The sequence below is a fragment of the Amycolatopsis rifamycinica genome (assembly GCF_000695625.1).
Lineage (GTDB): Bacteria > Actinomycetota > Actinomycetes > Mycobacteriales > Pseudonocardiaceae > Amycolatopsis > Amycolatopsis rifamycinica.
Window position 1 is genome coordinate 1 of sequence record NZ_JMQI01000045.1, and the last position, 56,888, is coordinate 56,888.

General features: G+C 71.4%; 52 protein-coding genes (1 of these 52 running past the window's edge). 29 read left to right on the forward strand and 23 right to left on the reverse strand.

Annotated features, from left to right (window positions below):
* Positions 1–23: 23 nt before the first annotated feature.
* Together DV20_RS21035 and DV20_RS21040 are read right to left on the reverse strand one after the other, a co-directional pair.
* A complete protein-coding gene (locus DV20_RS21035; protein WP_043782848.1) occupies positions 24–206 on the reverse strand; it encodes a hypothetical protein in 183 nt (60 codons plus the stop codon).
* Positions 206–1,609 (reverse strand): family 2B encapsulin nanocompartment shell protein, encoded by a 1,404-nt coding sequence (locus tag DV20_RS21040; RefSeq protein WP_043782851.1) that lies wholly within the window; start codon positions 1,607–1,609, stop codon positions 206–208. The genes DV20_RS21035 and DV20_RS21040 overlap by 1 nt, the downstream gene beginning before the upstream one ends.
* Before the next feature lie 471 nt (positions 1,610–2,080).
* Between DV20_RS21040 and DV20_RS21045 the strand changes: the two genes are divergently transcribed.
* Both DV20_RS21045 and DV20_RS21050 read left to right on the forward strand, forming a co-directional pair.
* Positions 2,081–2,845: a bestrophin-like domain gene (locus DV20_RS21045; RefSeq protein WP_043782853.1), complete on the forward strand. Its 765-nt coding sequence runs from the start codon at positions 2,081–2,083 to the stop codon at positions 2,843–2,845.
* The gene (locus DV20_RS21050) at positions 2,842–4,131 is read left to right on the forward strand and encodes a DUF6923 family protein (protein WP_043782855.1); all 1,290 of its coding nucleotides are present in this window, start codon (positions 2,842–2,844) and stop codon (positions 4,129–4,131) included. The genes DV20_RS21045 and DV20_RS21050 overlap by 4 nt, the downstream gene beginning before the upstream one ends.
* A gap of 7 nt (positions 4,132–4,138) precedes the next feature.
* On the opposite strand, the gene DV20_RS21055 is transcribed toward DV20_RS21050, so the two are convergent.
* The gene (locus DV20_RS21055) at positions 4,139–5,155 is read right to left on the reverse strand and encodes an autoinducer 2 ABC transporter substrate-binding protein (RefSeq protein ID WP_200876470.1); all 1,017 of its coding nucleotides are present in this window, start codon (positions 5,153–5,155) and stop codon (positions 4,139–4,141) included.
* 259 nt (positions 5,156–5,414) lie between these two features.
* On the opposite strand from DV20_RS21055, the gene DV20_RS21060 reads away from it, so the two are divergent.
* Positions 5,415–5,873: a DUF4396 domain-containing protein gene (locus DV20_RS21060; RefSeq protein WP_043782859.1), complete on the forward strand. Its 459-nt coding sequence runs from the start codon at positions 5,415–5,417 to the stop codon at positions 5,871–5,873.
* Positions 5,874–5,913: 40 nt separating this feature from the next.
* Here DV20_RS21060 and DV20_RS21065 read toward each other — a convergent pair whose 3' ends face one another.
* From DV20_RS21065 to DV20_RS21080, 4 genes are all read right to left on the reverse strand, one after another.
* Positions 5,914–7,149, reverse strand: a complete 1,236-nt coding sequence (locus DV20_RS21065) for a glycoside hydrolase family protein (protein WP_043782862.1) — start codon at positions 7,147–7,149, stop codon at positions 5,914–5,916.
* A 224-nt stretch (positions 7,150–7,373) separates the two neighbouring features.
* Positions 7,374–8,597 (reverse strand): hypothetical protein, encoded by a 1,224-nt coding sequence (locus DV20_RS21070; protein ID WP_043782865.1) that lies wholly within the window; start codon positions 8,595–8,597, stop codon positions 7,374–7,376.
* A gap of 102 nt (positions 8,598–8,699) precedes the next feature.
* Positions 8,700–9,647 (reverse strand): pentapeptide repeat-containing protein, encoded by a 948-nt coding sequence (locus DV20_RS45580; RefSeq protein ID WP_051736078.1) that lies wholly within the window; start codon positions 9,645–9,647, stop codon positions 8,700–8,702.
* 7 nt (positions 9,648–9,654) lie between these two features.
* Positions 9,655–12,588 (reverse strand): AfsR/SARP family transcriptional regulator, encoded by a 2,934-nt coding sequence (locus DV20_RS21080; protein WP_043782866.1) that lies wholly within the window; start codon positions 12,586–12,588, stop codon positions 9,655–9,657.
* 114 nt (positions 12,589–12,702) lie between these two features.
* Between DV20_RS21080 and DV20_RS21085 the strand changes: the two genes are divergently transcribed.
* From DV20_RS21085 to DV20_RS21095, 3 genes are read left to right on the forward strand one after another with little or no spacing between them, the layout of a single operon-like run.
* Complete coding sequence (locus DV20_RS21085; protein ID WP_043782868.1) at positions 12,703–13,359, forward strand: hypothetical protein; 657 nt, start codon at positions 12,703–12,705, stop codon at positions 13,357–13,359.
* 30 nt (positions 13,360–13,389) lie between these two features.
* Positions 13,390–14,961 carry an alkaline phosphatase D family protein gene (locus DV20_RS21090; protein WP_043782869.1) on the forward strand — a complete coding sequence of 524 codons (1,572 nt, stop codon included), beginning with the start codon at positions 13,390–13,392 and terminating at the stop codon, positions 14,959–14,961.
* Between the two features lie 16 nt (positions 14,962–14,977).
* Complete coding sequence (locus DV20_RS21095; protein ID WP_043782870.1) at positions 14,978–15,604, forward strand: TetR family transcriptional regulator; 627 nt, start codon at positions 14,978–14,980, stop codon at positions 15,602–15,604.
* A 278-nt stretch (positions 15,605–15,882) separates the two neighbouring features.
* Here DV20_RS21095 and DV20_RS21100 read toward each other — a convergent pair whose 3' ends face one another.
* On the reverse strand, positions 15,883–17,154 hold the full coding sequence (locus tag DV20_RS21100; RefSeq protein ID WP_051736079.1) for an amylo-alpha-1,6-glucosidase: 1,272 nt from the start codon (positions 17,152–17,154) through the stop codon (positions 15,883–15,885).
* A 62-nt stretch (positions 17,155–17,216) separates the two neighbouring features.
* Between DV20_RS21100 and DV20_RS21105 the strand changes: the two genes are divergently transcribed.
* The 5 genes from DV20_RS21105 (at position 17,217) to DV20_RS21125 (ending at position 23,865) form a co-directional block, all read left to right on the forward strand.
* On the forward strand, positions 17,217–18,353 hold the full coding sequence (locus tag DV20_RS21105) for an ROK family transcriptional regulator (protein ID WP_043782872.1): 1,137 nt from the start codon (positions 17,217–17,219) through the stop codon (positions 18,351–18,353).
* 305 nt (positions 18,354–18,658) lie between these two features.
* The gene (locus DV20_RS21110; protein WP_043782875.1) at positions 18,659–20,617 is read left to right on the forward strand and encodes a S53 family peptidase; all 1,959 of its coding nucleotides are present in this window, start codon (positions 18,659–18,661) and stop codon (positions 20,615–20,617) included.
* A gap of 154 nt (positions 20,618–20,771) precedes the next feature.
* Positions 20,772–22,145, forward strand: a complete 1,374-nt coding sequence (locus tag DV20_RS21115) for a purine-cytosine permease family protein (RefSeq protein WP_043782878.1) — start codon at positions 20,772–20,774, stop codon at positions 22,143–22,145.
* A gap of 44 nt (positions 22,146–22,189) precedes the next feature.
* Positions 22,190–22,861 carry an SDR family NAD(P)-dependent oxidoreductase gene (locus DV20_RS21120; protein ID WP_200876471.1) on the forward strand — a complete coding sequence of 224 codons (672 nt, stop codon included), beginning with the start codon at positions 22,190–22,192 and terminating at the stop codon, positions 22,859–22,861.
* Complete coding sequence (locus DV20_RS21125) at positions 22,858–23,865, forward strand: S-adenosylmethionine:tRNA ribosyltransferase-isomerase (protein WP_043782882.1); 1,008 nt, start codon at positions 22,858–22,860, stop codon at positions 23,863–23,865. The genes DV20_RS21120 and DV20_RS21125 overlap by 4 nt, the downstream gene beginning before the upstream one ends.
* A gap of 90 nt (positions 23,866–23,955) precedes the next feature.
* Here DV20_RS21125 and DV20_RS21130 read toward each other — a convergent pair whose 3' ends face one another.
* On the reverse strand, positions 23,956–24,348 hold the full coding sequence (locus tag DV20_RS21130) for a hypothetical protein (protein ID WP_043782883.1): 393 nt from the start codon (positions 24,346–24,348) through the stop codon (positions 23,956–23,958).
* A gap of 207 nt (positions 24,349–24,555) precedes the next feature.
* On the opposite strand from DV20_RS21130, the gene DV20_RS21135 reads away from it, so the two are divergent.
* Genes DV20_RS21135 through DV20_RS21145 form a run of 3 tightly spaced genes read left to right on the forward strand, consistent with a single transcriptional unit; the run spans position 24,556 to position 27,290 of the window.
* Positions 24,556–25,608, forward strand: a complete 1,053-nt coding sequence (locus DV20_RS21135) for an ABC transporter substrate-binding protein (protein WP_043782886.1) — start codon at positions 24,556–24,558, stop codon at positions 25,606–25,608.
* Between the two features lie 19 nt (positions 25,609–25,627).
* Positions 25,628–26,419, forward strand: coding sequence for an ABC transporter ATP-binding protein (locus tag DV20_RS21140; RefSeq protein WP_043782887.1), 792 nt, complete (start codon positions 25,628–25,630; stop codon positions 26,417–26,419).
* Positions 26,406–27,290: an ABC transporter permease gene (locus tag DV20_RS21145; protein WP_043782888.1), complete on the forward strand. Its 885-nt coding sequence runs from the start codon at positions 26,406–26,408 to the stop codon at positions 27,288–27,290. The genes DV20_RS21140 and DV20_RS21145 overlap by 14 nt, the downstream gene beginning before the upstream one ends.
* Before the next feature lie 206 nt (positions 27,291–27,496).
* Here the strand turns inward: DV20_RS21145 and DV20_RS21150 are convergent, their stop codons facing one another.
* Positions 27,497–29,059 carry a DEAD/DEAH box helicase gene (locus tag DV20_RS21150; RefSeq protein WP_043782890.1) on the reverse strand — a complete coding sequence of 521 codons (1,563 nt, stop codon included), beginning with the start codon at positions 29,057–29,059 and terminating at the stop codon, positions 27,497–27,499.
* A 235-nt stretch (positions 29,060–29,294) separates the two neighbouring features.
* On the opposite strand from DV20_RS21150, the gene DV20_RS21155 reads away from it, so the two are divergent.
* From DV20_RS21155 to DV20_RS21175, 5 genes are read left to right on the forward strand one after another with little or no spacing between them, the layout of a single operon-like run.
* Positions 29,295–31,001 (forward strand): acyl-CoA dehydrogenase family protein, encoded by a 1,707-nt coding sequence (locus DV20_RS21155; protein WP_043782892.1) that lies wholly within the window; start codon positions 29,295–29,297, stop codon positions 30,999–31,001.
* A complete protein-coding gene (locus tag DV20_RS21160; protein ID WP_043782893.1) occupies positions 31,001–31,447 on the forward strand; it encodes a nitroreductase family deazaflavin-dependent oxidoreductase in 447 nt (148 codons plus the stop codon). The genes DV20_RS21155 and DV20_RS21160 overlap by 1 nt, the downstream gene beginning before the upstream one ends.
* The gene (locus DV20_RS21165) at positions 31,444–32,214 is read left to right on the forward strand and encodes a 2-keto-4-pentenoate hydratase (protein ID WP_043782894.1); all 771 of its coding nucleotides are present in this window, start codon (positions 31,444–31,446) and stop codon (positions 32,212–32,214) included. Before DV20_RS21160 ends, DV20_RS21165 begins: the two co-directional genes overlap by 4 nt.
* A gap of 4 nt (positions 32,215–32,218) precedes the next feature.
* Positions 32,219–32,632, forward strand: a complete 414-nt coding sequence (locus DV20_RS21170) for a hypothetical protein (protein ID WP_043782895.1) — start codon at positions 32,219–32,221, stop codon at positions 32,630–32,632.
* Positions 32,633–32,665: 33 nt separating this feature from the next.
* The gene (locus DV20_RS21175) at positions 32,666–33,532 is read left to right on the forward strand and encodes a YwqG family protein (RefSeq protein ID WP_043782896.1); all 867 of its coding nucleotides are present in this window, start codon (positions 32,666–32,668) and stop codon (positions 33,530–33,532) included.
* 134 nt (positions 33,533–33,666) lie between these two features.
* Here DV20_RS21175 and DV20_RS21180 read toward each other — a convergent pair whose 3' ends face one another.
* Positions 33,667–36,057, reverse strand: a complete 2,391-nt coding sequence (locus DV20_RS21180) for a Tex family protein (protein ID WP_043782897.1) — start codon at positions 36,055–36,057, stop codon at positions 33,667–33,669.
* 145 nt (positions 36,058–36,202) lie between these two features.
* Here DV20_RS21180 and DV20_RS21185 point away from each other — a divergent pair, with 145 nt between their 5' ends.
* Complete coding sequence (locus DV20_RS21185; RefSeq protein ID WP_043782899.1) at positions 36,203–37,690, forward strand: chitinase; 1,488 nt, start codon at positions 36,203–36,205, stop codon at positions 37,688–37,690.
* A gap of 106 nt (positions 37,691–37,796) precedes the next feature.
* Positions 37,797–38,468: a class I SAM-dependent methyltransferase gene (locus DV20_RS43150; protein WP_160169747.1), complete on the forward strand. Its 672-nt coding sequence runs from the start codon at positions 37,797–37,799 to the stop codon at positions 38,466–38,468.
* A 3-nt stretch (positions 38,469–38,471) separates the two neighbouring features.
* Here the strand turns inward: DV20_RS43150 and DV20_RS21195 are convergent, their stop codons facing one another.
* The 7 genes from DV20_RS21195 to DV20_RS21225 all read right to left on the reverse strand — a co-directional run bounded on the left by DV20_RS21195 (position 38,472) and on the right by DV20_RS21225 (position 46,107).
* Complete coding sequence (locus tag DV20_RS21195; protein ID WP_152603746.1) at positions 38,472–39,671, reverse strand: hypothetical protein; 1,200 nt, start codon at positions 39,669–39,671, stop codon at positions 38,472–38,474.
* Between the two features lie 65 nt (positions 39,672–39,736).
* Positions 39,737–39,970, reverse strand: a complete 234-nt coding sequence (locus DV20_RS45000) for a hypothetical protein (RefSeq protein WP_152603747.1) — start codon at positions 39,968–39,970, stop codon at positions 39,737–39,739.
* Positions 39,971–40,369: 399 nt separating this feature from the next.
* The gene (locus DV20_RS21205; protein WP_043782904.1) at positions 40,370–40,984 is read right to left on the reverse strand and encodes a hypothetical protein; all 615 of its coding nucleotides are present in this window, start codon (positions 40,982–40,984) and stop codon (positions 40,370–40,372) included.
* Positions 40,985–41,002: 18 nt separating this feature from the next.
* The gene (locus tag DV20_RS43155; protein ID WP_084093588.1) at positions 41,003–41,428 is read right to left on the reverse strand and encodes an NUDIX domain-containing protein; all 426 of its coding nucleotides are present in this window, start codon (positions 41,426–41,428) and stop codon (positions 41,003–41,005) included.
* Positions 41,429–41,813: 385 nt separating this feature from the next.
* On the reverse strand, positions 41,814–43,472 hold the full coding sequence (locus DV20_RS21215) for a GMC family oxidoreductase (RefSeq protein ID WP_043782906.1): 1,659 nt from the start codon (positions 43,470–43,472) through the stop codon (positions 41,814–41,816).
* Complete coding sequence (locus DV20_RS21220; protein ID WP_043782908.1) at positions 43,472–44,938, reverse strand: flavin-containing monooxygenase; 1,467 nt, start codon at positions 44,936–44,938, stop codon at positions 43,472–43,474. The genes DV20_RS21215 and DV20_RS21220 overlap by 1 nt, the downstream gene beginning before the upstream one ends.
* A gap of 74 nt (positions 44,939–45,012) precedes the next feature.
* The gene (locus DV20_RS21225; RefSeq protein ID WP_043782911.1) at positions 45,013–46,107 is read right to left on the reverse strand and encodes a winged helix DNA-binding domain-containing protein; all 1,095 of its coding nucleotides are present in this window, start codon (positions 46,105–46,107) and stop codon (positions 45,013–45,015) included.
* An 80-nt stretch (positions 46,108–46,187) separates the two neighbouring features.
* On the opposite strand from DV20_RS21225, the gene DV20_RS21230 reads away from it, so the two are divergent.
* Positions 46,188–47,243, forward strand: coding sequence for an AraC family transcriptional regulator (locus tag DV20_RS21230; RefSeq protein ID WP_043782914.1), 1,056 nt, complete (start codon positions 46,188–46,190; stop codon positions 47,241–47,243).
* Here the strand turns inward: DV20_RS21230 and DV20_RS21235 are convergent.
* Complete coding sequence (locus tag DV20_RS21235) at positions 47,164–47,835, reverse strand: TetR/AcrR family transcriptional regulator (RefSeq protein ID WP_043782918.1); 672 nt, start codon at positions 47,833–47,835, stop codon at positions 47,164–47,166. The genes DV20_RS21230 and DV20_RS21235 overlap by 80 nt on opposite strands.
* 192 nt (positions 47,836–48,027) lie before the next feature.
* Here DV20_RS21235 and DV20_RS21240 point away from each other — a divergent pair, with 192 nt between their 5' ends.
* The gene (locus tag DV20_RS21240) at positions 48,028–48,339 is read left to right on the forward strand and encodes a hypothetical protein (protein WP_043782920.1); all 312 of its coding nucleotides are present in this window, start codon (positions 48,028–48,030) and stop codon (positions 48,337–48,339) included.
* 40 nt (positions 48,340–48,379) lie between these two features.
* Here the strand turns inward: DV20_RS21240 and DV20_RS21245 are convergent, their stop codons facing one another.
* Genes DV20_RS21245 through paaI form a run of 3 tightly spaced genes read right to left on the reverse strand, consistent with a single transcriptional unit; the run spans position 48,380 to position 50,660 of the window.
* The gene (locus DV20_RS21245) at positions 48,380–48,973 is read right to left on the reverse strand and encodes a TetR/AcrR family transcriptional regulator (RefSeq protein ID WP_043782921.1); all 594 of its coding nucleotides are present in this window, start codon (positions 48,971–48,973) and stop codon (positions 48,380–48,382) included.
* Positions 48,970–50,247, reverse strand: coding sequence for a phenylacetate--CoA ligase PaaK (paaK, locus tag DV20_RS21250; protein WP_043782924.1), 1,278 nt, complete (start codon positions 50,245–50,247; stop codon positions 48,970–48,972). Before paaK ends, DV20_RS21245 begins: the two co-directional genes overlap by 4 nt.
* Positions 50,244–50,660, reverse strand: coding sequence for a hydroxyphenylacetyl-CoA thioesterase PaaI (gene paaI / locus DV20_RS21255; RefSeq protein ID WP_043782925.1), 417 nt, complete (start codon positions 50,658–50,660; stop codon positions 50,244–50,246). The genes paaK and paaI overlap by 4 nt, the downstream gene beginning before the upstream one ends.
* Before the next feature lie 164 nt (positions 50,661–50,824).
* On the opposite strand from paaI, the gene paaZ reads away from it, so the two are divergent.
* From paaZ to paaE, 6 genes are read left to right on the forward strand one after another with little or no spacing between them, the layout of a single operon-like run.
* On the forward strand, positions 50,825–52,852 hold the full coding sequence (gene paaZ / locus DV20_RS21260; RefSeq protein WP_043782929.1) for a phenylacetic acid degradation bifunctional protein PaaZ: 2,028 nt from the start codon (positions 50,825–50,827) through the stop codon (positions 52,850–52,852).
* A complete protein-coding gene (gene paaA, locus DV20_RS21265; RefSeq protein ID WP_043782930.1) occupies positions 52,849–53,781 on the forward strand; it encodes a 1,2-phenylacetyl-CoA epoxidase subunit PaaA in 933 nt (310 codons plus the stop codon). The genes paaZ and paaA overlap by 4 nt, the downstream gene beginning before the upstream one ends.
* A 38-nt stretch (positions 53,782–53,819) precedes the next feature.
* Positions 53,820–54,134, forward strand: a complete 315-nt coding sequence (paaB, locus tag DV20_RS21270; protein WP_043782968.1) for a 1,2-phenylacetyl-CoA epoxidase subunit PaaB — start codon at positions 53,820–53,822, stop codon at positions 54,132–54,134.
* Positions 54,131–54,988 carry a 1,2-phenylacetyl-CoA epoxidase subunit PaaC gene (paaC, locus tag DV20_RS21275; protein WP_043782933.1) on the forward strand — a complete coding sequence of 286 codons (858 nt, stop codon included), beginning with the start codon at positions 54,131–54,133 and terminating at the stop codon, positions 54,986–54,988. The genes paaB and paaC overlap by 4 nt, the downstream gene beginning before the upstream one ends.
* Positions 54,982–55,470 (forward strand): 1,2-phenylacetyl-CoA epoxidase subunit PaaD, encoded by a 489-nt coding sequence (gene paaD, locus DV20_RS21280; protein WP_043782936.1) that lies wholly within the window; start codon positions 54,982–54,984, stop codon positions 55,468–55,470. The genes paaC and paaD overlap by 7 nt, the downstream gene beginning before the upstream one ends.
* A gap of 1 nt (position 55,471) precedes the next feature.
* On the forward strand, positions 55,472–56,524 hold the full coding sequence (gene paaE, locus DV20_RS21285; protein WP_043782938.1) for a 1,2-phenylacetyl-CoA epoxidase subunit PaaE: 1,053 nt from the start codon (positions 55,472–55,474) through the stop codon (positions 56,522–56,524).
* Positions 56,525–56,661: 137 nt separating this feature from the next.
* On the opposite strand, the gene DV20_RS21290 is transcribed toward paaE, so the two are convergent.
* On the reverse strand, positions 56,662–56,888 hold the end of the coding sequence (locus DV20_RS21290; protein ID WP_043782939.1) for an adenylate/guanylate cyclase domain-containing protein. 859 nt of this gene lie beyond the right edge of the window; 227 of the gene's 1,086 nt are visible here — the last part of the coding sequence; the start codon falls outside the window, past its right edge — the gene reads right to left on this strand; it ends in the stop codon at positions 56,662–56,664.

Sequence of the window (56,888 nt, forward strand, 5' to 3'; positions counted from 1 at the left end):
CGGCCGGGTTTCCTCGGTGAGGGTCACGGGGTGGCCCGCCGATCGGGTTCGGGGGCGTGCGGCGGGCGGGTGCCGCCGGTGCGCGGGGTGACCCGGGCGGCGGCGGTGCCCAGCCCGGTCGGCCCGAACGCAGAAGGCGGCAGGCCGGTCCCGGGACGCGGTGGTTCGGTGTCGGGTTTGCGGGGCGGGGTGCGGGGTTCGGGCATCATCCCTCCCGGCCGATTTCGGCGGCTTCGAGGACGGCGAGGGCGTCGGGGACGAGGACGGCGGCGGAGTAGTAGGCGGAGACGAGGTAGGAGATGATGGCTTGGTCGTTGATGCCCATGAAGCGGACGTTGAGGCCGGGCTGGTATTCGTCGGGCAGGCCGGTTTGGTGGAGGCCGACGACGCCTTGGGCGGATTCGCCGGTGCGCATCAGCAGGATGGAGCTGGTGCGGGTGTCGGTGACGGGGATTTTGTTGCAGGGCAGGATGGGGACGCCGCGCCAGGAGGGGACCTGGTGGCCGCCGAGGTCGACGCTGGTGGGGTAGAGGCCGGCTTTGGTGCATTCGCGGCCGAACGCGGCGATGGTTTTGGGGTGGGCGAGGAAGAAGCCGGGGTCTTTCCAGACCAGGGTGAGCAGCTGGTCGAGGTCATCAGGGGTGGGTGGGCCGGTGCGGGTGGGGATGCGCTGGGCGAAGTCGGCGTTGTGCAGTAGCCCGAAGTCGGGGTTGTTGATCAGTTCGTGTTCCTGGCGTTCGCGCAGCGCCTCGACGGTGAGCCGGAGTTGCTGTTCGATCTGGTTCATCGGCTGGTTGTAGAGGTCGGCGACGCGGGAGTGGACCCGCAGGACGGTTTGGGCGACGGAGAGTTCGTATTCGCGGGGGCGGGCTTCGTAGTCGACGAAGGTGCCGGGCAGGACCGGTTCGCCGTCGTGGCCGGAGGCGAGGGAGATTTCGGCTTCGCCGTGGTCGTTGCTGGCCGCGGCGCCGCGGGCCTGGTAGTCCCGCAGGTGGTTTTGCAGGGTTTCGGAGCGGGCCAGGACGTCGTCGAAGGCGGCGCGGGGCAGGGTCAGCACGGTGCAGGTGGTGACGGCTTTGGCGGTGAATTCCCAGATGCCGTCGGGGTCGGTGAGGGTGGTCTCGCCGAAGTGGTCGCCGTCGGCGAGGGTGCCCAGGACGACCTGGTCGCCGTAGGCGCCGGTGCCGACCTTGGTGATTTTGCCGTGGGCGAGGAGGAACACCTGGTCGGCGGGGGAGCCGAATTCGACCAGGGCGTCGCCGGGGGCGTATTCCTGCTGGGTGAACCGGTCGGCCAGTTCGATCAGGACCTCGTCGTCGTCGAAGCCGCGCAGCGGGCGCAGTTCCCCCAGTTCGGGGGGGATGACCCGGACCTGGGCGCCGGTGGTGGTGAAGGTGACCCGGCCGTCCCCGACCGCGTAGGACAGGCGCCGGTTGACCCGGTAGGACCCCGCGGCGACCTCCACCCACGGCAGCACCTTCAGCAGCCACCGCGAGGAGATCCCCTGCATCTGCGGGACCGACTTCGTCGTCGTCGCCAAGGTCCGGGCCGCCGCCCGCCCCAAACTCGACGGGACCTGCTCCACATCCACCGGGTCGGTGACAGTCACAACGAGAACCACCCAATCATTCGCTTCGGCACGTGCCCGCCCCAGCCGGCACGCCGGTCATGACCTGCTATTCGCTGATAAGTGCGGTTCCATGGCGCCGCGAAATCAACATAGCAACCGCGTCTGCGTGCACAATGACACGATCGGGTCACCGGGTTTATGCGCGCCGTGCGGCTTGATCGTTTGCCGATGATGTTCGAACCACGTGGTCACCGGCTGTCCGCAGGCGTCACTCGGTCGTGAGAATCCCCGGCCGGCGGCGCGGTCCGCGATCGCCGAGCGACACGGTGGGACGGACTGCGCCCCGCCTCAACTGCACCGAATCGGCGAATTTCGGGCCACTCGTGCGGCCACCAGGATGAATTCTGCTCTTTCTGTTGTCCGCCCGTAAATGGGTGGCTAACTTGAGCGTTCCCGGCCGTGGAATGCGCCGGGCAGTGCTTCCCGCGCTCCGCGGGCGAAAGGACCCGGATGAACATCTTCGTGGCCGGCAGTCTCTGGGTGGCCGGCGCGGCCCTGCTGGCGGGCGTGATCGCCTACCTGGTCCGCCGGTTCGGCTGGGACGAGGGCAGGCCCGACAACAACGACGCGGCCGGTCAGGTGTTCACCATCGTCGGCGGGCTGCACGCGGTCCTGGTCGCCTTCGTGCTCATCTCGCTCTACGACTCGGTGAACACCGTGAGCGAGAACGCGCAGTCCGAAGCGAACGGCCTGGTCGCCGCCACCTGGGCGGCCGACGCGCTGCCGGGGGAGACCAAGGACCGGGTGCGCCAGCTCGCCGTCGCCTACGCCCACACGGTCGAGGACCAGGAATGGCCGCGCCTGGCCGACGGCGGCGAGGTGCCGGCCACGGGCGCAACGCAGCTCGACCGGATGCGCCAGGCGGTGGCGGAAGCCCCGGCCGACGACGACTGGCTGCTGGACCGCAAGACCGAGGCGAGCAACCAGCTCTGGTCGGTCTACGAGGCCCGGCAGCAGCGGCTGAGCCACTCCGGCGCCGGCGGGGTCGGCGCGGTGGTCTGGTTCGCGCTCATCCTCGGCAGCCTGATCACCGCGATCCTGCTGCCCAACCTGTTCGGCGGCACGCGGGTGGCCGCGCACATCATCATCGTGTCCACACTGGCCGGCACGATCACGTTGCTGCTCTATGCGATCTACCAGCTGCAGAACCCGTTCAGCGGCGGCGTCAGCGTGCCCCCCGAGGCGTTCACCTCGGCGCTGGCCAGGCTGGCTTGACCGGCACGCGCGCCCGCTGGGCGGCCGCGGTCGGCGCGGCCGCGGCGGTCTCGGCGCTGCTGGCGGCGACGGGCTGGCTCGCCCCGCCGAAGGCGAGACCGCAGGCCCGGCAGCCGGGCGGCTGCACGATCCTGCAGGCGGAGAACGAACGCAGCGGCGCGCCGACGACGTTGCGGCTGCTTTCCCTGCCCGGCGGAGTCACCAAGCGGGTGACCCAGGCCGGGTACTGGATCAACGCGATGGGCTACTCCGCCGCGCAGGACGTGGTCTACGGCGTGGCCGACGGCACCCGCGCCGGCCGCTACCACGGCGCGCACGCGGTGCGGATCGACGCCGCCGGCGTGGTCACCGACCTGGGTGTCATCGCCAAGGCCGGCCCGGGCAAGCCCGCGTGGAGCCCGGTCACCGGCGCCACCGCGGGCGCGATCGACGGGACCCGCTGGTACGTGCGGCAGGGCAGCGATCTGTACACAGTGGACATCGATCCGGCCGGCCAGGACTACGTGCGGGTGGTGCACCGGACGGCGCTGCGGCCGGTGTCGCTCGCCGTCGGCGTCGACGACTTCGCCTTCGACCCCGCGGACGGGCTGCTCTACGGCGTCTCGACGACCTCACGCGGGAACAGCTCGGTGGTGACGCTGGACCCGTCGAGCGGGAAGGTCGCGGTGGTGCCCGGGCTCCGGTTCCCCGACGGCGGCGCGTACGGCTCGGTGGTGCTCGCGCCCGGCGCGCTCTACGCCACGGCCAACGAGGACGGGCGGCGCAGCGTCACCTACCGCCTGCCGCGCGACGGCTCCGGCCAGGCCACCGAGGTCGCGTCCGGACCGGCGCTGGTGAGCGGCGACGCGGCCGGGTGCTTCGCCGAGGCACCCCCGCCCCCGCCCCCGCCGCCGCCCTCGACACCGCCGTCCACGCCCCCGGAGCAGTCGTCGCCACCCCCGTCCACCCCTCCGGAACAGTCGTCGCCCGCGCCGGTCACACCGTCACCCGAGCCGCCGCCTCCGCCGCGGCCGCCGCCGGTGGAAAAGCCCGTCGTCGTACCGCCGTCGCCGGAGCCGGCACCCCCGCCACCGGCGGCGGTCGCGCCCGCGCCGGCCACTTCGGTCCCGCCCCCGCCCCCGCCGGCTCCGGCGACGACGCCCCGGGTTCGTCCGACGAAGGAGGCCAAGCCGGTCGTCCAGGACACCGCGCACCGCACCGAGGAGAAACGGCGCTGGGGGCTGACGGCGCTGCTCCTCGTGCTCGGCGGCGGCGCGGCGGTCGGGCACGTGCGCCGGCACCGGTGAGCCGGAGTCAGTACTTGAACTGGTCGACGTTGTCGGCGGTGATGAGCAGGGGATCGCCCAGCAGGACGGTCTTGGTCGCCGCGTCGTACTTCACCGCCGGCAGCTCCAGGCTCACCTTGTTGACCGGGGCCAGTGGCTTGCCGTCGGCGATCTGCTTCGCCGTCCACGCGGTCAGGTAGCCCAGCGACTCGACGTTCCACAGCACCGACTGCGAGCACGAGCCGTCGAGCAGGAACGGCTTGATGGCCTGCGGCGTCCCGACGCCGACGGTGAACACCCGGCCGATCTTCTGCTCCTCGCCGACGGCCTTCGCGACGCCCGGCGCGGACGTCGTGCACTCGCCGATGAGCCCGGTCAGGCCGGGGTGGCGGGCCATGAGCTGCTTGGCGAGCACCGTCGCGGCGTCCTCGTCTTCGCCCGCGTACACGGTCTCGACGAGCTCGGCCTTCGGGTAGTGCGCGGCCGCGTACTCCTTCTGCACCGCGATCCACGAGTTGAGGTTCGCCGCGGCCCGGCCGCAGGAGACGATCGCGTACTGGCCGGTGCCGCCGGTCTTCGCCATCAGCGCGTCGACGAGGGCGGCGCCGATGCCCTGCGCGCTGGCCTGGTTGACGAACACCTCGCGCTGCGTGCCCGGCGCGTCGGTGTCGGAGGTGAGCACGTGGATGCCCTTCGCCCTGGCCTCGGCGATCACGCCGGCGAGCGCGGCCGGGTCGTTCGGGGCCACGACGATGACGTCGGCCTTCTTCGCGATCAGGTCGCGCAGGATCGTCACCTGCGCGGCCGGGTCGACCGTCGCCGGCCCGGTCGTGTGCCACGCCACGCCCAGCTGCTTCGCCGCCTCGAGACCGCCGTTGTCCATCGCCTCGAAGTACGGGATGCCCCCCACCTTGGGCACGAACTCGATCCGGGTCGGCGCCGGCGCGGGCGCGCTGCCCAGCTGGTCCGAGCAGCCTCCGAGCGCGAGCGCCGCGACCAGTGCCGCCGCCGCGGCCAGCCGGAAGGTCTTCGTCGGCCCTCGCATCCCCACCCGTTCCTCGAAAATTCGATCCGTTCGACCGGTCTGCGCATGGTGGAGACCAAGGGCGAACGTAGGGCCCCGGGTAACTGTGGTCAACGGGATGTGCGCAAAGGGTTACGGAAGTGAGTTCTCCTCCGGCCGTGTTCCGAGGTGGATGCCCTGGTCGGCCGCATTTGGTCACTGTCCGTAATAACCCTGATGCCTCCGGTGGTGTGGTGCGGGAGGCGTGCGCCAATTACCCCTGGGGGGTATAGTCGGGAGCATGAACGAACAGCACGGGGCTTCGTGGGCGACGGCGATCCAGGCGACTCTGCACTGCCTCACCGGCTGTGCCATCGGTGAGGTGCTCGGCATGGTGCTGGGCACGGCGTTCGGCCTGCACAACGCGGCGACCGTGGTCCTGTCGATCGCGCTGGCCTTCGTCTTCGGCTACGCCCTGACCATGCGCGGCGTGCTGAAGTCGGGGCTGGGCGTGGCGGCGGCGTTCAAGGTCGCGCTGGCCGCGGACACCGTGTCGATCGCCGTGATGGAGCTGATCGACAACACCGTGATCGTGGTGATCCCGGGGGCGATGGACGCCGGGCTGGCCAGCGTGCTCTTCTGGCTGACCCTGGCGCTTTCGCTGGCGGTCGCGTTCGTCGTCACGGTGCCGGTCAACCGGTGGATGATCGGGCGCGGCCTCGGCCACGCCAAGGTGCACGCCCACCACCAGCACCACTGACGCGCGCGTCCCGGGGAGGTGGCGGCCTCCCCATGCCCCGCTACACGCGGGAAAGGTCGATCGCGCGGTCCACCTTGCGCCGGTCGAGCACCCGCAGGATGCCCTCCAGCAGGTAGTAGTCGGCGTAGGGCAGCGACACCTCGACGCCGTCCTCGGCCGGCCGGTTGCGGGTGCAGCGCGCCACGCTCGCCTCGGCGCGGTCGGACTTCGTCGTCAGGCAGGTGCGCGCGACCGCGGAGAGGATCCGCAGCGCGCTCTCCCGGTACCGCGGGCGGTGCGTCAGTTCCGCCAGGTCCAGCAGGCCGCACGCCATGATCACGCCGGCGGACGCGTCCTTGACGTCGTGGGGGGCCTGCGGAGCCAGGTAGTCCCACACCGGCACGTGGTCGGGCGTCAGCCGGGACAGCGCGAAGTCCGCGAGCCTGCGGGCCGTGGTCAGGAACTCCGCGTCGCCGGTGCGCCGGTGGATGGTCGTGAACCCGTAGACGCCCCAGGCCTGCCCGCGCGACCAGCACGACGCGGGGCTGTAGCCCTGCACGGTGTTCGGCCCGACCGGCGCGCCGGTGACCGGGTCGAAGTCGAACACGTGCGGCGACGACCCGTCCGGGCGCAGGAAGTGCCGCTGCGCCGTCTTCGCGTGCGCGACGGCGATCTCGAGGTACCGCGGATCCTGCGTCTGCGCACTGGCGAACGCGAGCAGGTCGAGGTTCATCATCGTGTCCATGATGACGCGGCCGGCGTTGTTCGGGTCGCTCAGCGCACCCCAGGCGCGGATGAACCGCCCCGCCGGGTTGTAGCGCTTGATCAGCGACGAGGCCGCCCGCACCGCGCCCGCCTTCCACTTCTCGTCGCCGGTGAGCCGCCAAGCGGTCACCCATGACGGGGAGAAGAGGAAGCCGAGGTCGTGCGTGCCCGTGTCGTTCTGCCGCGGCGCGAGTTTTTCCGCGGAGGCCAGCGCGAGGGTCTTGAATTGTTCCTCGCCGCTGTGCAGCCAGGCCAGCCACAACTGACCGGGCCAGAATCCGCCGACCCAGTCGCCGTTCTGCGAAAAGGTCCATTTCTCGAACTTCGTGCCGACCGGGAACGCGGTGACGCCGGGGGCCACCGCGCGCAGCTTGGCCACCGCGTAATCGGCCGCTTGGCGGAGCGTCCGGGTGACCGAGGCCAGGTCGGCGGGGTCGGCGGTGGCCGCGGAAGCGGCCGTGGAGGTGCTGGCGCCCGCCGCCACCGCGGCGCCGGCCGCGGTGGTCAGCAGGGTTCTCCGGGAAACGCTCACAGGTGCCCGCCATTCCGTGATTCCGTGGGGAGGAGAGTGCCCGGAATTTTTACACGCCCGGCGGGCCGTTGTACACCCGGCGGATGTTTGTTCACGGTTGTGAATTCGTGTGCCGGTGAGCGGAATAACGCGGAAATGGGCGAAGGCCCGGCGGGGGACACCGGGCCTTCGCCATTTGTCGCGGGTGAGGGCAGTCGACCACGCGACGATCGGGGGAGCGGTCCTCAGCAGTGCGGGGCGACCGGCTGGTCCGAACCCGTCTGCAGGTAGGTGTCGGACACGTAGTGCCCGGGGCCGATCCGGTCCCAGATGTTGCCGGTGCCGAACTTGCCGGTGACGGTGTCACCCTCGACGTAGCACTCGATGTTCACCTTGGCGTAGTTCGCCGCGAGACCCTTGATGGCGGCCGTCGTGCTGGCGCTCGCCCGGACGTTCATCGGGTCGCCTGCCGTGCTGACGACGCCGGTCGGGCCGGAGCCGGTCCACAGGTAGGTGACGTTGACGTTGCCGTTGTCCGACATGCCGAGCCCGTCCCAGAAGACGCCGTCGGCGAGGTCGATGCCGGCCGGATTCTGCACCTTGTAGCCGAGACCGCTCTTGCCGCCGTTGTAGCCGTTGTAGTAGGCCGCGTACGCCTCGGGCTGGCCCTGCGGCAGGTCCTTGAACTTGGTGCGCACCGACGCCGGGTTCCAGTAGTCGTCCTGCTCGTTCCACGGGCCGACGTCCCACACCGGCGCGTACTCGCACTTGCTGCCGTCGGTCCGGCAGACGCGGACGGAGTAGTTGCCGGTTCCCTTGGGCGCCAGCCCCTTGCCGGACGGCAGCGCGACGAAGTGGTCGCGGCTGGTGATGACGTGGCCGTTGGCGGTGGTGCCGCCGGGCAGGCCCTCGCGGGTGCCGTAGACCTTGTAGGTCAGTTCGGTCCCGGCGGTCAGGGCGTTGACCTGCGGGGCGCTGTCGGCGCTGAGCGCGACGCTCCTGACCGACGGGCGCACGCCGTCGGTGCTGGTGTGCAGGCTGATCCGCACCTGCACCTCGCTCACGGTGCTCTTCAGCGTGGTGCCCGCGGGGGTCCACTCGGTCCAGTCGTGCACGCCGGTCCGGCCGCGGACGTCGACGTCGACCGACGTGCCCTTGGGGGTGTCGGCCGTCAGTTCCGCGCTGACGCGGTTGACCGGCGAGCCGAGCCGGTGTTCGGCGGTGGTCAGGCTGCCCTCGCTGCCGGCGAACACCCGGGCGGTCCGGTGCCACGCGGCGTCGGCCAGGGTGAGCGTCCCACCCGCGCCGGTGACGTTGACGTCGTCGCTGTCCACACTGGACAGATCAGCGGTCCACTGGGTGCCGTCGGGCGCCGTGGCGGCCTGCGCGGGGGCTCCGGCCAGCGCCGTCACCGCCCCGGCGGCCAGAACCGCCGCGGTCACGCGGCCGGCCTTCTTGATCCGGATCATCCCCGGTTCTCCTCTCGCACCTGTTCGTTCGAAGGTGGCGAAAGACTGACGGGACGGCGTACATGATCCGTACAAGCAGATTGTGCGGAGGCGGCCTGAGAGCTACGCGCCGGGCAGCAGAAGCCCGGGCGGCGGGGTCTCCCACGGATCGAACACGGGTGGGGCGGTGTAGTCGTCGAGGCTGACCTTGGAGAGGTCGACTTCGCCGCCGGTGAACCGGGCGCCGCGGAAGGACACTTCGCCGCCGGTGAAGGCGGCGCCGTCGAACTGGACGCGGCCGGCGCCGAACTCGGCGTTGTCGAACGTCACCCGGGCGTCGCCACTGAACACCGCGCCACCGAACCAGACTTCGCCGCCGTCGACGTGCATGCCGTCGAACGACGTCCAGCCGCCGGGGAACCGGGCGAGGCTGAGCAGGAGCCGGCCGCCGGTCAGGTGGATGTCCGCGAAGTCCGCCGAGCGGAGGACGGCCCGGAGGAGGTTGAACTCGTGGCCCTGCCAGCCGACGGGCGCGCCCGGGCGCAGGTGGTCGCTGATCACGCTCGTGATCGAGAGGCGCACCTCGGATTCCTCGTCGTGGTACCACGGCGAATCGAGCACGGGCTCGTACGGGATGCGCAGGTACGCGCACAGCACGTCGATGCACACCTGGCGTTGCTCGGCCCATTCGTCGGCGAGGCCGGCCATGGCGTACAGCCCGGCGAGCCGGACGGCCGGCTTTTCGTGGCCGATCTGGGTGCACGCGGTGGCGAACCGCTCGTTCAAGACCTTGACGTGCTCGCGCGCTTCGGCCGCCTCGCCGATCCGTTGCTTGCGGTAGGCGACGACCAGCGCGACCACCCCGCCGACGCCCGCCACGACCGACAACGCGATCTTGATGACGTTCAGCTTCGTGTCCGGGCCGGGTGCGGCCGGCAGTCCCAGCGCCAGCCACAACAGCACGGTCGCGGCCGCGAACACGCCGAGCCCGATCAGGACCACCGCGACGAGGTGCCGCCGGATCGACCACAGCTGCGTGTCCCGGCCACGCCGGGAAGGTGTCGAAGGCACGGCGGCCTCAGGCGGAGGCGATGTGCGGCCGCTCGGCCACCCCGGCCGCCGGCTCCTTCGGCCGCGTCGACAGCTCACGCCAGATCGCCAGCGCCCGCTCCGAGTAGTCCCGCGACCGCTCCGGCTGCAGCAGCGCCCGGTGCAGCTCCCCGAGCAGCTGCGACACCTCGGCCTCCGACCGCCGGTCCCCGTTCCGGCGATGCACCGCCAGCGAGTTCACCAGCAGCAGCTGGGCGTGCGCGAAATCCCCGCTGTGCAGGCACAGCTCGCCGAGGTTCTGGTTCGCGTAGCCCACGCAGTGGTCGTCACCGAGGTCGGTGAAGATCGCGATCGCCCGGTCGACGTGCTCGCGGGCCGCGGCCAGGTTGCCCTGGTGCTGGAACAGCAGGCCCAGTCGCTTGAGCGCGTGCGCCTCGCGGTGGCGGTCGCCGATCGCGGCCGACAGCTCCAGTGCGTCCGTGATCCAGCGCTTCGCCGCCGCGTAACACCCCCGGGACATCCACACCGCTCCGGCGCCGAGGCGGGCCACCGCTTCGCCGTTCGGGTCGCCGGCCTCCGCGAACAGCTCCAGCGCCTCGTGGCAGTGGTCGAGGGCCAGGTCGTCCTCGCCCTCGAAGCGGAGGATCGTCGAGAGCCCGGTCAGCGCGACGGCGACGCCCTGGGCGTCATCGACCTTGTCGAACAGCTTCTTCGACTCCTCGAACGCCACCCGCGCCTCGGCGTACTCGTCCTGGTAGAGCAGGTACTGCCCGAGGTTGCGCTGGACGATCGCCTCGGCGCGCGCCGAGCCGGTCCGGCGGGCCGCCGCCAGCGCGACCAGGTGCGTGCTGTGCCAGTCGTCCTGCGGGCCCCTGAGGTCGAAGTACGGCGTCAGCGCCGAAGCCAGCTGCCAGGACAGGTCGTCGAACCCGTGCCGGGCGGCCAGCGAGACCGCCGCGACCGTGGTGTGCCGCTCGGCCGCGAACCACGTGGCCGGGTCGTCGGGCAGGACGCCGCCGGGCACGCCGGGGCGCGGCAGCTCGTCGTCGCAGTACATGCCGAAGAAGTGCAGCGGCATCCGGCGGGCCGCCTCGAGCGCGAGCCCCAGGTAGCCCTCCAGCACCCGCCGCAGGCCGGCCCGGGTCTTCGCCGCGTCACTGCGCTCGGCGAGCTCCACCGCGTACACGCGCAGGAGGTCGTGCAACCGGTAGCGCGGCTGCCCGGCCGAGTCGGAGCCGACGAGCTCGACGAGGTGGCCGTCGACCAGCACGTCGAGGACGTCCTCGGCGTCGCGGCGGCCCAGCACGGCCGCCACCGCCCACGCCGGGAACTGGACCGGCCCGAGCAGGCCCAGCCCGCGGAACGCGGTCGCCGCCGACATCGGCAGCAGGTCGTAGGACAGGGTCACGCTCGCGCGGACGGCGAGGTCGCCGACGCGCAGCTCGTCGAGCCGGCGGCGCTCGTCGCCCAGCCGGTCGGCCAGCAGCCGCAGCGTCCAGCCCGGCCGGTGCGTCAGCTTCGCGCCCGCCACCCGGATCGCCAGCGGCAGGTGCCCGCACTGGCGCAGGATCGCCGCGGCGCTGTCGGGCTCGGCGGCCACCCGTTCCGCGCCGACGATGCCTTCCAGCAGCCGCGCGGCCTCGGCCTCGGGCAGCAGGTCGACGTCCACCGGCTTCGCGCCGGCGAGCCCGGGCAGCCGGATCCGGCTGGTCACCAGGACCCCGCAGGCCCCGGCGCCGGGCAGCAGCGGCCGCACCTGGGCCTCGCTGCCGGCGTCGTCGAGCACCACGCACATCCGCCGCCCGGCCAGCCGCGACCGCAGCAGCGCCGAGCGCTCGGCCAGCTCGCGCGGCAGGCCGGCGTCCGGGATGCCCAGCGTGCGCAGCAGCTCGGCGAGCACGCTCATCGGCGCCCGCGGCGACGACGACGTGCCGGCCAGGTCGACGTGCAGCTGGCCGTCGGGGAACTCGTCGCGGACCGCGTGCGCGACCCGGACGGCGACCGCCGACTTGCCGACGCCGGGCGCGCCCGACAGCACGATCACCGCGGGCGTTCCCGAGTCCGCGCGTTCCTTCAGCAGGGTGACGACGTCGTGGATCAGGGTGTCGCGGCCGGTGAAGTCCGGCAGGTCCAGGGGCAGCTGGCAGACCGGGGCGACGTCGGCGGCGCGGGAGAGGAGGCCGGTTTCCGGCACCAGGGTCGCGCGCAGCTCCTGCAGCCGGGCCCCCGGTTCGGCGTCGAGCTCTTCGCGCAGGACCCGCTCGGCCGACTCGTACGCCTCGATCGCGTCGCCGGTCCGGCCCGTGGCGCGCAACGCCACGATCAGCTGCGCCCAGAGTTCTTCGCGCAGCGGGTGCTCGGTGACCAGCCCGCGCAGTTCGGCGATGGCCTCCCCGGAGCGGCCGAGGCCGATCCGGGCGCGCAGCCGCTGCTCCTGCACCGACAGCCGCAGCTCGGCGAGCCGGGCGACGGTCGCGCCCCAGCTGTGGTCGTGCGGCAGGCCTTCGAGGACTTCGCCGCGCCACAGCGCGTCGGCCTTGTCGAGGAGTTTGAGGGCGCTTTCGGCTTCGCCGCGGTCGAGCGCTTCCTGTGCTTCACCGGCCAACGCGGCGAAAGCGAGGTGGTCCAGTTCGGCCGGCGACGCGGTCAGCAGGTAGCCGGAAGCCCGGCTGCTGATCCGCTCGCCGAGGGCGGGGTCGATTTCGGCGAACCGCCTCCGCAGCGAATGCACGTACGTGCGGATGTTCGCCGCGGCCGACCGCGGCGCCGATTCCGGCCACAGCACTTCCACCAGCACGTCGGTCGAGACGACGACGTTCGGCTGCAGGGCCAGCGCGGCCAGCAGCAGCCGGGGCTTCGGGCCGCCGAGGGCGATCACCCGCCCGGCGGCGGTGACCTCCAGCGGACCGAGGACGCGGATGGTCAGCGAGGTGGTCTCAACCTGCCCGATGAGTTCCCCCATGTCCCGGACTCTAGGACCCGTCCGGCGCAGGGGCTAGATCCATTCGGAGTGTGTGGGCATACCCACTGCGCGCTTTGTACGAGACGTGTACGGCGTGCAGCCACGCTTCCGGCCATGAAGCGTTCGAAACTCCGGCGTATCGCCGGTTCCGGCCTGGTCATGGCCGCGGTCGGCGCGCTCCTGACCGGCGGCGCGATCGAGGCGTCGGCGGCGGCGAGCGGCACCGTGAAGACCGCGGGTGACCCGCTCAACGTCCGCCGGGCGCCCACCGCGAGCGCCACGGCCGTCAAGACCGTCGCGAACGGCGCCACCGTCACCATCGACTGCCAGGTCAACGGCACGTCCGTGACCGGCACCTACGGCACGGGCACGTTGTGGGACTACGTGCCCGCGCTCGGGGGGTACATCTCGGACACCTACGTCTTCACCAACTCCGACACGCGGGTCGCACCGGACTGCGGCGTCGGCTCGGGCAGCGGCCAGTGCGCCGACGCCTGCGCGGGCGAGGCGCAGTACCGCGCGTCCGACTCGCACTTCCTGGTCTACGACACGAATTCCGACGGCTACTCCGCCGTCGTCGCCTACTGGCTCAAGGGCGGCGCCGGGCCCTTCTACGTCTGGAACTCCACCGGCGAGGGCACCAAGACCGACAAGGCCGTCACGGTCCCGCACGGCGGCTGGGTCTTCTACAAGGTGTGCGTCGCCAACTACACGACCGCCAAGCCGGACCTCAAGTCCTGCAGCGACGGCATCACCGACTTCGCGGCCTGAGGCGCGTCCACCACGAGAAAGGGCTTTCCCATGGGTCAGGTCAACCGGCGCAAGGTGCTGCTCGGCGGGCTCGCCGCGGTCACCGCCACCGCGGCTTCGGCGGCGCTGCCGTCGTGGGCGAACGCCCGCACCACGGCCGCCGCCCCCGCCGTCCGCGATCCCTTCCAGCTCGGCATCGCCTCCGGCGATCCGCTGCCCGACAGCGTGGTGCTGTGGACGCGGCTCGCGCCCGCGCCGCTCAGCCCGGACGGCTTCGGCGGCATGCCCGACGCCACCTACGCGGTCGACTGGGAGATCGCGAACGACGAAGCGTTCAGCTCGGTCGTGCAGCGCGGCTCGGTGGACGCCGTCCGCGCGTCCGGGCACAGTGTCCACATCGAACCGGTCGGCCTGCAGCCGGCGCGCGAGTACTTCTACCGGTTCAAGAGCTCCGGCTACCTCTCGCCGGTGGGCCGGACGCGCACGGCGCCCGCTGCCGGCGCCGCGGTCAACCGGCTCAAGTACTGCTTCAGCTCCTGCCAGCACTGGGAGGAGGGCTACTACCACGCCTACAAGGGCATCGTGGCCGACGACCCGGACCTGGTGCTGTTCCTCGGCGACTACATCTACGAGAAGAAGTCGGGCCGCACCGCGCAGGAGCGCAACCCCCGCAGCCTGGCCTTCACCGAGGACGTCACCACGCTCGCGCAGTACCGCGCCCGGCACGCCCAGCACAAGACCGACGCCGACCTGCAGGCCGCGCACGCGATCGCGCCCTGGATCGTCGTGTTCGACGACCACGAGGTGATGAACAACTGGAACGGCACCACCTCGCCGGCCCCGGCCGCGCGCAAGGCCGCCGGGTTCCAGGCCTTCTACGAGAACACGCCGATCCGGTCGACGGCCAAGCCCAACGGCGCGTCGATCCAGCTGTACCGGCAGCTGATGTGGGGCAGCCTGGCCCGGTTCCACCTGCTCGACACGCGCCAGTACCGCAGCGCCCAGGTCCCCGACCCCGCCGGCGACGCCGGTCCGGCCTGCACCGACATGCGCAGCACGTCCCGCAGCATCCTCGGCGGCACGGAGGAGGCGTGGCTGCTCAAGCAGTTCGAGTCGCACCCCGCCACCTGGGACTTCCTGGGCCAGCAGGTCTTCTTCGCCACGCGGGACGCCGACGGCGACAAGGCCACCTGCGAGAGCAACGACTCCTGGCAGGGCTACGAGGCCTCCCGCAACCGGATCCAGCAGGGCTGGGTCGACCGCAAGGTCGCCAACCCGGTCGTGCTGACCGGTGACGTCCACCGGCACTGGGCCGCCGACCTGCGGCTCGACTACTTCGACCACAGCGACCCGGTGATCGGCTCGGAGCTGGTCACGACGTCGGTGACGAGCAACAGCGACACCGCCGGCGCGCCCAGTGCGACCTGGTACGCGAACAACCCGCACGTCAAGTACTGCAAGGGCGAGCGCGGCTACGTCCGCGTCACGACCACGCCGTCGGAGATGCGGGCGGACTTCATGACGACGTCCGACACCAGCGTCTATGACCCGGCATCGGTGGTCATCAAGAACGACCGCAGTTACGTGGTGCAGGCCGGGAAGGCCGGTCTCCAGCAGGTCTGAAGCTACGCTGCATGAGGTGAACGACGAACTGGGCCTGCGGGAGCGCAAGAAGCTCCGCACGCGGGCGGCGATCTCGGCGGCGGCGATCGAGCTCTTCCTCGAGCGCGGGTTCGACGCCGTCGGGGTCGCCGAGGTGGCGCGGGCGGCCGAGGTGTCCAAGAGGACGCTTTTCGCGTACTTCCCGGCCAAGGAGGACCTCGTGCTGCACCGGTTCGCCGACCACGAGACCGACGCGGCGGACGTCGTCCGCGGCCGCCGGCCGGACCAGGGACCCCTGTCCGCGTTGCGGGAGGCGTTCGTGCGGGGGCTGGCGGAGCACGAGCCGGTGACCGGGTTGTGCGATGCCCCCGCGGTTGTCGCGGTGTTCCGCCTGGTCACCGGCACGCCGGCGCTGGTCGCGCGGCTGGCGGAGTTCACCGGCGCGGGGGAGGCGGCGCTGGCCGCCGCCCTCGCCGAGGCCGGTGTCCCGGCCCCGGACGCGGGCCTGGCCGCGGCGCAGATCACGGCGATCCGGCGGACGCTGGCCGAAGCGAACATGGCCGCGGTCGCCGCCGGCGTCCCCGCGCGGGAGCGGCTCCCGGAGGCCCGGGCGACGGCCGAACGGGCGTTCACCATGCTGTCGTCCGGCGTAGGGTTCGCCTGACCACCGCCGGAGGTGCCGCATTCACGGCCGGGCCATGAAAAACACACGGGGCACCCGGGCCCGGCGAAGGTAGACTCCGAGAATCCTGAATGGACACCGGAACCACCGAACACAAGGGGACCCGCGCCCGGCTGGGGGTGGCGCGGGTCCCCCGGCCAGCGGCCACAGTGGACAGTCAGCGGGCGACGGCCGTCACGACCTCGGCGCGGCGAAGAAGGTCCAGTACTTGGGCGAGCTGATCGGACCGCCCGGCCGCCCCCGACGCGGCCGGGCGGCCGTCACCTGCCCTTCGAGAGCTCCGGGCGGCGGAGCCCCCGGCCCCGGTCACAACTCGCCTCGGACAGCAGATCCACGGTCAACGCGGCCGTCCAGCTGAACGAGCGGGTGCCGTGCCCGGCCCCGGTCAGCGGGTCGACGTACTCGGCGAAGCCGGTTTCGGCGGCGGTCTCGACGAGGTCGTCGCGCAACTGGGCGGCGAGGGCGAACTCGCCGTGGTGCAGCAGCCCGCGCCGGATCAGCCAGCCGACGTTGAACCACGACGGCCCGCGCCAGTAGCGGCCCGGGTCGAAGCCCGGTGCGGTCAGGTCGTAGCTCGGGACGCCGTGCACCCGGCCGAGCCGGAAGCGCGGGCCGGTGGCGGTCGCCACCAGGGCCGGGGCGACCGCCAGGTCCGGGAGCACCAGCGGCAGCAGGCCCGCGCACGTGTGCTCGCGGATCAGCGCGCCGGTGTGGACGTCCCTGGCGAAGAAGAAGCCGTCGTCCCAAAGCGTTTCCTGCATGGCCTTCTCGAGGCGTGCCGCGGCTTCGCGGTGCGCGTCCGACGGCAGGCCGAGTTCCTCCGCGATCTCCGCCAGCGCCAGTTCGGCGTCGGCCAGCAGGGCGTTGAAGCCCGGGTCTTCCACGGCGAAGTCACCGATGTCCTGGTAGCCGCTGTCGCGGTACGCGGCGGCGAGCCGGACGTACCGGCCGTAGTCGTCGTCGCTGGGGCGGTCGCCGGCGTCGCCGTGCTCGAGGTCGCGGCGGACGAACCCGGTGGCGAGCGGGACGCGCGTGAGCGGCTCGTCCCAGGCCGGGCTGTTGTCCATGCCGGACTCCCACGGGTGCACGATCGCCACCAGGCCGCGCCCGCCCGCGTCGCGGCAGGTCCGCAGGTAGCCGTGCCAGGCCACCAGCCGCGGGTACAGCGCGGCGAGGAACTCGCGATCGGGCTCGGCTTCGTGCGCCGCGAGCACGGCGCGGGCGTGCACCGGCGGCTGGACCAGGCCCGACGTCCGCCCGGCGTGCCAGAAGGACGGCCCGGGGAAGTACGCCTCGGGCGGCGTCGCCGGGTCGAACACGATGTGCGGGACGCGGCCGTCGGCCCACTGCGCGGCGAACAGCGTCCGGAGTTCCCGCCGGGCGCGCCCCGGGGACAGGTGGCGCAGGCCGAACGCGATGAACGCGGAGTCCCAGCTCCACTGGTGCGGGTACAGCCCGCGCGAGGGCACGGTGGACGCGCCGAGCCAGTTGCCCGCCAAGACAGCCGCGGCCCGCTCCCGTGTTACGTTCATATGTCCAATCTATCTCCGACTTGTGTCTTGTCAATGGACAAAAGTCCGAAGGAGGCCGTGGGATGACCAGCGCCGGCGAGCTGTTGCAGCTGGTCCGGACGGGCCAGGCGAGCACGCGCAAGGCGCTCCAGGCGCGCAGCGGGCTCTCGCGCTCGACGCTGACCGCGCGCCTGGAGCAGCTCCAGACGGCAGGCCTGCTCGCCGAAGGCGGCCAGGAGGACTCCACCGGCGGCCGCCCGGCGCGGTACCTGCGGTTCGACGACGAGCACGCGGTCGTCCTCGCCGCGAGCATCGACACGACGCACGCCGAGGCGGCCGTCACCGATCTGGCCGGGCGGGTCCTGGCCCGCCGCGCGGGTCCGCTGCGGGTCGCCGACGGCCCGGAGCCGGTGCTCGACCGGATCGCGGAGTGGTTCGAGGCGCTGCGGGCCGAGGCGGGCCGTCCGGTGTGCGGCGTCGGCGTCTCGGTGCCGGGGCCGGTGGAACCCGGCCGCGCCCGGGTCACCCGGCCGCCGATCATGCCGGGCTGGGACGGCTACCCGATCGACGCCCACCTCGGCGCGCGGTTCGGCGCCCCGGTGCTGGTGGACAACGACGCGAACCTGATGGCGCTGGGCGAGCACCGCACCCGGTACCCGGAGTCGGCGGCGCTCGTCGTGGTGAAGGTGTCGACCGGGATCGGCGCCGGCCTGGTCCTCGGCGGCGAGGTGTACCGCGGGATCGACGGCGGCGCGGGCGACATCGGCCACATCCGGCTGCCGGAGCACCCGGAGGCCCGCTGCCTGTGCGGTTCCCACGGCTGCCTGGCGGCGGTCGCCGGCGGCGGTGCGCTGGCGGCGAGGCTGACGGAGCTCGGCCTGCCGACGACGTCGGGCTCCGGCGTGCGCGACCGCATCACGGCGGGCGAGCCGGCCGCGGTCCGGCTCGCCGAAGTGGCGGGCCGCCAGGTGGGGGAGGTGCTGGCGACGCTGGTCTGCGTGGTCAACCCGGGCGTGGTGGTGATCGCCGGGGACCTCGCCGAGCCGCATTTCGTCGCGGGTGTCCGTGAGGTGCTGTACCGGCGGGCGCTGCCGCGGGCGACGCAGCACCTGCGGGTGGAGATCGGCGGCCGCGGGGAAGGGATGGCGGTGCGCGGAGCGGTGTCGATGGTGGTCGACGCGGTGTTCGCGCCGGACGCGGTGGACCGGCGCCTGGCGTGACGGCCGAAGTACCGCCACCGCCGGACTGTCCGGAGTGGACGGAGCAACCGACTTTAGTAGGTGGCGCACGCCCTTCACCCGTGGTCCACGGTACCGGAGCGAACCGGACCAACCGCGCATCGCCCCACATTCCTCGCGTTTTCGCCGCGACAAATCGGATTTCCGTACCACGCTTCACGGCCCGGGAATTCCCGCCCAGATAACGGTTCCGCAAGCACTTCCGCGCGAGTGGAACACCGATCTAGTCTCACCCGGTGTTCCAAGGCCCATTTTTCTGGGGGCCGCATTCGAAGAGGGAGATTTCTGTGCGAAGAAGCTCCACCCTGCTCCTTTCGCTCGCGGTGGTGGGTGGCCTGACCGGCGCCCTGCCGGCGACGGCGTCCGCGCAGGGGCGTCAGGACATCCCGCAGTCGCACCCGTTGTGGGCGAACGCGCAGGCGAAGGTCGCCGACACGGCGCCCGCCGCGAAGCTGAGCTTCCGCGTTTACCTGAACCAGCGCGACAACGCCGGCGCCGAGGCGCTGGCCCAGGCCGTGTCCGACCCGGACAGCAAGACCTACCGCCAGTTCCTGAGCCCCGACCAGGTGCGCGACCGCTTCGCGGCCAGTGACGCGACCGTCAACGCCGTCAAGGCGTGGCTGACCGGCAACGGCTTCAGCATCGGCGAGGTCCCCTCGAACCGCGCCTACGTCGAAGCCACCGGCACCGCGGCCCAGACGGAGCAGGCGTTCGCCGTCGACCTCGGCAAGTACCGGGTCAAGGGTCAGACGCTGCGCGCCGCCGACAAGAACCTGTCGGTGCCCGCGAACCTGGCCGGGGACGTGCTCGGCGTCGTCGGCGTCGACCAGGCCACCAACCTGTTCAAGCCCGACCACACCGACGGCATCGACTCGGGCAAGGCCACGAAGTCCGTGCAGCCGTCGGACGTCGCGCCCGGTCCCGGGTTCCGCAACGCGCCGCCGTGCAGCGCCTACTACGGCGAGAAGATCGACACCACCGATCCCGCCTACAACGGCAAGCAGCTGCCGTACGCCCCCTGCGGCTACACCCCGGGACAGCTGCGGTCCGCCTACGGCGTCGACAAGGTCGGCGCGGACGGCAAGGGCACCACGATCGCCATCGTGGACGCGTTCGCCTCGCCGACCATCTACGCCGACGCCAGCGAGTACGCGCGCCGCAACGACCCGGCGCACCCGCTGAAGCAGAGCCAGTTCTCGCAGCACGTCTTCCCGGTGAACCCGGAGCTCGAGCCGCCGGACCAGTGCGACGCGGCCGGCTGGTACGGCGAGGAGACCCTCGACGTCGAAGCCGCCCACGGTCTCGCGCCGGGCGCGAACATCCTGTACGTCGGCGGGTCCGACTGCCAGGACAACTCGCTCGACATCGCGCTGAACTACGTGGTCGCCGGCCACAAGGCCGACATCGTGTCGAACTCCTACGGCGACACCGGCGAGGACATCCCGGCCGACGAGGTCAAGGTGTTCAACCAGATCTCGCTGCAGGCGGTCCTCGAGGGCATCGGCGTCTACTTCTCCTCGGGCGACAACGGTGACGAGGTCGCGCGCCTCGGCACGCCGTCGCCGGACTTCTCCGCCTCGGCGCCGTGGATCACCGCGGTCGGCGGCACGTCCATCGCGATCGGCAAGGACGGCAAGCGGATCTTCGAGACCGGCTGGGAGACCAGCAAGTCCCTGCTGACCAACGGCGTCTACGGCCCGGCCAACTACACCAGCGGTTCCGGTGGCGGCACGAGCCGGCTGTTCGAGCAGCCCTTCTACCAGAAGGGCGTCGTGCCGGACGCGCTGGCGACGAAGAACCAGACCGGCAAGAAGAAGGGCCGGGTCGTCCCGGACATCTCCGCGGTCGGCGACCCGAACACCGGCTTCCTGGTCGGCCAGACGCAGACCTTCCCGGAGGGTGCGCACTACGACCAGTACCGGATCGGCGGCACGAGCCTCGCGTCGCCGGTGTTCGCCGGCATCATGGCGGTGGCCGACAGCTTCGACCACTTCCACCACGGCTTCATCAACCCCGTGATCTACAAGCTGACCTCCCGCACCGCGGCGATCAGCGACGTGAAGCACGTGGACGGCCAAGCCGTGGCCCGGGTCGACTACGCCAACTCGGTCGACGCCACGGACGGCCTGCTGCGCTCGGCGCGGAACCTGGACTACCAGGGCCTGACCATCCACACCGCCCCCGGCTACGACGACGTGACCGGTCTCGGCACCCCCAACGGGCTGCTGTTCCTGCTGCTCGTCTGACCGAAGTCCGCGAACGGCCCATCGGTGGACCCGGTGTCCGTCGATGGGCCGTTCACGGCTTTCCGCGCCCAGGGGCTCACCGTGCCCCGTCCGATCGGGCCGTCGCGCTGCGCCACGCGGCTGCGCTTAGGGTGATCGTGACGGGAGGCAGGACATGAGCGGACGCGGCCTGGGTGCCGAGGTCTTCGGCGGGCGGATGCCCGCGGGTGGCCGGGACCTGGCGATCGAAACCCACGGTATCAAGCCGGTGCCGGAGGGCAACCGGTTCGGGCGCCCGTGGCGGCTGTTCAGCGTGTGGTTCGCGCCGAACCTGACGATGACCGCGGTGTTCACCGGCACCCTGGCGGCCTCGCTCGGCCTCGGGTTCTGGACGGGACTGGCCGCGATGCTCGCCGGCACCGTGCTCGGGTCGCTGCCGGTGGCGTACCTGTCGACGTGGGGCCCGCGCACCGGCACCGGCCAGCTGCCGCTCGCCCGGCTTCCGTTCGGCGGCGGCGTCGTGCTGCCCGGCCTGGTCCAGTGGCTCGGCTCGATCGCCTGGGACGCCCTCGTCGGCCTGTTCGGCGGTGAGGCGCTCGCCGAGCTGACCGGGCTGCCGTTCTGGGTGGCCGTGCTGATCGTGCTGGTGCTGCAGTGTGCGCTCGGCGTGTTCGGCTACGCGCTGATCCACCGCGTGCAGGCGGTGATGAGCGTGCTGCTGGTGCTCGCGTTCGCCGCCTTGACCGTGAAGGTCCTGTCCGGGCACCCGATCGCCGTCGCCGACACCGCGTCCGGCGCGGATCTGGCGGGCGGCGTCGTCCTGTTCACGACGATCACGTTGTCGCTGGCGATCTCCTGGGCGCCCTACGCCTCGGACTTCAGCCGCTACCTGCCCGTCTCCGCTTCGTCACGGGCGGTCTTCTGGGCGACGTTGCTCGGCCTCGTCGTGTCGTACGCGATCGGCGAAGGCCTCGGGCTCGCGCTCGGGTCGTCGCTCGGCGACCACACGGCGTCCGGGATCGCCCAGCTGCTCGGCGGCGGGTTCCTGGGCGCGCTGGCGCTGGCGGTGATCGCGCTGGCGGCGGTGTCGTCGAACGCGATGAACGACTACAGCGGCTCGCTCGCGCTGCAGACGGTCGGCGTCCGGCTGCGGCGCCCGGTGTCGGCGGTGGTCGTCACCGTGCTCGCGTTCGCGCTGATCCTCTGGATGCACAGCGGGGACCTCTCGGCCAAGTTCGAGAACGTGCTGCTGTTCGTGAGCTACTGGATCCCGCCGTTCCTCGGCGTGGTCGTCCCGGACTGGCTCGCCCGCACCCGCGGTGGCCGGCGCGTGGACGTCCTGGCCTCGGATTCCGTGCGCCCGTGGGCGGCCGTGGCGGCGTTCGTGATCGGGTTCGGCGCGGCGGTGCCGTTCATGAACACGTCCCTCTACACCGGACCGGTCGCCGCGGCGCTGCACGGCGCCGACCTCGCGTACTACGTCGGCCTCGTCGTTTCGCTGGTGGCGTACTCCCTGCTGCGCGGCCGTTCCCGGGTTGACCTCGAGTAACGTAGAGGTTTCACGATGGTGTGGTACCCCTCGAAGGAGGAACCATGCCCACCGCACTCGTCACCGGCGCATCCGCCGGGCTGGGCCGCGCGCTCGCGGCCGCCCTCGTCCGTCGCGAATGGACGGTCATCGGCGACGCCCGCGACGCGGCCGCGTTGCGTTCGGCGGCTCGCGAGGACGGCTTCACGGCGGTCCCCGGCGACGTCACCGACCCGGCTCACCGTGCTTCGCTCGCCGAAGCCTGTCCTTCGCTCGACCTGCTCGTGAACAACGCCAGTTCGCTCGGTCTCAGCCCGCTGCCGCCACTGGCGCGTTATCCGCTCGCGGATCTGGAAGACGTCTACCGCGTCAACGTCTTCGCGCCCCTTGCCCTCACCCAGCTCCTCCTGCCCGCGCTGACGGCGGCGCGGGGCGTCGTGATCGACGTCAGCTCCGACGCGGCTGTCGAGGCGTACGAAGGCTGGGGCGGCTACGGCTCCGCGAAGGCGGCGCTCGATCAGCTGACCGCCGTCCTGGGCGCGGAACACCCGGACCTGTCCGTGTACGCGGTCGACCCGGGTGACCTGCGCACGGCCATGCACCAGCGCGCGTTCCCGGGCGAGGACATCTCGGACCGGCCGCTGCCGTCGGCCGCGGTCCCGGCGTTCCTCGGCCTGCTCGACGAGCGGCCACCCAGCGGCCGCTACCGCGCCGCCGACCTGCCGGCGACGGCATGAACGTCCGGTTCGACCTGCCGCCGGAGCTCTCGGCGTCGGCGCCGCCGGAGGCCCGCGGCCTGTCCCGCGACGAGGTCCGCCTGCTCGTCGCGTCGCCGTCGGGCGTCCACCACACGGCGTTCGGCTCACTCGGCGACCACCTGCGGCCCGGCGACCTCCTGGTGGTCAACACCTCCGGAACCCTCCCGGCGGCGGTCGACGCCCGCCGAGCCGGCCACCCGATCGTGGTCCACTTCGCGACGGCGCTCGACGACGGCTCCTGGATCGTCGAACTGCGCGCACCGGGCGGCCCGCTGCTCGACGGCCGCCCGGGGGAGCGCCTCTCGCTCGCGGCGGGCGCGTCGCTGACCCTGCTGGCCCCGGCGACCCCGGGCGCGGCCCGCCTCTGGCGAGCGGAGGTGCCGGTCGACGTCCCGGGCTTCCTCGCCGCGCACGGACGTCCGATCCGCTACGGGTACGTCCCGCGGGCGTGGCCGCTGGCGGACTACCAGACGGTGTTCGCCCGCGAGCCGGGCAGCGCGGAGATGCCCTCGGCGGCCCGCCCGTTCACGCCGGAGCTGGTGACGAGGCTGGTGACGGACGGGGTGTTGGTCGCCCCGCTGGTGCTGCACACCGGAGTGTCCTCACCGGAGGCGGCCGAGCCACCGCAGGCGGAGCGCTTCCGCGTCCCGGCCACGACGGCGGCGCTGGTGTCGTGGGCCCGGACGCGCGGCGGCCGGGTGATAGCGGTGGGCACGACGGCGGCCCGGGCGCTGGAGTCTTCGGCGCCCGACGGCGAGGTCCGCGCGGCGGAGGGCTGGACGGAGCTGGTGCTGGGCCCGGATCGCCCGGCGCGGGTGGTGGACGGGATCGTGACGGGCCTGCACGCCCCGGAGGCATCGCACCTGCTGCTGCTTGAGGCGGTGGCGGGCGCGCCGGTGGTCCAGCGGGCGTACGAGGCGGCGGTGGCGGAGCGGTACCTGTGGCACGAGTTCGGCGACGTGTCGCTGCTGCTGCGCCACTGACCGCGGCGGTCCGAACTCGCCGTCCGCACTACGGCCGAGGCCGGGTTGTCCACAGCTCCATCACCCTGTGGACAACCGGCCCTGATCGCCCTACCGGCCGGCCTCGACCCGCCGTCGCGAGCGGGCCATCCCGGCGAACACCACGCCGGCCACGCCCAGCCCCACGCCGCTGACGATCGACGCCACCAGGGTCGCCGTCCCGGTCGCCAGGCCGAACGCGCCGCCCAGGTACACCGGGATCGACATCGCCACCGGCAGCCAGTTGCGCAGCAGGAACGCCCGGTCCGACGCCACCCACAGCACCAGCGCCACCGCCGCCCCGGTGACGACCGGGATCGCCCAGACGACCGCGCTCGTCAACGCGTCCATGCCGAGGGACCGGAGCCACTCGAACGACGCCTGGCCCAGCCCGATGAACAACACGACCAGCGCCACTCGGACGCCGGTGGCACCCTGGCCCCGTCGAGGTGCGGTGCTCGTCATGACTTCCTCCCGAATCCGTGGTCATTCCATACCACGTCCGGGTGGCGCGAGCGGTTGCCCGCGCGGGCGACTTTCTGCCGCGGCCTTAGGCCGCGCGGCCGTCGATGTCAAGAAATCTCACCGGATGTCCCGGGATGCGGATGGCTATGCGCCTGAGTGGGTGACCGTGCGAACCTCCCCCCGACACCGACGAAAGGCGATGCTGACGTGCGCACCTCCCGGAGAACCCTGGCCTCGGCGCTGGCCGCCCTGACCGTCGTGGGCCTGCTCGCGGGCTGTTCGCGTGCCGACAGCAGCGCCGCGCCCGCCGCCGACCAGGGCACCGCCGGCGAGGTCCGGGTCGGGTTCTTCCCGAACGTCACGCACGCCCCCGCGCTGATCGGCGCCAAGAAGGACTTCTTCAAGAACGAGCTCGGCGCGACCAAGCTCACCACGCAGACCTTCAACGCCGGGCCCGAAGAGGTCAACGCCCTGCTCGGCGGCTCCCTCGACGTCGCCTTCCTCGGCTCCGGCCCGGCGATCAACGCCTTCACCAAGTCCAAGGGCGCCATCCAGCTGATCTCCGGCGCCGTTTCGGGCGGCGCGCAGCTGGTCGTCAAGCCCGACATCACCAGCGTCGACCAGCTCAAGGGCAAGAACATCGCGACGCCGCAGCTGGCCAACACCCAGGACGTCGCGCTCAAGAAGTTCCTCGCCGGCAAGCAGCTGACCGGCCAGGTCAAGATCACCAACCTCGACAACCCCAAGACCCTCGACGCCTTCAAGAAGGGCGAGGTCGACGGCGGCTGGCTGCCCGAGCCGTGGGCGTCCCGGCTGGTCCTCGACGCCGGCGCGAAGGTCCTGGTCGACGAGAAGACGCTGTGGCCGGGCGGCCGCTTCCCGAGCACCGTCGTCATCGTGCGCAGCGAGTTCCTGCAGCAGCACCCGGACACCGTCCGCGCGCTGCTGAAGGGCGAGCTCGCCGCCATCGACTGGGCCAAGGCGAACCCGGCGGACGCGAAGACCGTGGTCAACGGCGCGCTCAAGGAGCTGGCCGGCAGTACCCTGAGCGCGGCGGTCCTGGACCGCGCGTTCTCCGGCATCGAGCTGACCACCGACCCCGTCGCCGCCGAATTCCCGCAGCTCGCGCAGGACTCGGTGACGGCAGGCGTGGTGAAGTCGGCGGTCGCGCTGAAGGGCTTCGCGGACTTCGGCCCGCTCAACGAGGTGCTCAAGGCTCAGAACCTGCCCGCCGTCGTAGCTCCCGAACTGACCAAGTGATCCGGAGAGGCAGCCAACGATGACCACCACCCTCCCGACCGGCCGGTCCAGTTTCACCGGCGCGACCGCGGTGCGTCTCGACGGCGTGCGCAAGACGTTCGGCACCGCCGGCCGCGCGGTCGTCGCGCTCGACGGCGTCGACCTGACGGTCGCGCCCGGCGAGTTCGTCTGCCTGCTCGGCGCGTCCGGCTGCGGCAAGAGCACGCTGCTGAACCTGGTCGCCGGGCTGGACGCGCCGTCGGCGGGCGAGATCACGCTGAACACCTCCCGGCCGGCGGTCATGTTCCAGGAAGCGGCGCTGATGCCGTGGCTGACCGCGGCCCGCAACGTCGAGCTGCCGCTGCGGCTGGCCGGCTTCGGCCGGGCCGAGCGCCGCGAAAAGGCCGCCGAGCTGCTGGATCTGGTCCGGCTGAACGGCGCGGGCGGCAAGCGGCCGCACGAGCTGTCCGGCGGGATGCGGCAGCGCGTCGCGCTGGCCCGCGCCCTGGCCGCGACGCTGCGCGTCGGCGGCGACCCGGAGCAGTCGCTCCTGCTGATGGACGAGCCGTTCGCCGCGCTCGACGCCATCACCCGCGACGTCCTGCAGGGCGAGCTGCTGCGCGTCTACCGCAGCACGGGCACGTCGGTGCTGTTCGTGACGCACGACGTGCGCGAGGCGGTCCGGCTCGGCCGGCGCGTGGTGCTGCTGTCGTCACGGCCCGGCCGGGTCGTGCGCGAGTGGGCGGACGTGCCGCTGGCCGACGCCGCGGAGCTGACCGAGGAAATCACCGGGCACCTGCGTGAGGTGATCAGCACCCATGCCGCAGCTTGACCGGTCCGCGGAGGCCGACCTGGACGCGGTCGGCGCCGGATTGGACTCGCTCGACGCCCCCGTCGGCGAACGCCGCCCGAGCTTCTGGAAGCGGTTCGCCTGGGGGTTCCTGCCGCCGTTGGGCGCGCTCGTCCTGCTGCTCGTGGTCTGGCAGGTCCTCTGGGCCGCCGCCTTCTGGCCGGAGTCGCAGCTGCCCGCGCCGCTCGCGGTGTGGGACGAGTTCTGGAGCATCGTCGCCGACGGCCAGGTGTTCGGTTTCGTCTGGACGTCGGTGCACCGCGCCGCGCTGGGCTTCGTCGCCGGCGTGCTCATCGGCACCCCGCTCGGCCTGGTCGTGGCGAAGGTTCGCGTGGTCCGCGCGGCGATCGGGCCGCTGCTGACGGGTTTGCAGAGCCTCCCGTCGGTGGCCTGGGTCCCGGCGGCGATCCTGTGGTTCGGCATCAACGACGCGGCGATCTACTTCGTCGTGCTGCTCGGCTCGGTGCCGTCGATCGCGAACGGCCTGGTGTCCGGCATCGACCAGATCCCGCCGATCCTCCCGCGCGTCGGCCAGGTGATGGGCGCCAACCGGCTGTCGTCGGCCCGCCACATCCTGCTGCCCGCCGCGCTCCCCGGCTTCCTGGCGGGGTTGAAGCAGGGCTGGGCGTTCTCGTGGCGCTCACTGATGGCGGCCGAGCTGATCGCGCTGTCCCCGCAACTGGGCATCGGGCTCGGCGCCTACCTCAACCAGGGCTCGTCGTTCAACAGCATGGAGACGGTGATCGCGGCGATCTTCCTGATCCTGCTGGTCGGCGTAGGCATCGAACTGCTGGTCTTCCGCCCGCTGGAACGCGCGGTACTCCGAGCCCGCGGCCTGACTGCATCCCTCTAGACCCGGACCCGTGCTCGGGAAGGCCTCACCCGTGATTGAAGGGGCACCACTCGTGATTGGAGGGTCATCACGCGTGTTTGAAGGGGCATCACGCGTGATTGGGAAGGCGCCGCGCTGATGCCCGCCTGATCACACGTGATGCCCGCCCAGTCACGCGTGTTGCCCGCCTGATCACGGGTGATGCCCCGCTGATCACGCTTGATGCCCTATCGGGACCGGCGTGCGCCCGCCCGGGTGCCCGAAGAGAAGGCGGCGGCGCCGCCCGAACCCGACGGGCGGCCGGCCGCGGCCGGCGCACCCGATCGCCGGGCACCACCCGAAGCGGCGGCTCCGGACGAGCGGGGCGAGCCTCCCTGGCCGCCCGACCGTCGCGAGCCACCGGACGCGGGGGCACCCGAGCGGCGCGAACCGCCCGAGGCGGCGCCGTCCGAGCGGCGGGAAGCCGAGCCGGCCGAACGCTGCTCCTGGCCGGCGGCGCGGGAACGCTGGCCGCCCCGGTTCTCCTTCGGCGTGGCCGGCCCGCCGCGGCGGCCTCGGCCGCCACCCGGGGCCGCTCCGGAAGCCGTGACCTTCTTCGGGCGGTTGTCCACCGCCGGGGCCTTCGAGAACGTCCGCTCGCCCGGGGCCAGCTCCGCCAGCAGCGGGTGACCCGGCGCCAGCTGGGTCGTCGTCGGCTTGATGCCCGCCTTGCGGGTCAGGTCGCGGACGTCGCGGACCTGCGCGTCCGTCATCAGCGTCACCACCGTGCCCGACGCTCCGGCGCGGGCCGTGCGGCCCGATCGGTGCAGGTAGGCCTTGTGCTCCACCGGCGGGTCCGCGTGGATGACCAGCCGGACGTCGTCGACGTGGATGCCGCGGGCCGCGATGTCCGTCGCCACCAGCGTGCGGGCCGTGCCGGAGGAGAACGCCTCGAGGTTGCGCGTCCGGGCGTTCTGGCCCAGGTTGCCGTGCAGCTCCACCGCCGGAACGCCCGAAGCGACCAGCTTCCGCGTCAGCGCCTTCGCGCGGCTCTTCGTCCGCGTGAACACCAGCGTGCGGCCCGGCGCCGCCGTCAGGTCGACCAGCACCGGCAGGCGGTGGGTCTCCTCCAGGTGCAGGACGTGGTGCTCCATCGTCGACACCGGCGACTGCGCCGAGTCGACGCTGTGCGTGATCGGGTCGTTCATGAAGCGCTTGACCAGCACGTCGACGCCGTTGTCCAGGGTCGCGGAGAACAGCATCCGCTGGCCGCGGGACGGCGTGGCGTCCATGATCCGCCGGACCTCGGGCAGGAAGCCCAGGTCGGCCATGTGGTCGGCCTCGTCCAGGACCGTGATCTCGATGGCGTCGAGCTTCACGTGGCCGGAACGCATGTGGTCGGCGAGCCGGCCGGGGCAGGCCACGACGATGTCGACGCCGTCACGCAGCCGGGTGATCTGCGGGTTGGCCGAGACCCCGCCGAAGATCGTCGTCGTGCGCAGGCCCAGCGGCTTCGCCAGCGGGAGGATCGAGGCCTCGATCTGCGTCGCGAGCTCGCGCGTCGGCGCGAGGATCAGCGCGCGGGGGCGGCCCGGCTTGCGCCGCGTCGGGCCCGCGGCGAGGCGGGTCAGCACGGGCAGCACGAAGCCGTACGTCTTGCCGGAGCCGGTGCGGCCGCGCCCGAGGACGTCGCGCCCGGCGAGGGTGTGCGGCAGGGTCGCCGCCTGGATCGGGAAGGGCTCGGTGACGCCCTGGGTGGCCAGCGCGGCCACGAGCGGGGTGGGCAGGCCGAGTTCAGCGAAAGTGCTCATAGATGCGTGCGGGCGTGCGAGCGCCCTGGTCTCCATAACCTGAGAAGGGTTGTCCTGCCCGGCGCAGACCGGTCAACGGCCGCGGCGCGTGGTAGTCGACAACAGCAGCGGGCCGAGGCAGAACTGAGCGGCCCGCATGATCAGTATAGCGGGCGAGGGTGACCTAGCCCCAGTGAGATTGCCCGCACGCGCGCCGCCTTGCTAAGTTACCGGTCGGTAATCGAGGAGGACGACCATGCTGCTGAACCCGCGCGAGTACGACCCGGCGCACTTCGACGCCGAGACGCGGCGCCTGCTGCGCGCCACCATCGACTGGTTCGAACAGCGCGGCAAGGCGAAGCTGACCGAGGACTACCACAACCGCGTCTTCTACGCGGACTTCCTCGAGTTCGCGGGCAAGGAAGGCCTGTTCTCGACCTTCCTGACCCCCGCGGCGAACGCCGAGGGCAACCCGGACAAGCGCTGGGACACCAGCCGCGTCGCCGCCCTGTCGGAAATCCTCGGGTTCTACGGCCTGAACTACTGGTACCCGTGGCAGGTCACCATCCTCGGCCTCGGCCCGGTGTGGCAGAGCGGCAACGAGGCGGCGCGCGAGCGTGCGGCCGCGGCACTGGACGCCGGCGGCGTCGGCGCGTTCGGTCTGTCCGAAAAGGACCACGGCGCCGACATCTACGCGTCCGACATGGTGCTCACCGAGGACGGCGAGGGCTACCGCGCCACCGGCTCCAAGTACTACATCGGCAACGGCAACTGCGCGCGCACGGTGTCGGTCTTCGGCCGCATCGACGGCGTCGAAGGCCCTGATCAGTACGTCTTCTTCTACGCCGACTCCGAGCACCCGAACTACCACGTCGTCAAGAACGTCGTGCCGTCGCAGATGTACGTCGCCGAGTTCCGGCTCGAGGACTACCCGGTGCGCGCCGAGGACATCCTGCACGTCGGCGCCGAAGCCTTCAGCGCCGCGCTGAACACCGTCAACATCGGCAAGTTCAACCTCTGCTTCGGCGGCATCGGCATGGCGACGCACTCGCTGTACGAGGCCATCACGCACGCGCACAACCGCGTCCTCTACGGCAAGCCGGTGACGGACTTCCCGCACGTCCGCCGCGAATTCGTCGAGGCCTACGCGCGGCTGACGGCGATGAAGCTGTTCTCCGACCGCGCCGTCGACTACTTCCGCAGCGCGCACGCCGAAGACCGGCGCTACCTGCTGTTCAACCCGATCACCAAGATGAAGGTGACCACCGAGGCGCAGAAGGTGATCGGCCTGGTCGCCGACGTCGTGGCGGCCAAGGGCTTCGAGGCCGACACCTACCTGGCGATGTCGAAGAACGACATCGACGGCCTGCCGAAGCTCGAGGGCACGGTGGCCGTCAACCTCGCGCTGATCGCGAAGTTCATGCCGAACTACCTCTTCGCGCCGCAGGAGTACCCGCCGGTGCCGACCCGCACCGACGCCGCGGACGACGAGTTCCTCTTCCGCCAGGGCCCGGCGCGCGGCCTGTCGAAGGTCCGGTTCCACGACTGGAAGACCGCCTACGCGCAGGCGGCGCACATCCCGAACGTCGCGCTGTTCACCGAGCAGGCCGGGTACCTGGTCAAGCTGCTCACCGAGGCGGCGCCGGACGAGGCGCAGCAGGCCGACCTCGACTTCGGGCTCGCGCTCGCCGAGCTGTTCACGCTGATCGTGTACGGCCAGCTCGTCCTGGAGCAGGCCGGCCTCACCGGCCTGGACGACGAGGTCGTCGACCAGATCTTCGCGGTGCTGGTGCAGGACTTCAGCGTCGCGGCGGTGGACCTCCACGGCAAGGCGAGCTCGACCGGCGCCCAGCAGGCGATCGCACTGGCCGCGCTGCGCAAGCCGGTGGTCGACGCCGCGCGGTTCGAGAACGTCTGGGCGCGGGTGCGGGAGCTCTCCGGGGTCTACGCTATGCACCCGTGATGGCGCGGAAGTACCGGCTGGGCGTGACGCGGAAGGCCGCGAACGCCGTCGTGAAGGCGTTGCTGGAACGCGGGATCCCGGTCAACGGCCGCACCGGGTTCCTGCTGACCACGCGCGGGCGCAAGAGCGGCGTCGACCGGACCACCCCGGTCAACGTCATCGAGGCCGGCGGGGAACGCTGGCTCGTGTCGCCGTACGGGCAGGTCGGCTGGGTGCACAACCTGCGCACCGACCCGGCCGCGCGGCTGTGGCGCGGCCGACGGCGCGAAACGTGGGAGGTCGAGGAGGCCGACGCCGCCACGGCGGGCCCGGTGCTGCGCGCCTACGTCCGCAAGATCCCGGTGACGGCGCCGTTCTTCGACGCCAAGCTGACCGGGCCGCCCGAAGCCTTCGCCGCGGAAGCCGTTCGACACCCGGTGTTCCGGTTGGCAAGATCGCGGGCGTGAAGCGAGAGCGGGCGGCGGAGCTCATCTGGGACGCGTGGCTGACCGGCAAGCGGCTGGAGGGCCTCCCGGACGACGTCCGCCCGCGCGGCACCGCCGAAGGCATGGCGGTGCAGGCGGCGCTCGCCGAGCTGGGCGGGTCGGTGTCCGGCTGGAAGATCGGCGCGACGACGGTGTACGCCCGGCAGTACCTCGGCGTCCCCGGGCCGCTGCCGGGCCCGATGTTCGAGCGGTACCACCACGTCGAGGGTTCGCCGGTCCCCGCGGACACGATGACGATGGGCGTGGCCGAACCGGAGTTCGCCTTCCGGCTCAAGGCCGACCCGGGCCGGTCGCCGTCGCCGGCGGCGGTGCTCGACGCGGTCGACACGATGTTCCTGGCGATCGAGCTGCCGGACAGCCGCTACACCGACCACCGCCACGCGGGCGGCCCCCAGCTCCTGGCCGACGCGGCGTGCGCGGGCCGGTTCGTCGAGGGCGGTCCGGTGCCGGGGTGGCGCGACCTCGACCTGCCGCGCAGCCCGGTGGTCCTCCACGCCGACGGCGAGGAGTTCGCCCGCGGCAGCGGCCGCCTGGTCCTGGGCGACCCGCGCCTGGCCCTGCACTGGCTGGCGATGGAGCTGCCCCGCCACGGGCTCGCGTTGCGCCCCGGCGACGTCGTGACGACGGGCACGGCGACCCCGCCGTGTCCGATCCACGCGGGCGGTCACGTGGTGGCGGACTTCGGCGCGCTGGGCAGTGTGGAAGTGAGGTTCCCGTCGCTAGAGTGATCGGGTGCTGACCTTCCGTGCCGGTTTCGTGACCCTCGCCGTGGTCGTCGCCGGGCTCGACGCGGGCTTCTGGTTCTTCGCACGCGGCCCCCACCCGATGACTGCGCGCATCGGTTTCCTGGTGGCCTTCGTGCTGCTGCTGGCCCTGCTGGCGGCGGCCGCGGGCGTGGTGCGCTGGGAGGTGGCGGCCCCGCTGGGCGCGGCCTCGACCTCGGGCCTGCTGTTCGTCGGCGCGGCGGCGATCTTCAGCGTGGGCCTGGGATTCCTGCTGACGGCGGTCGTGGAGGCGGCGTTGGTGCGGCGGCTGGTCCTCGACGCGTCCCCGGCGGGCTGGCGCGGCGGGATGTGGCTGATCAGCGCGGCGGCCGCGGTGGTGCCGGTGGTGTTGTTCGCGGTGGGGCTCTTCGCGCTGCGGTGATTTTTTGTCGGTGCCCCCTGCCACGATGTCCCGGTGACGTCCTGGAGAGATCGACTCGACACCCTCGCCCACGAGTGGCTGCCCGCCGAGCTGGCTACCGCATGGCTCGGGCTGGCGCGCCCGGGAATCCGCCTGGTACCCGGCGGCGAGGGCCCGCGCGTGGGCCGGATCGGCGGCGCGCCCCTCATGCCCGCGGACCTGGCGTGGCCCGAGTGGCCGGGCCGGGGTCCCCTCGACTTCGTGGCCGCGGTGGACTGCGCGGCGCTGCCACGGGAGTTCCTGAGCATCCCGTTGCCCGAAGCGGGCACGCTCCTGTTCTTCTACTTCGACGGGTACCGCCGGGGCGCCGGCGAAACGCCGCTGCTCGAAGACGTCGAGGGCAGCCGCGTGCTGTTCGTTCCGGCGGGGTTGCCGGTCGTCGAACGGGCAGCGCCCGAAGGGCTCGTCCCGTACCCGGCGTTCGACCTCTCCGCCGAGGTGGTGGCGACGGCTCCGGAGGACGAGCACGACCTGCTCGACCGGACGGAGCTCGCGAACGGGGAGTCCCTCGACGAAGCGGCCGAGATGGTGGAGCTCCCCGGGGAATTCGTGGGCTCCGAGGTGTTCGGCGAGCTGGCCGCCCAGGCCCGGGGGCGGGGTCCGGAGCACCAGGTCGGCGGGTTCGCCGCCCCCGTGCAGGGGGCGGTGGAGAACGAGATCGCCGCGGCGGTGCTCGGGGACTACGGGCACCCACGCCGGGCCGAGGAGGCGGCCCGGTGGGTACTGCTCGCCCAGATCGACAGCGACGACCGGACCGACATGACCTGGGGCGACGCCGGAATGCTGTACTGGGTCATCCGCACCGACGACCTCGAGGCGGGCCGCTTCGACCGCGCGCGGTGCACGCTGCAATGCGGCTGAGGAGGCCTTGAACGGCGGCAGGCCATCCCGGGGCGGGCCGCTTCGAGCGCGCGCGGTGCACGCTGCAATGCGGCTGAGGAGGCCTTGAACGCGGGCAGGCCACCCCGAGGCACCCGGGGTGGCCCGCCGCGGAACTACTTGCCGAACCCGGCCCGCCGGAGCGCGTCGGCCATGGACCCGCTCGCGTTGCCGCCGCGGTCCCGGCCGCCGCCACCGCCGCCACCGCGCCGGTCGCCGCCGCCACCGCCACCGCTGCCGCCGCGGCGCTGACCACCCTGGCCGCCCTGACCACCCTGGCCGCGTTCCCGGCGCTCGCCGCCGCCGCGGTTGCCCGAGGCCGCTCCCGGCTCGTCGTCCAGGCGCAGCGTCAGCGAGATCCGCTTCCGCGGCACGTCGACGTCCAGGACCTTCACCTTCACGATGTCCCCGGGCTTCACGACCTCGCGCGGGTCCTTCACGAAGTTCTTCGACAGCGCCGAAACGTGCGCCAGCCCGTCCTGGTGGACACCCACGTCGATGAACGCGCCGAACGCCGCCACGTTCGTCACGACCCCCTCCAGGCGCATGCCCGGCTTCAGGTCCGAGATCTTGTCCACGCCCTCGGCGAACGTCGCCGTCTTGAAGGCCGGGCGGGGGTCGCGGCCGGGCTTGTCCAGCTCCGCCAGGATGTCCGTCACCGTCGGGAGACCGAACGTCTCGTCCACGAACTCGGCCGGCCGCAGCGAGGAGAGCGTCCGGGTGTTGCCGATCAGCGCCCGGATGTCGGTGCCCGTCTTCGACAGGATCCGGCGGACCACCGGGTACGCCTCCGGGTGCACCGCCGACGAGTCGAGCGGGTCGTCGCCGTCCGGGATGCGCAGGAAGCCCGCGCACTGCTCGAACGCCTTCGGGCCGAGGCGCGCGACCTCCTTCAGCGCCATCCGGGAGCGGAACGGCCCGTTCGTGTCGCGGTGGGCCACGATGTTCTCCGCCAAGCCCGTCGTGATGCCCGAAACCCGGGTCAGCAGCGGCGCCGACGCCGTGTTGACGTCCACGCCGACCGCGTTCACGCAGTCCTCGACCACCGCGTCGAGCGAGCGGGACAGCGACACTTCGGACAGGTCGTGCTGGTACTGCCCGACGCCGATCGACTTCGGGTCGATCTTCACCAGCTCGGCCAGCGGGTCCTGCAGCCGGCGGGCGATCGAGACCGCGCCGCGCAGCGAGACGTCCATGTTCGGCAGTTCCTGCGAAGCGAAGGCCGACGCCGAGTACACCGAAGCGCCCGCCTCGGACACCACGGCCTTCGTCAGCTTCAGCTCCGGGTGCTTCTTGATCAGCTCGATGGCGAGCTTGTCGGTCTCGCGCGACGCCGTGCCGTTGCCGATGGAGATCAGCTCGACCTTGTGCCGGGCGCACAGCGCCGCCAGCTCGGCGATCGACTGGTCCCACTTGTTGGCCGGCTGGTGCGGGTAGATGACGTGGGTGTCGACGACCTTGCCCGTCGCGTCCACCACCGCCACCTTGACCCCGGTCCGGAAGCCCGGGTCGAGGCCCATGGTGGCGCGGGTGCCGGCCGGCGCGGCCAGCAGCAGGTCGCGCAGGTTGGCCGCGAACACGCGCACGGCGTCGTCCTCGGCCGCCTGGCGCAGCCGCATCCGCAGGTCGATGCCCAGGTGCAGGAGGATCTTGGTGCGCCACGCCCAGCGCACGGTGTCGCCGAGCCACTTGTCCGCCGGGCGGCCCTGCTGGGCGATGCCGAACTTCGCGGCGATGCGCTGCTCGTACTCCGTCGGCCCCACCTGGGGCTCGTCCGAAGGCTCGTCCGGCGACATCGTGAGGTCGAGGACCTCCTCCTTCTCGCCGCGCAGCATCGCGAGGATGCGGTGCGAGGGGAGCTTCGTGTACGGCTCGGAGAAGTCGAAGTAGTCGGAGAACTTCGCGCCTTCCTCCTCCTTGCCCGCGCGAACCTTGGCCACCAGGTGCCCCTGGCCCCACATCTTCTCGCGCAGCTCGCCGATGAGGTCGGCGTCCTCGGCGAAGCGCTCGACGAGGATCGCGCGAGCGCCGTCGAGCGCGGCCTGCGTGTCCGCGACGCCCTTGTCGGCGTCGACGAACACCGCGGCCGCGGCCTGCGGGTCGGTGTTCGGGTCGGTCAGCAGGCCGTCGGCCAGCAGCTCGAGACCCGCCTCGCGCGCGATCATCGCCTTCGTGCGGCGCTTCGGCTTGTAGGGGAGGTAGATGTCCTCGAGCCGCGACTTCGTGTCCGCGGCGAGGATCGACGCCTCGAGGGCTTCGTCGAGCTTGCCCTGGCTCCGGATGGACTCGAGCACGGCGAGCCGGCGCTCGTCGAGTTCCCGCAGGTAGCGCAGCCGCTCTTCGAGCGTGCGCAGCTGCGCGTCGTCGAGCATGCCGGTGACTTCCTTGCGGTAGCGCGCGATGAACGGCACGGTCGAACCGCCGTCGAGCAGCTCGACGGCGGCCTTGACCTGTCCTTCGCGCACGCCCAGTTCTTCGGCGATCTTCTGCTCGACCGACACGCTCACTGCTACACGCTCCTGCTTCGCCTGGTTCCGATCGTCTCATTCTGCCGTTTCGGGCGCCCCGACTTTCGGATGGGGTTCCTTGACATTCAGATTGGTCTAGTCCATTTTGTGGTGACCTGCCTCACCAGTGTCACGGAGGTCGCCCGTGGTCCCCAAGGTTCGCTTCGCTCTGCTTTCCTTACTTTCCGTGGTTTCGCTGTGTCTCGGCGTCACCTTCGTCCTCGCCGGCAGCGCTTCGGCGGCGAACATCCTGGCCAACCCCGGTTTCGAAGCCGGCACCACGGGCTGGACGTGCACCGGCGCGTCGGCCGCGGTGAGCTCGCCGGTGCACAGCGGGAGCCGCGCCCTGAACGCGACGCCGTCGTCGTCGGACAACGCCCAGTGCTCCCAGACGCTCACCGTCTCGCCGAACACGGCCTACAAGCTGTCGGCCTGGGTGCAGGGCAGCTACGTCTACCTGGGTGTTTCCGGCTCGGCGACGACCAGCACGTGGACGCCCGGCACCAGCGGCTACCAGCAGCTGTCGCTGAGCTTCACGACCGGCTCGAGCACGTCGCTGACGGTGTACCTGCACGGCTGGTACGGCCAGCCGGCGTACTACGCCGACGACGTCAGCCTGGACGGTCCCGGCACCCCGCCGACGACCACCCCGACGACGCCGACCACCCCGACGACGCCGACGACCCCGCCCACCACGACCACCACTCCGCCGACGACGACCACGACCCCGCCCACGCAGGGCGACCTGCCGAAACACGTCCTGACGGGCTACTGGCAGAACTTTTACAACGGCGCCAAGGCGCTGAAGCTCGCCGACGTCCCGACGAAGTACAACATCATCGCGGTGTCGTTCGCGGACGCGACCGGCACGCCGGGCGCGGTGAGCTTCACGCTCGACTCAGGCCTGTCTTCGCAGCTCGGCGGCTACACCGACGCCCAGTTCAAGGCCGACGTCAAGACGGTGCAGGCCCGCGGCCAGAAGGTGATCATCTCGGTCGGCGGCCAGAACGGCACGATCAGCGTCGCCGACTCGACGTCGGCGAACAACTTCGCGAACAGCGTGAAGTCGCTGATCGCGAACTACGGCTTCGACGGCGTCGACATCGACCTCGAGAACGGCATCAACGCCACGTACATGGGCCAGGCGCTGCGCAGCATCTACAACGGCGGCGGCAAGGTCATCACGATGGCGCCGCAGACGATCGACATGCAGTCCACGGCGGGCGGCTACTTCCAGCTGGCGCTGAACATCAAGGACATCCTGACGATCGTCAACATGCAGTACTACAACTCCGGCTCGATGAACGGCTGCAACGGCAACGTCTATGCGCAGGGAACGGTCGACTTCCTGACGGCGCTGGCCTGCATCCAGCTCCAGGGCGGCCTGCGCGCCGACCAGGTCGGCCTCGGCCTCCCGGCGTCCCCGCAGGCGGCGGGCGGCGGCTACCAGGCCCCGGCCAACACGGTCTCGGCGCTGAACTGCCTGGCCCGCGGAACGTCGTGCGGCTCGTTCAAGCCGTCGGCGACGTACCCGTCGATCCGCGGCGCGATGACGTGGTCGATCAACTGGGACGCGTCGCAGGGGTACGCGTTCGCCAACACGGTGTCGGCCGGGCTCGCGGGCCTGCCGTAACCGTGCGCCGCTGAGCGGCCCTCCCGGCGGCGCGGTCCGGGAGGGCCTCTTCACGTGTCCGACGTGCTTTGTGGTGTCCGGGGAGCCCGGTATCGTGGAGCGACCGTTGGCCCGGTTGGGGGAACAGCGGGCGCTGGAAGCGGGCACCATGACCGGACAAGTTCACCATTGGGATGGCTTGCACAGCGCACGCGACGTGGGCACGAGCCGGGACGGCCCGTCGACGTTGGCGAAGGAGACCGCGCGATTCCTCGACGCGCGCGCGAGGGTGCTGGAGCTCGGCTGCGGCGCGGGATCGGATGCGGCCTACTTCGCCCGCGAAGGACACGAAGTGCTGGCTTTGGACTTCTCCGCCGTCGCGATCCGCCGAGCTTCGCGCCACTACGCGGACTCGGGGGTGGAGTTCCGGGAGGCGGACTTCTCGCGGCCGCTGGATTTCCCGCCCGGATCCTTCGACTTGGTCTATTCGCGTCTCTCCTTGCACTACTTCACGGATGAGGTGACTCGAGCGCTCGTCGGCGAGCTGGCCAGGGTCCTCGTCCGGAACGGCCGCCTGGTCGTCCTGTGCCGATCCGTCGCCGACCCCCTCTGGGGGCGGGGCGTCAAGATCGAAGAAGACATGTTCCGCCTCGACGACCACGTTCGCCACTTCTTCTCCGTCGGCTACCTGCGTGAACTCCTCGCCGAGGGGTTCACGCAGGCGGAGGTGACCGAGTTCCGGGGAACTGCCTACGGCCGCGAATCGGCCTTCGTCAAGGCCGTCGCCCGGCGGAAGTGAACGTCATTGCCTGCGGATCCGGGCGAGAGCGACCTGGATCAGAACGACCACCGCGGTGGCGATGAAGTTCGGCGCGAGCTCCGTCGCGGTGTGCCGGCTGCTCAGCACCCACGTTGCGGACGTGTACCCGACGATCACGGCCGCGGCCAGCCACAGGACCACGTTGGCGAGGCGCGAGTGAGCCAGCTGGGTCGCGGTGTTGATCGTCGTGCCGACCGCGCGCATACGCGGCGCGTTCGCCAGGCTGACCGAAATCAGCCGCATCAGCTCGCAGATTATGCCGTGCGTCCGGGTGGACTGGGCGTCCCCGGACGACGGGTAGGTGAAACCCGCCGGTGACTCGATCAGCTTCGCCGCCGCGAGCAGGGGCTGTTGCCAAAGGAAGGAAAAGAACTTCGTCGACGGGAACAGGCGCAGGGTCAGCTCGATCAGGTAGAGCTGCCACGGTATCCGGACGTAGTACTGCCGCCGGCCGGCGGTGTACTCGTAATTCGCCTCCGCGGGCGAAGACATCTGGGTGCGGAGGGCGGCGACCAGTCTTCGGTGTTCCTCCTTGAGGAACGCGCGATGGGTCCTGAGCCTGATCGTCGCGACGACCGTGAGGGCGAAGATTCGCCCGTAGGGGTTTTCCTCGCCGGACGCGGATCGAAGATGCCGGACCAGTGCCTCGACATCGCTCTCCTTCGCCGGAATGGCCGCGGCTGAGAGAGCGCGTAGGACGTGCGCGGTGGCCAGTGGATCGAACGAGCTCGCGCTGTTGTCGAGGCGAGTGCCCCAGCCCCCGCCGGACAAGCGTGCCGCTTCGATGCGCCCGATCAGTTCTTGCAGGTGGGTGTCGCGTCCGAGCACGGTGACCGGCACGCGGGAGAGCGCGAAAACGACATCGGCCGACTTGAACGTGTCGAGCCGTTCCACGGCTATGCGCCGGGAAACCTCGATCGCCTCTTCCGGGTCCGCGGCCAGGTCCGGCTCGATGGTCTCGCGGTGGCGAAGGTAGTCGACCAGTGCTTGCAGCTTCCGCACCCCGTCCGGGTCCGGTGTGCAGCTGAGCACGAGAACCGCCGCGGCGGTGCCGAAGAGGCCGCGTTGCTCGAATCCGAACCGGTCGAGGTACTGACCCGCCGCGATCATGCCGTGGGGTAGTCCACGGATCTGGGCGCCGCTTTCCAGGAGCAGATCGAACCTGGCCCGGATCGCGGACATCGTGGCATCCGCGAGGTCTTCGTCGATGCACCGGTAGCGTCGTGTCGTTCGGAGCAGTTCCGACTTCATCCGGCCGCCTGGTTCGCGAAGTCGTGGAACAGCGCCAAGGTGGCTCTGACGTTGGCTTCACCGGGAAACGCGGCGTAGTCCCAGAGATCCGGCTGCCCGATCGCCGTGGCCAGCCGCCGCCGGAAGTACTGAGGTATTCCCACGTCTTCGACGAGGGCGCAGGTGCTCCCGGTCGAGCCCAGCATGAGGTAGGGCCGCTCCCGCCAGCCGTCCGAGTGCTCCAGCAACATCGTGGGAGCGTCGGAGGAGTGAGCCGCTGCCGGAGCGGGGAGCTGCAAGCCGTACGAGCCGGGGACGACGTGGAGGTGCGCGTGGTCGACGCAGGCTGACGTGGGGAACGAAGGAGTCGGCACGCCTCCGTGTTCCCAGTAGGTCAACTCTCCCAGGCGGTCGCTGAGGCACGCGAGAGCTTGCCTCAGGAAATCGGCGAATCCGGACTCCGGGGAAGCGGCGCACAGGTTGGGCACGTGATCCGCGGGGCAGATGAGGACGTAGCCCGCTACGAGAGCGCCCACGCCGGGCAGGACGCAACCGCGCCCCGGCTGGAGCAGCAGCGGCTGATCGGTCCACGGCGGCTCCCGGTCGTGAAGTGCCCGGCAGATGAAGCAGTCATCCCGATGCATGGTGCTTCACCGCCTCGAACCGGCTTCGAGAAGTGCTTCGAGACGGCGCATGAGCACCGGCTGGAATTCCCGGATGCCGGCATCGGACGCCGCGATGGAGGTCTCGGCGATGTACGCCGAGTTGTCGATGTGCAGGTCGAACAGCGTCGGGTCGTAGCCGAACCGGATGCCGTACAGTCGCGCGAACTGCCTCCGCGCGAAGCCGTCCTTGCGGCGTATGACCTTTGCCGCCTGGCGTCCGGACAGGTGTTCGTGGTGACGCAAACCGGAGACCGCGCACTTCCTCGTGCGAGCTGTCCGGCTGGAGCCGAGCCACAACCGGACGGCCGATGCCGACCGGTAAAGCCAGGGCTGGAGCCAGGCGTCCACGATGATCGACGAGCCGCTCGAGACCATTTCGAGCATGCGACGGTCCGCTTCGATGTCGATGGCCCGGTTCCGCCGCCGGATGTCGTCCTGTTCGGGTGTCCAGTCGCGCGAACCGTTCACCGCGGTCAGCTCCTTCATGACCGGCGACATGTCGAGGTAGGTCCACCCGAGTTCGGCGGCGGCCAGCCGCGCGTGGGTCGTCTTCCCGGCCGCGGTCCACCCGGAGATGAGCACCTTGTTCTTGCGGGCCACCTTTCCCCCTCTGGTCGGCTATGCCCGGAAGTTCACGACCTCTTTCACGACGTACTCCTGGTCGGAGATCAGGGGTAGGTCGAGTGCGCTCGACAGCGGAACCCACCGGACGTCCGAAAGGAAGTCCTCGGCGTCGTTGTTCTCGCGGCTCACGGTGCCGGATTCGACCTCGCAGAACCTCGCGACGGCGACGACCTTCACCGGTTCGCCCGTCGTCCGCATGTCCCATTCCCACATGTGCACCAGACGTCCCGGAGTGACCTTGAGCCCGACCTCTTCCCAGACTTCGCGGCGAAGTGCGTCATCGAGCGACTCGTCGCCGTTCAAACCACCGCCGGGCAGTTCCCACCGGTTCGGGTTGTTCGGGTCGAGGTCGCTCTTCCGCACGAGCAGCAACTCTTGCTGTCTGAGGATAACCGCTTTTTGGGCGAACCGGAGTTTCATGGCGCTGATCCCTTGGTCGTCAACTTCACGTCGTCGGCGGGGCGATGCGGGTGCCCTGACTGAGTCGTCTGGCCCGTCGAGAATGTTGCACCCTATCAATACTTCCTTCGGGTGTCTTCGCCTTGGTGATCACGGCGCGATTGCCTACCGGCTGTGACCTGGGCACGGCGAGGCGCACCGCTCCGGATGGCCATTTCCGTACGATTCGAGCATTTCGCCTCGAAATTCGAAATGCACACCGCCGGGTGACGACAAATCACGTCGGAACTACTGACGGTACTCGATCAATCGTATTGATCGGGTCAAGCGATCGGTGGGTCAGGTACAGCTGGCGCGTCGGCGACTGAACCTTCGTCACGGTTCGTAGGCGGTCGTGAGGAGGCCGCTACGCCGGAGTGATCGGCAGCCGCAAGGCTGCCGGCGCCTCCGGCGGCACCACCGGGTTCTTCGGTGCCACCGCCGCCACGCGTCGGTAGGGCTTACCCAGTGCCGGCCGCGGGTCGGCTTGCCCGTGGTTCGGCCAGAACGCCATCGCCCGCTCCGCCTGGGCCGTGATCGTCAGTGACGGGTTCACGCCCAGGTTGGCCGAGATCGCCGAGCCGTCGACCACGTGCAGGCCCGGATACCCGTACAACCGCTGGTACGGATCCACCACCCCGGTCGACGGTGAATCCCCGATCGCGCAGCCGCCGATGAAGTGGCCGGTGATCGGGATGTTCGCCATGTCCGTCCAGGCGCCCTGGGGCAGCCCGCCGATCTTCTCCGCCACCCGGCGCGTCACCTCGTGGCCGGCCGGGATCCAGTCCGGCGACGGTGCGCCCGAACCCGGGCGGGTGGTCATGCGCCGGCCGAACAGCCCGCGTTTCGTGTACGTCGTCACGGAGTTGTCGAGCGTCTGCATCACCAGCAGCCCGATCATCCGCTCCGACCAGTGCCGCGGGTTGTGGATCCGGAGCAGGTCGCGGCGGGCGCGCCACAGCTCCCGCAGCCCGAGCACCCAGCGTCGGCGTCCGGGCGACGCGTCGACCAGCACCGTCGCCAGCAGGCCCATCAGGTTGCTGCCGCGCCCGTACCGCACCGGCTCGACGTGCGTCACCGCGTCCGGGTGGATCGACGACGTGATCGCGACACCCCGCGTGTAGTCCGCGTCCGCGCGCAACGACCGGGCCGCCAGGACGGCTTCGGAGTTCGTGCGGGCCAGGAGTCCGAGCCGAGGAGAAACCAGCGGCAGGGTTCCCGTGTCGCGCATCCGGTGCAGCAGCCGTTGCGTGCCCAACGCGGCCGCGGAGAACACGACTTGCGATGCGGTGAACGTCCGGCGGGAACGGCCACCCGTGCGGCGCGTGTCCACCGCGTACCCGCCGGAGATCGGCCGGACCGTCACCGCCGTCGTCAGCGGATGCACCACCGCGCCCGCCCGCTCGGCCAGGTACAGGTAGTTCTTCACCGTCGTGTTCTTCGCCCCGACCCGGCACCCGGTCATGCACTCGCCGCACAGCGTGCAGGACGACCGCAGGGGACCGGCGCCGCCGAAGAACGGGTCGACCCCGGACTGTCCGAAGTAGACGCCGACCGGGGTGCGCCGGTACGTGTGCCCGATGCCCATGTCGTCGGCCACCGAGCGGAGCACCCGGTCCGCGGCCGTCGTCGCCGGGTTCTCGACCACGCCCAGCATCCGCTTCGCCTGGTCGTAGTACGGCGCGAGCTCGGCCTTCCAGTCCGTGATGTGGGCCCACTGCGGGTCGGCGTAGAAGCCGTCCGGAGGCTCGTACAGCGTGTTCGCGTACACCAGCGAACCCCCGCCGACGCCGGAACCGCTCATCACGAACGTGTTCTTCAGCAGCGTCAGCCGCTGGATGCCGAAGCAGCCCAGCGCCGGCGCCCACAGGTACTTCCGCACCCGCCACGACGTCTTCGCGAACTCGTCGTCGGCGAACCGGCGGCCGGTCTCCAGCACGCCGACGCGGTAGCCCTTCTCGGTCAGCCGCAGCGCCGTGACGCTGCCGCCGAAGCCCGAACCGATCACCAGGACGTCGTAGTCCATCAGCCCGCCACCCGGTAGTCGGCGACGTCGAAGCGCCGGGTCCGGCGGTCGTACTCGGTGACCAGGCCGGGCCAGTTGGTCGTCACCCGGCCGTCGGCCTGCCGGTACCAGCTCGTGCAGGCGCTCCACACGCTGCGGCCCAGCCGCCGCTGCACCTCCCGGTCGTACCGCTCCTCGACCTCCGGCAGCACGTCCAGATAGGACACGCCGGGTCGCGCGAGCCGTTCCACCGCCTGCCGGATGTAGCGCGCCTGCCGTTCGATCATGTAGATGATGGACCCGGCGCCGAGGTTCGTGTTGGGCCCGTAGACGCAGAACAGGTTGGGGAAGCCGGGCACGGTCATGCCCAGATACGCCCGGGCGCCGCCGGACCACTCCTCCTCGAGCGACCGCCCGCCGAGACCGCGCACCCGGATCCGGCCGAGGAACTCCGTCGCGGCGAAGCCGGTGCCGTAGACGAGGACGTCCGCCTCGATCTCCGTGCCGTCCTCGACCCGCACCCCCTTCTCGGTGATTTCGACGATCCGCCGCGTCTCGACGTCGACGTCCGGCTGGGCGAGGGCGGGCAGGTAGTCGTTGGTGAAGAGGATCCGCTTGCAGCCCAGCGGGTACGCCGGCTTCAGCTTCGCCCGCAGTTCCGGGTCCTTGATGTGGCGGCGCCGGAGCTGGGCGGTCCGCAGCTCGAACACCTTCGCCAGCACGGGGTGGCGCGTCATGGCGTACGTGGCGTATTCGGCGAGCAGGAAGATCCGCAGCCGGCCGAGCAGCTGGGTCGGCGGCAGGTGCTCGAACAGCCAGTGCTGCCACCGCCGGTAGCTCGGATCGGACTTCGCCATGACGTACGGCGGCGTGCGCTGGAAGACGGTGACGTGCTGGGCGCGCTTGCGCAGCTCCGGCACGAACTGCACGGCGCTGGCGCCGGTCCCGATCACGGCGACGCGCTTGCCGGTCAGGTCGACGTCGTGGTCCCACCGCGCGGAGTGGAAGGCGTCGCCGGCGAAGCTTTCCCGGTTCGGGATGTTCGGCAGCACCGGCCGCGACAGCTGTCCGACGGCGGGGACGAAGACGTTCGCCTCGAAGGTCGTCTCCCCGCTCTTCGTCTCGACGCGCCAGAGCCCGCGTTCTTCGTCGAACGCGGCCCCGGTGACCTCGGCGCGGTACCGGATGTGCGGCTCGAGACCGTACTTCGCGATGACGCGGCGCAGGTAGGCGAGGATGTCGGGCTGGTGGGAGAACCGCTTCGGCCACCGCGGGTTGGGCTCGAAGGAGAAGGAGTACAGCGGTGACGGGATGTCGCACGCGGCGCCCGGGTAGGTGTTGTCCCGCCAGACGCCGCCCGGTTCGGCGGCGCTCTCCAGGATCGTGAAGTCGGTGAACCCCGCGCGCTTGAGCTCGATCGCCGTGCCGATGCCGCCGAACCCGGTGCCCGCGATCAGCACCGACGGCCCCTTCGCCGAACCAGTCATGCCGGAAAAGCTACGCACCGGCGGGCTGTGACAACAGGCCACGAACGGTCACTCAATCGAGATTTCCGGCCAGCTCACGCCGGCGGGTGGACGCGCACCTCGTGGGTCTCCGCGGCCGCCTCCGCCCACCGGACCAGCTCGCCGGCCGACTTTTCCAACGCCGCCAGGTCCCGCTTCGCCGGCTTCTCGAACGGCGACAGCTCGATCACCGCCGCCTTGCGGGCCGCCTTGATCTCCCAGAACCCGCACACCTGCCCGTCGACCAGCAGCGTGCCCTTGACCAGGCCGTTGTGCGAGATCACGCGCTTGCGGTAGGCGTCGGAGATGATCCGCGTCCGGTCCGCGTACGAGAGGATCATCTGGTCGAAGGGACCCAGCAGCCGCGGCGGCGCCGGGACGTCTTCGTCCGGCACGGTCAGCTCCGGCAGGTCCAGCAGCTCGCGGCCGTCCGGGTCGCGGTAGCGCCGCAGGTCCATCGACGCGGCCACCTCGCCCAGGCGCGTGATCCCCGCCCACGTCTGCACGTCCGCCACCGTGGCCGGCCCGAACGCGCGCAGGTACCGCGCGATCAGCTCCGCCGGTGCCGGCGGTGGAAGCGGAGCGCCCACCCACTCGTCCAGGCAGGCGTACGTCGTCTGCCCGGCCTTGCCCCAGATCGCCCGCGGCGGGGTCTGCACCAGCGGCAGCCGGCCCCGGGCCAGGTGCGTCAGGGAGGCCGCCGGGGCGTCCCAGCTGCGCGCCAGCTCGGCACCCAGCGCGGCCCCCGGCATCGGGCCACGGAGAAGCAGCTTGCGCGCGGCTTCGGCGACCTCGTCGTGGTCGAGCCCGGTCAGCTCGCGGGCGTGGAGCGCGTTCTGCTTGAGGTCGCGGTCGTAGATCACCTGCACCACCGGCCGCCACGCCAGCGCGTCCGCCGCCGTCACCAGGTGGACCGTGCCGCGCATCAGCGCGATCCGCACCACGCGCCGGCTTTCGAGCAGCTCCACCAGTTCGGCCGGCTGGAACCCCTCCAGCCGCGACCACAGCCCGAAGTACGGCGGGAACGGCGCCTGCGCCTGCAGCCCGGCCAGGTGCTCCACCGCGTCGTAGGCGGACATCTCCGCCCGGCGCAGCAACAGCTGCCGCTCCAGCGTCGCGCGGTTCAGGGCTCGTCGGCTCAAGGTCTCCACGGCGTCACCCTAACGATCACCCAGGACAGTTCCGGTCCTCGATTGGACACGTTCTTCTCCCGTGATCCAGAATTCCGGCCATGGCCGAGCTCGCCACGCCCGCCGTCGGGGACTGGGACTTCCCGCGCGGCACCGCGAGCATCGAGCTGATGACCCGGTTCGCCGCCGAACGCGGCCTGGCCGCTGGCCGGCTGCTGGCCGCGACCACGCTCACGCCGGAGCTGCTCGCCGACCCGGCCGTCCAGGTCGACGCGCGCCAGGAACTGGCCGTCGTCCGGGCACTGGCCGGTCTGGACGGTTCGGACGCGACGGCGCTCGAGCTGGGGCGCCGTTACCGCGTCACCACCTTCGGCATCTTCGGCTTCGCCTGCATCAGCAGCCCCACGCTGCGCGACGCGATGCTGTTCGCCCTCCGCTACTTCGACCTGAGCTTCGCCTTCTGCATCCCGCACGTCGTCCTCGGCGCCGACCGGCTGACGCTGGAGCTCGACGACAGCCGCGTGCCCGCCGACGTCGCCCGGTTCCTCGTCCTGCGCGACCTGGCCGCGATCTTCGCCGTCATGCGCGACCTGCTGCCCGAGATCGCGCTGGACGAACTGACGTTCCGGCACGAAACGTCCACGCCGGAGGAGTACCGGGCCGTGTTCGGCGTGCTGCCCCGCTTCGGCGCCGACGCCTGCCGGGCGACGCTCGACCCGGCGCTGCTGACCCGCCCGTTGCCGCAGGCCAACGACCAGACCGTCGCCCTGTGCGCCGCGCAGTGCGAAGCGCTCGTCGCGCGACGGCGGCAGCGTTCGGGTGTTTCCCAGCAGGTGCGGGAACGGCTGGTCCGGCTCGGCGGCGTCGACGCCGGGATGGACGAGATCGCCCGGCAGCTGACGCTGAGCACGCGCACGCTGCGCCGTCGCCTGACCGAAGCCGGCACGAGCTACCGGGCGCTGGTCGACGAGGTCCGCCAGGCCCTCGCCGAAGAGCTGCTCGACACCGGCGTCCTGTCCGTCGAGGACGTCGCCTACCGGCTTGGGTACGCCGAGGCGTCGAGCTTCATCCACGCGTTCAAGCGCTGGACCGGGATGACGCCGGCGGCGTTCGCCCGCCGCTTCCGCGCCGCTCGGCGAGGACCGCCGGGTAGGTGAGCTTCAGCAGGGTGACCAGCGATTCGGTGAGGAAGGTGCGCAGGGCCGCGCGGTCGAGCGTGCCGCGGATCAGCCACTCCCGCGACGCCGCGCGCAGCATCCCGCCGAACGACCGGATCATCGCGCGCAGCTCGTCGCGGCCCTCGGTCACGCCGGTCATCAGCGCGGCCTCCAGGACCCGGTCGGCGGCGATCTCGTCGGCCTCCAGCATGATCCGCTCGATCTCGGGATCGCGCCCGGCGGCCTCCGGCCCGATCACCGTCAGCCACGCGTCGCGGTTGCGGTCCACGACCTCGATCCACCGTTCGACCCCGATCGCCAGCCGCTGCTCCATCGTGGTGTCCGGCAGGGCTTCGGTGACTGGCGCCGGCACGATCATCAGCTGCCGGACGACTTCCAGGTACAGCTCGCGCTTGCCGCCGAAGTAGTGGTTGATCAGCGGGCGCGCCACCCCGGCGGCCGCGGCGATGTCCGAAGTGGACACCGACGCGTAGCTGCCGGCGCCGAACAGGTGCCGGGCGGCGGCGAGGATCTCCGCACGCCGCTCGGCCGGCTCGAGCCGGCGCCGCCGGGGCCGGGTCCCACTGGTCATGAGCTCAGCCTCGCGGGGGATCGGCACCCTGTCAACAAGTAGTTGACCCATGGTCAAAAGAGTGACTCCGGTAGCGGGCAAGCGGTGTTTCGCGCCAACCTTTGTCGTTACGCAACCGGAACAACCCGCCGGTAACTCCGCGGGGGCCGGATGCGACGAGACGGCAGAGGCCCGCGACCAGGGTAGGAGCAGATGAACGACGAAGGCGCGCCGATCCGGCCGGCCGGGCGCTGGGTGAGTGTCCGCCTGCAGCATCGCCACGTCAGCTTCGAGGAGGACTTCGAAGCGGACGAGCCGCTTCCGGACGGCGACTGCGCGGACGAGGCTTCACTGTCGTACTCGGGAATCGTGATTTCCAGTTACGACCGGGGCGAGAAGGTGTCCGAGCGCTGGATCCCCCTGGGCGTGGACCCGTCCGAAGCGGACGACGAGCAGCTGATCGGCCAGCTGCGGGAAGCGCTGCTGTGGCAGGCCGGCCGTCCACCGCAGACCGCGGAGGAGTGACCCGTCGAGAGGGAAAGGCGGGTGCTCGCCGGCTTTACCCTCACGACCCGGTGCGCAGGCCTTCGAAGGCCACTTTGCACACCGCGTCCGCCACTTCGGACGCGGCGGAGCCGCGGCGCGGCTTGTACCACTCGATCAGCGAGTTCACCATGCCGAACACCAGCCGCGCGGTCACCGCCGGGTCGACGTCCGCGCGGATGTCGCCTTCCGCCTCCGCCTGCTTCACCAGATCCGTCACCAGCCGGTCGAACTCGCGACGGCGCGCCAGCGCGGCCCGCTCCACCTTCGTGTTGCCGCGCACCCGCAGCAGCAGCGTCACGAACGGCAGCCGGTCCGCGAGCACCAGCACGCTGCCGCGCACCAGGTGCTCCAGCCGGTCGATGGCCCGCCCGTCGAGCTGGGCCGTCTCCGACGCCACCTCGAACAGCCCGTCCAGGGCCCGGTCCACCGCCAGCCGCAGCAGCTCCTCCTTGCTGGGCACGTGGTGGTAGATCGCCGACTTCGTGATGCCGAGCTTGCGGGAGAGGTCCTCCATGCTCGTGCCGTCGTAGCCGCGCTCGTTGAACAGCTTCACCGCCACCTGCAGCAGGGACTCCAGGTCGTAGCCGGGCCGCCCGCGCCGCGGGGTCGTCACGGCTTGTCCCGCTGGTCGACGATCCGCCGCATCTTGCCCATGGACCGCTCCAGGGTGTCCGGGTCGACGACCTCCACCGACACCGTCACGCCGACGCCGTCCTTCACGCCGGTGACCAGTTCCGAAGCCGCCCGCGACCGGTCGTCGCCGGAAGCGTCGTGCCGCGCCTCCACCCGCACGGTCAGGTGGTCGAGCCGCCCGCGGGTAGACCGGACGAGCTGGAAGTGCGGGCTCAGGGCGGGCGTCCGCAGCACGATCTCCTCGATCTGCGTCGGGAAGACGTTGACCCCGCGCAGGATGATCAGGTCGTCGGTCCGGCCGGTCACCTTGGCCATCCGCCGGAACGCCGGGCGCGCGGTGCCCGGGTTCAGCTCGGTCAGGTCGCGGGTGCGGTAGCGGATGATCGGCAGCGCCTGCTTGGTCAGCGACGTGAACACCAGCTCCCCGGTCTCGCCGCCGCCCAGGACCTCTTCGGAGTACGGGTCGATCACCTCGGGGTAGAAGTGGTCCTCCCAGATGTGCAGGCCGTCCTTCGTCTCGACGCACTCCTGCGCGACACCCGGGCCCATCACCTCCGACAGCCCGTAGATGTCGACGGCGTCGAGCGCGAACCGCTCCTCGATCTCGGCGCGCATCTGCTCGGTCCACGGCTCGGCGCCGAAGATGCCGACCTTCAGCGAGCTCGCCCGCGGATCGACGCCCTGCCGCTCGAACTCGTCGAGCAGCGTCAGCATGTACGACGGCGTCACCATGATGACCTCGGGCCGGAAGTCGGTGATCAGCTGCACCTGCCGCGCGGTCATCCCGCCCGAGGCCGGGATCACCGTGCAGCCCAGCTTTTCCGCGCCGTAGTGCGCGCCGAGCCCGCCGGTGAACAGGCCGTAGCCGTAGGCGACGTGCACCTTGTGCCCCGGCCGCCCGCCCGCGGCGTGGATCGACCGGGCCATCACCGTCGCCCAGGTGTCGATGTCCTGCTCGGTGTACCCGACGACGGTGGCCTTGCCGGTCGTGCCGCTGGAGGCGTGGATGCGCCGGACCTGGGCCTGCGGCACGGCGAACATGCCGAACGGGTAGTTCTCGCGCAGGTCCTGCTTGGTGGTGAACGGGAACTTGGCCAGGTCGGCGAGTTCCTTGCAGTCGTCGGGGTGGACGCCGGCCTCGTCGAACTTCCGCGTGTACGCGGGCACGTTCGCGTAGGCGTGCCGGAGTGTCCACTGCAGACGCTCCAGCTGGAGGGCGGCGAGTTCGTCCGCGCTGATGTTCGCCTCGATCATGCTTCGTCCCGTTTCGCGGTGAGGACGCGGCTGCGGCCGCGGAATTCGGCGACGACCTCGGGCCCGGCTGGGGTTTCCCGGTGCACGGTGACGTCGTAGATGCCGTTGCGGCCGTAGCGGGTGCGCTCGGTGGCCGTCGCGACGAGGTGGTCCCCGAGCCGGCCGGCCGCGACGAAGGAGATCTCCGCGCCCGCGGCGACCGTCACCGGGCCATGGGTGTTGCAGGCGCAGGCGAACGCCGTGTCGGCCAGCAGGAAGACGTACCCGCCGTGGGCGATGTCGTGCCCGTTGACCATCGCGCGCGTGATCGTCATGGTCGCCACGGCCCGGCCGTCACCCGCCTCGACCAGCTCGATGCCGAGCGCGCGCGACGCCTCGTCGGCGGCGAACATGGTGTGCGCGGCGTTGGTCATGCACTCTCCGTTTTCACTGACCGAATGGACGGTCACCGGGCGGTGCCGCTCAGTAAAGGCAGTGGTCGGGGCCGGTGTCAAGCGCTGGGACTACCGATCTTCGGGGCCGCCGGTTAGCATGGGTTAACTGAACGTACGGTAGGTAATTCGGCGAGAGGGACCTGATGGCACTGCTGCGCAGCTACGTCTCCGGGAGCTGGCACACGGCGGCGGACGAGGGCGTCCCGCTGCACGACGCGGCCACCGGCGAGGAGGTCGCCCGGATTTCGTCGAAGGGCGTCGACTTCGCGGGGGCTCTGGCGTACGGCCGCAGGGTCGGCGGCCCGGCGCTGCGCGAGCTGACGTTCCACCAGCGTGCGGCGCTGCTCAAGGCCCTGGCCTCCCACCTGCGCGAACACCGCGAAGAGCTGTACGCCCTCTCCGCGAAGACCGGCGCCACCCTCGGTGACTCGAAGTTCGACATCGACGGCGGCATCGGCGTGCTGTTCAGCTACGCCTCGAAGGGCAAGCGCGAGCTGCCCAACGACACCGTCTACGTCGAGGGCAACGTCGAACCGCTCTCCCGCGGGGGCACGTTCGTCGCCCAGCACATCGCGACCCCGCTGCGCGGCGTCGCCGTCCAGATCAACGCCTTCAACTTCCCGGTCTGGGGTCCGCTCGAGAAGTTCGCGCCCGCGTTCCTCGCCGGCGTCCCCAGCCTGGTCAAGCCGGCCAGCCAGACCGCCTACCTGACCGCCCGCGTGGTCGAGCTGATCATCGAGTCCGGGATCCTGCCCGAGGGCGCGCTGCAGTTCGTCGCGGGCAGCGCCGGGGACCTGCTCGACCACGTCACCGCGCAGGACGTGGTCTCGTTCACCGGGTCGGCGTCGACGGCGCAGAAGCTGCGGGCGCACCCGGCGATCATCCGCAACGCCGTCCGCTTCAACGCCGAAGCCGACTCGCTGAACTGCTCGATCCTGGGGCCGGACGCGGTGCGCGGGACGACGGAGTTCGACCTGTTCGTCAAGCAGCTCGTCACCGAGATGACGGTCAAGGCGGGCCAGAAGTGCACCGCCATCCGCCGCGCGTTCGTCCCGGCGGAGCTGCTCGACGACGTCGCCGCGGCGGCGTCCGAGCGGCTGGCGAAGGTGACCGTCGGCCACCCGGCGGCCGAAGGCGTCCGGATGGGCGCCCTGGCCAGCCTGGAGCAGCGCGAAGAGGTCCGCCGGTCGCTGAAGGCGCTGCTGGACGCCGGGAGCGTCGTGTTCGGCGACCCGGAGCACGTGGAGGTCGTCGACGCCGACGCCGAGCGCGGCGCCTTCATCTCCCCGGTGCTGCTCAAGGCCGACCCCGAGCGCTCCGAGCCGCACGAGGTCGAGGCGTTCGGGCCGGTCTCGACGCTGATGCCGTACACGTCCACCGAGCAGGTCGTCGACTTCGCCGCGCGCGGCGGCGGCAGCCTGGCGGGGTCCGTCGTCTCGGCGGACAAGGAGTTCGTGCGCGAGGTCGTCCTCGGCGCGGCGCCGTTCCACGGGCGGCTGCTGGTGCTCGACGCCGAAGACGCGAAGGAGTCCACCGGGCACGGTTCGCCGATGCCGCAGCTGGTCCACGGCGGCCCGGGCCGCGCGGGCGGCGGCGAGGAGATGGGTGGCGTCCGCGGCGTGCTGCACCACATGCAGCGCACCGCCGTGCAGGGTTCGCCCGCCGTGCTGAGCGCGGTGACCGGCCGCTGGGTCGCCGGCGCGCCGCGGACCGAAGGCGTCCACCCGTTCCGGAAGTCCCTGGCCGAGCTGCGCATCGGTGACTCGGTGGTCGCCGGGCCGCGGGTGGTTTCGCAGGACGACGTCGACCACTTCGCCGAGTTCACCGGCGACACGTTCTACGCGCACACCGACCCCGAAGCGGCAGCGGCCAACCCGCTGTTCGGCGGGATCGTCGCGCACGGCTATCTGGTCGTCTCGTTCGCCGCGGGCCTGTTCGTCTCGCCCGAGCCGGGCCCGGTGCTGGCCAACTACGGCCTGGAGAACCTGCGGTTCCTCACCCCGGTCAAGGTCGGCGACTCCCTGACGGTGACGCTGACCGCGAAGCAGATCACCCCGCGGATCGACCAGGACTACGGCGAGGTCCGCTGGGACGCCGACGTCACCAACGCCGACGGCGAGTCCGTGGCCAAGTACGACGTCCTGACCCTGGTTTCGAAGGAGCAGCCGTGACCGCCACTGTGTCCCTCGAGGAGCACTTCGAGCACACCATCGAGCGCGACCAGCGGATCGAGCCGCGCGACTGGGTGCCCGAGGGCTACCGCAAGACGATGATCCGGCAGATCGCGCAGCACGCGCACTCGGAGATCATCGGCATGCAGCCGGAAGGCAACTGGATCACGCGGGCGCCGTCGCTGCGGCGCAAGGCGATCCTGCTGGCCAAGGTGCAGGACGAAGCCGGCCACGGGCTCTACCTGTACTCCGCGGCGGCGACGCTGGGCGCGGACCGCGCGGACCTGACCGACAAGCTGATCACCGGACGGCAGAAGTACTCGTCGATCTTCAACTACCCGACGCTGACCTTCGCCGACGTCGGCGTGATCGGCTGGCTGGTCGACGGCGCGGCGATCTGCAACCAGGTGCCGCTGTGCCGGTCTTCGTACGGGCCGTACGCGCGGGCGATGATCCGCATCTGCAAGGAGGAGTCCTTCCACCAGCGGCAGGGCTACGAGCTGCTGATGACGATGATGCGCGGGACGGACCAGCAGCGGGAGATGGTCCAGGAGTCCGTCAACCGCTGGTGGTGGCCGTCGCTGATGATGTTCGGCCCGCCGGACGCCGATTCGCCGAACACCGCACAGTCGATGGCGTGGAAGATCAAGCGCCACACCAACGACGAGCTGCGGCAGCGGTTCGTGGACATGTCGGTGCCGCAGGCCGAGGCCCTCGGCGTCACCTTCCCCGACCCCGAGCTCAAGTGGAACGCCGAGCGCGGGCACTACGACTTCGGCGCGGTCGACTGGGACGAGTTCAAGAACGTGCTGAAGGGCAACGGCCCGTGCAACGCGCAGCGGATCGCGCACCGGCGTCGCGCGCACGAAGAGGGCGCGTGGGTGCGGGAAGCCGCGGTGGCGCACGCCGCGAAGAAGGAGCACAAGTGAGCGAGCTGACGGCCGAAGGCGGCCACGGCGCCGTCCCGCTGGAAGGCGTCCCCGCCGCGCCGGGGCCGGTCAAGCACGACTGGCCGCTGTACGAGGTGTTCGTCCGCGGCAAGCGCGGGCTGAACCACGTGCACGTCGGATCGCTGCACGCGGCCGACGACCAGATGGCCCTGCACCACGCCCGTGACCTCTACACGCGGCGCAACGAAGGCGTGTCGATCTGGGTCGTGCGCGCGGCGGACATCACGGCGTCGTCGCCGGACGAGAAGGACCCGTTCTTCGCGCCCAGCGGCGACAAGGTCTACCGGCACCCGACGTTCTACGACATTCCCGAGGAGGTGCCGCACATATGAGTTTCGACAACGTGTACGAGGCCATCACCGAGGAGAACGACGCCCGCTGGGCGTTCGGCACCGGCTTCGAAGACCCGCTGTCCGGAGTGGACACTTCGGTTCCACCGGGGGTGGACGCCGCTTCCTTGGCGGCCTACTGCCTGATGCTGGGCGACGACGCGCTGATCTTCTCCCACCGGCTCCAGGAGTGGTGCACCAACGCCCCCGAGCTGGAGGACGAGGTCGCCCTCGCCAACATCGCCCTCGACCTGCTGGGGCAGGCGCGGCTGCTGCTCGCCCGGGCCGGCAAGGCGGACGGCTCGTCGCGCACGGAGGATGCGCTCGCGTTCCTCCGCGCCGAGAACGAGTTCCGCAACGTCCGGCTCGCGGAGCTGGGCGGCGGGCACTTCGGGCACCTGATCGCACGCCTGTTCGTGTTCTCGACGTGGCGGCTGGCCCTGTTCCAGCGGCTCGAGACGTCGGTGGACCCGGTGCTGGCGGCGATCGCGGACAAGGGCGTCAAGGAGCTGACCTACCACCGCGACTACGCGGCGCAGTGGCTGGTCCGCCTCGGCGACGGGACGCCGTTGTCGCACGCGCGGATGCAGGAGGGCCTCGACGACGTCTGGCCGTACGTGGGCGAGCTGTTCCGCACGCACCCGGTCGAGTTCGTCGACGCGGCTTCGCTGCGGCCCGAGTTCGACGCGGTCCTGGACCAGGCGCTTTCCGCGGCGACGCTTTCGCGGCCGTCGTCGGGTGAGCTGGCCGGGGTTTCGGGCCGGACGGGCCGCGACGGCGTCCACACCGAGTCTTTCGGGTACCTGCTGGCGGAGCTGCAGAGCGTCGCCCGGGCCATGCCGGACGCCCGATGGTGACCGCGGCCGCGGTGGCCGCCACGGTCACCGACCCCGAGCTGCCGATGCTGACGCTGGCGGACCTGGGCGTGCTGCGCTCGGTGTCGGAGTCCGGCGGCCGCGTGGTCGTCGCGATCACGCCGACGTACACCGGCTGCCCCGCGATGGACACCATGCGCGACGACCTGGAGCACGCCCTCGTTTCGGCGGGCTACGCGGACGTCGAGATCCGGACGCAGCTGTCGCCGGCGTGGACGTCGGACTGGATTTCGCCCGCGGGGCGGCAGAAGCTGGCCGCGGCGGGCATCGCACCCCCGGGTGCCGCGCCCCGCCGCTCGGGCCCGATCCCGCTGACGCTGTCGGCGCCGGTGTCGCGGGTCTCCTGCCCGCACTGCGGATCCACGGACACCGAAGAGCAGTCCCGGTTCGGCGCGACGGCGTGCAAGGCGCTGCGGCGCTGCCGTGCGTGCCTGGAACCCTTCGAGCACGTCAAGGAGATCTGAGGTGGCGCAGTTCCACTCGCTGAAGGTGGCCGGCGTCGAGCGGCTGTGCGACGACGCGGTCGCGGTGACGTTCGACGTGCCGCCGTCGCTGGCCTCGGAGTACGCCTTCAAGCCGGGCCAGTCCCTGACCCTGCGGCGCGCGATCGACGGCCGTGACGAGCGCCGGTCGTACTCGATCTGCGCCCCGGCCGGCGAGGCGCCGCGGGTCGGCGTCCGCCTGGTCCCGGACGGGTTCTTCTCGTCGTGGCTGGTGCACGAGGTCCGCCCGGGCGACACGATCGAGGTGGCCCCGCCTTCCGGCTCGTTCACGCCGGACCTGTCGACGGGCGGCCACCACGTCCTGATCGCGGCAGGTTCGGGCATCACGCCGGTGCTGTCGATCGTCTCGTCGCTGCTGCGCTCGTCGACGGCCACGGTGACCGTGTTGTACGGCAACCGCCGCACGGACACGGTGATGTTCGCGGACGAGCTGGCGGACCTGAAGGACAGCGCGCCTTCACGGCTCGAGCTGATTCACGTGCTGTCGCGCGAGCCGCGGGAGGCGGAGCTGTTCACGGGCCGTCTGGACGTCCCGAAGCTGCGCACGTTGTTCGGCACGCTGGTGCCGGTCGAGTCCGTGGACCACTGGTGGCTGTGCGGCCCGTTCGAGATGGTGTCGGGCGCGCAGGAGCTGCTGGCGTCGCTGGGCGTGCCGCGGTCCCGGATCCACCAGGAGCTGTTCTACGTGGACACCCCACCGGCCCCGGTGGAGCACCTCGACCCGGCGGTGGCGGGGGAGTCCTCGGAGGTGTCGGTGGTCCTGGACGGCCGTTCGACGCCGATGACGTTGCCGCGCTCGTCGTCGGTCCTCGACGGGGCCCAGAAGTTCCGCCCGGACCTGCCGTTCGCCTGCAAGGGCGGGGTCTGCGGGACGTGCCGCGCGAAGGTGACGGAGGGCAAGGTGGACCTGCGGCGCAACTTCGCGCTGGAGGAGGCGGAGGTGGCGGCGGGGTTCGTCCTGACGTGCCAGTCGTACCCGGTCTCGGAGACGTTGACGGTCGACTTCGACGCCTGAGGTGCCGTGCTGTCCACAAACCGGGCGACTTGTGGGCAACCAGACCCGTCGACGGCTTTTCGACGGGTTCGACCGCTGCCGGCCGATAGACTGGACTTGGGCACGCCCCCTGGGAGTGGCGGGGGCTGCGTCGGCCGTCAGCGGCCTCGGCGTCGCCGGCGGCGTGGCTCTTCCGGCTCGGTTGCCGGGGTGAGGCCCAGCATCTCCGCCGCCAGCTGCTGGGAGCTCGCGAACATGCCCGTCGGGGCCTCGCTCGCCCGGCGCAGCGCCGCCGGGCGGAGGCGGTTGTAGCCGCGGACCGTCACCGGCCGGCGGACGCGCAGCTCGTAGGCCTTCTCCTCCGCCAGCTCCGTGGCCAGCTCGC

Coding starts and splice junctions, on each gene's coding strand:
- DV20_RS21120 (WP_200876471.1), top strand. CDS start 22,190: ATGCCCACCGCACTCGTCACCGGCGCATCCGCCGGGCTGGGCCGCGCG.
- DV20_RS21105 (WP_043782872.1), top strand. CDS start 17,217: ATGACCAGCGCCGGCGAGCTGTTGCAGCTGGTCCGGACGGGCCAGGCG.
- DV20_RS21160 (WP_043782893.1), top strand. CDS start 31,001: ATGGCGCGGAAGTACCGGCTGGGCGTGACGCGGAAGGCCGCGAACGCC.
- paaZ (WP_043782929.1), top strand. CDS start 50,825: ATGGCACTGCTGCGCAGCTACGTCTCCGGGAGCTGGCACACGGCGGCG.
- DV20_RS21235 (WP_043782918.1), bottom strand. CDS start 47,835: ATGACCAGTGGGACCCGGCCCCGGCGGCGCCGGCTCGAGCCGGCCGAG.
- DV20_RS21215 (WP_043782906.1), bottom strand. CDS start 43,472: ATGGACTACGACGTCCTGGTGATCGGTTCGGGCTTCGGCGGCAGCGTC.
- DV20_RS21045 (WP_043782853.1), top strand. CDS start 2,081: ATGAACATCTTCGTGGCCGGCAGTCTCTGGGTGGCCGGCGCGGCCCTG.
- paaD (WP_043782936.1), top strand. CDS start 54,982: ATGGTGACCGCGGCCGCGGTGGCCGCCACGGTCACCGACCCCGAGCTG.
- DV20_RS21130 (WP_043782883.1), bottom strand. CDS start 24,348: ATGACGAGCACCGCACCTCGACGGGGCCAGGGTGCCACCGGCGTCCGA.
- DV20_RS21055 (WP_200876470.1), bottom strand. CDS start 5,155: ATGCGAGGGCCGACGAAGACCTTCCGGCTGGCCGCGGCGGCGGCACTG.
- paaC (WP_043782933.1), top strand. CDS start 54,131: ATGAGTTTCGACAACGTGTACGAGGCCATCACCGAGGAGAACGACGCC.
- DV20_RS21150 (WP_043782890.1), bottom strand. CDS start 29,059: ATGAGCACTTTCGCTGAACTCGGCCTGCCCACCCCGCTCGTGGCCGCG.
- DV20_RS21155 (WP_043782892.1), top strand. CDS start 29,295: ATGCTGCTGAACCCGCGCGAGTACGACCCGGCGCACTTCGACGCCGAG.
- DV20_RS21085 (WP_043782868.1), top strand. CDS start 12,703: ATGAAGCGTTCGAAACTCCGGCGTATCGCCGGTTCCGGCCTGGTCATG.
- DV20_RS21140 (WP_043782887.1), top strand. CDS start 25,628: ATGACCACCACCCTCCCGACCGGCCGGTCCAGTTTCACCGGCGCGACC.
- DV20_RS21070 (WP_043782865.1), bottom strand. CDS start 8,597: ATGATCCGGATCAAGAAGGCCGGCCGCGTGACCGCGGCGGTTCTGGCC.
- DV20_RS21240 (WP_043782920.1), top strand. CDS start 48,028: ATGAACGACGAAGGCGCGCCGATCCGGCCGGCCGGGCGCTGGGTGAGT.
- DV20_RS45000 (WP_152603747.1), bottom strand. CDS start 39,970: ATGTTGCTGGAGCACTCGGACGGCTGGCGGGAGCGGCCCTACCTCATG.
- DV20_RS21035 (WP_043782848.1), bottom strand. CDS start 206: ATGCCCGAACCCCGCACCCCGCCCCGCAAACCCGACACCGAACCACCG.
- DV20_RS21080 (WP_043782866.1), bottom strand. CDS start 12,588: ATGGGGGAACTCATCGGGCAGGTTGAGACCACCTCGCTGACCATCCGC.
- DV20_RS21230 (WP_043782914.1), top strand. CDS start 46,188: ATGGCCGAGCTCGCCACGCCCGCCGTCGGGGACTGGGACTTCCCGCGC.
- DV20_RS21220 (WP_043782908.1), bottom strand. CDS start 44,938: ATGACTGGTTCGGCGAAGGGGCCGTCGGTGCTGATCGCGGGCACCGGG.
- DV20_RS21195 (WP_152603746.1), bottom strand. CDS start 39,671: ATGTCCGCGATCCGGGCCAGGTTCGATCTGCTCCTGGAAAGCGGCGCC.
- DV20_RS21100 (WP_051736079.1), bottom strand. CDS start 17,154: ATGAACGTAACACGGGAGCGGGCCGCGGCTGTCTTGGCGGGCAACTGG.
- DV20_RS43155 (WP_084093588.1), bottom strand. CDS start 41,428: ATGAAACTCCGGTTCGCCCAAAAAGCGGTTATCCTCAGACAGCAAGAG.
- DV20_RS21125 (WP_043782882.1), top strand. CDS start 22,858: ATGAACGTCCGGTTCGACCTGCCGCCGGAGCTCTCGGCGTCGGCGCCG.
- DV20_RS21090 (WP_043782869.1), top strand. CDS start 13,390: ATGGGTCAGGTCAACCGGCGCAAGGTGCTGCTCGGCGGGCTCGCCGCG.
- paaK (WP_043782924.1), bottom strand. CDS start 50,247: ATGATCGAGGCGAACATCAGCGCGGACGAACTCGCCGCCCTCCAGCTG.
- DV20_RS21145 (WP_043782888.1), top strand. CDS start 26,406: ATGCCGCAGCTTGACCGGTCCGCGGAGGCCGACCTGGACGCGGTCGGC.
- DV20_RS21060 (WP_043782859.1), top strand. CDS start 5,415: ATGAACGAACAGCACGGGGCTTCGTGGGCGACGGCGATCCAGGCGACT.
- DV20_RS21115 (WP_043782878.1), top strand. CDS start 20,772: ATGAGCGGACGCGGCCTGGGTGCCGAGGTCTTCGGCGGGCGGATGCCC.
- paaI (WP_043782925.1), bottom strand. CDS start 50,660: ATGACCAACGCCGCGCACACCATGTTCGCCGCCGACGAGGCGTCGCGC.